This is a genomic window from Parasphingorhabdus sp., from assembly GCF_059726685.1.
Genome location: NZ_AP041068.1, coordinates 1,753,834 through 1,809,286, shown reverse-complemented (window position 1 = coordinate 1,809,286; position 55,453 = coordinate 1,753,834). Strand labels below are relative to the sequence as shown.

61 protein-coding genes and 1 other RNA gene (2 of these 62 running past the window's edge) are annotated in these 55,453 nt (G+C 52.9%); 29 read left to right on the top strand and 33 right to left on the bottom strand.

The window, feature by feature from the left end:
* Positions 1–771: the 5' portion of a PQQ-dependent sugar dehydrogenase gene (locus AC6I9Z_RS09035; protein WP_461455388.1), read on the bottom strand. 735 nt of this gene lie to the left of the window's left edge; the window shows 771 of its 1,506 coding nt (coding positions 1–771); it begins with the start codon at positions 769–771; its stop codon lies off the left edge, out of view.
* A 197-nt stretch (positions 772–968) separates the two neighbouring features.
* Here AC6I9Z_RS09035 and AC6I9Z_RS09030 point away from each other — a divergent pair, with 197 nt between their 5' ends.
* The 6 genes from AC6I9Z_RS09030 (at position 969) to AC6I9Z_RS09005 (ending at position 4,950) form a co-directional block, all read left to right on the top strand.
* Complete coding sequence (locus tag AC6I9Z_RS09030; RefSeq protein WP_461455386.1) at positions 969–1,937, top strand: MBL fold metallo-hydrolase; 969 nt, start codon at positions 969–971, stop codon at positions 1,935–1,937.
* 164 nt (positions 1,938–2,101) lie between these two features.
* Positions 2,102–2,518 (top strand): DUF805 domain-containing protein, encoded by a 417-nt coding sequence (locus tag AC6I9Z_RS09025; RefSeq protein ID WP_461456885.1) that lies wholly within the window; start codon positions 2,102–2,104, stop codon positions 2,516–2,518.
* Positions 2,519–2,615: 97 nt separating this feature from the next.
* Positions 2,616–2,930: a DUF3297 family protein gene (locus tag AC6I9Z_RS09020; protein WP_461455384.1), complete on the top strand. Its 315-nt coding sequence runs from the start codon at positions 2,616–2,618 to the stop codon at positions 2,928–2,930.
* 17 nt (positions 2,931–2,947) lie between these two features.
* Positions 2,948–3,346: a hypothetical protein gene (locus tag AC6I9Z_RS09015; RefSeq protein ID WP_461455382.1), complete on the top strand. Its 399-nt coding sequence runs from the start codon at positions 2,948–2,950 to the stop codon at positions 3,344–3,346.
* Between the two features lie 3 nt (positions 3,347–3,349).
* Positions 3,350–4,174: an SDR family NAD(P)-dependent oxidoreductase gene (locus tag AC6I9Z_RS09010; RefSeq protein WP_461455380.1), complete on the top strand. Its 825-nt coding sequence runs from the start codon at positions 3,350–3,352 to the stop codon at positions 4,172–4,174.
* On the top strand, positions 4,174–4,950 hold the full coding sequence (locus AC6I9Z_RS09005) for an enoyl-CoA hydratase (protein ID WP_461455378.1): 777 nt from the start codon (positions 4,174–4,176) through the stop codon (positions 4,948–4,950). The genes AC6I9Z_RS09010 and AC6I9Z_RS09005 overlap by 1 nt, the downstream gene beginning before the upstream one ends.
* On the opposite strand, the gene AC6I9Z_RS09000 is transcribed toward AC6I9Z_RS09005, so the two are convergent.
* The 4 genes from AC6I9Z_RS09000 to AC6I9Z_RS08985 are packed head-to-tail and all read right to left on the bottom strand — an operon-like array spanning position 4,947 to position 8,325.
* On the bottom strand, positions 4,947–5,831 hold the full coding sequence (locus AC6I9Z_RS09000; RefSeq protein ID WP_461455376.1) for an alpha/beta hydrolase: 885 nt from the start codon (positions 5,829–5,831) through the stop codon (positions 4,947–4,949). The two genes, AC6I9Z_RS09005 and AC6I9Z_RS09000, sit on opposite strands and share 4 nt — an antisense overlap.
* 17 nt (positions 5,832–5,848) lie before the next feature.
* Positions 5,849–6,763, bottom strand: coding sequence for an alpha/beta hydrolase fold domain-containing protein (locus AC6I9Z_RS08995; protein WP_461455374.1), 915 nt, complete (start codon positions 6,761–6,763; stop codon positions 5,849–5,851).
* Positions 6,764–6,772: 9 nt separating this feature from the next.
* Complete coding sequence (locus AC6I9Z_RS08990) at positions 6,773–7,177, bottom strand: GFA family protein (protein ID WP_461455372.1); 405 nt, start codon at positions 7,175–7,177, stop codon at positions 6,773–6,775.
* A gap of 14 nt (positions 7,178–7,191) precedes the next feature.
* Positions 7,192–8,325 carry a beta-ketoacyl-ACP synthase III gene (locus AC6I9Z_RS08985; protein WP_461455370.1) on the bottom strand — a complete coding sequence of 378 codons (1,134 nt, stop codon included), beginning with the start codon at positions 8,323–8,325 and terminating at the stop codon, positions 7,192–7,194.
* A 131-nt stretch (positions 8,326–8,456) separates the two neighbouring features.
* Between AC6I9Z_RS08985 and ung the strand changes: the two genes are divergently transcribed.
* Both ung and AC6I9Z_RS08975 read left to right on the top strand, forming a co-directional pair.
* On the top strand, positions 8,457–9,161 hold the full coding sequence (gene ung / locus AC6I9Z_RS08980; protein ID WP_461455368.1) for a uracil-DNA glycosylase: 705 nt from the start codon (positions 8,457–8,459) through the stop codon (positions 9,159–9,161).
* Between the two features lie 38 nt (positions 9,162–9,199).
* Positions 9,200–9,547 carry an Mpo1-like protein gene (locus tag AC6I9Z_RS08975; protein WP_461455366.1) on the top strand — a complete coding sequence of 116 codons (348 nt, stop codon included), beginning with the start codon at positions 9,200–9,202 and terminating at the stop codon, positions 9,545–9,547.
* Here AC6I9Z_RS08975 and AC6I9Z_RS08970 read toward each other — a convergent pair.
* The 3 genes from AC6I9Z_RS08970 to AC6I9Z_RS08960 form a co-directional block, all read right to left on the bottom strand.
* Entirely contained in the window at positions 9,544–10,527 is a 984-nt protein-coding gene (locus AC6I9Z_RS08970) for an alpha/beta fold hydrolase (protein WP_461455364.1), read from the bottom strand. The two genes, AC6I9Z_RS08975 and AC6I9Z_RS08970, sit on opposite strands and share 4 nt — an antisense overlap.
* A 129-nt stretch (positions 10,528–10,656) precedes the next feature.
* Positions 10,657–10,863: a cold-shock protein gene (locus tag AC6I9Z_RS08965; RefSeq protein ID WP_109357399.1), complete on the bottom strand. Its 207-nt coding sequence runs from the start codon at positions 10,861–10,863 to the stop codon at positions 10,657–10,659.
* A gap of 222 nt (positions 10,864–11,085) precedes the next feature.
* Positions 11,086–11,634, bottom strand: a complete 549-nt coding sequence (locus AC6I9Z_RS08960; protein ID WP_461455361.1) for a DUF3429 domain-containing protein — start codon at positions 11,632–11,634, stop codon at positions 11,086–11,088.
* Between AC6I9Z_RS08960 and AC6I9Z_RS08955 the strand changes: the two genes are divergently transcribed.
* The 4 genes from AC6I9Z_RS08955 to AC6I9Z_RS08940 all read left to right on the top strand — a co-directional run bounded on the left by AC6I9Z_RS08955 (position 11,635) and on the right by AC6I9Z_RS08940 (position 13,969).
* Positions 11,635–12,285, top strand: a complete 651-nt coding sequence (locus AC6I9Z_RS08955) for a hypothetical protein (RefSeq protein WP_461455359.1) — start codon at positions 11,635–11,637, stop codon at positions 12,283–12,285.
* A 45-nt stretch (positions 12,286–12,330) separates the two neighbouring features.
* Positions 12,331–12,762 (top strand): ion channel, encoded by a 432-nt coding sequence (locus AC6I9Z_RS08950; protein WP_461455357.1) that lies wholly within the window; start codon positions 12,331–12,333, stop codon positions 12,760–12,762.
* Positions 12,762–13,217 carry a DoxX family protein gene (locus tag AC6I9Z_RS08945; RefSeq protein WP_461455355.1) on the top strand — a complete coding sequence of 152 codons (456 nt, stop codon included), beginning with the start codon at positions 12,762–12,764 and terminating at the stop codon, positions 13,215–13,217. The genes AC6I9Z_RS08950 and AC6I9Z_RS08945 overlap by 1 nt, the downstream gene beginning before the upstream one ends.
* Before the next feature lie 305 nt (positions 13,218–13,522).
* On the top strand, positions 13,523–13,969 hold the full coding sequence (locus AC6I9Z_RS08940; RefSeq protein ID WP_461455351.1) for a GFA family protein: 447 nt from the start codon (positions 13,523–13,525) through the stop codon (positions 13,967–13,969).
* Between the two features lie 34 nt (positions 13,970–14,003).
* On the opposite strand, the gene AC6I9Z_RS08935 is transcribed toward AC6I9Z_RS08940, so the two are convergent.
* The 6 genes from AC6I9Z_RS08935 to AC6I9Z_RS08910 form a co-directional block, all read right to left on the bottom strand.
* Positions 14,004–14,678 carry a chromophore lyase CpcT/CpeT gene (locus tag AC6I9Z_RS08935; RefSeq protein WP_461455349.1) on the bottom strand — a complete coding sequence of 225 codons (675 nt, stop codon included), beginning with the start codon at positions 14,676–14,678 and terminating at the stop codon, positions 14,004–14,006.
* On the bottom strand, positions 14,675–15,616 hold the full coding sequence (locus AC6I9Z_RS08930) for a cyclase family protein (protein ID WP_461455347.1): 942 nt from the start codon (positions 15,614–15,616) through the stop codon (positions 14,675–14,677). Before AC6I9Z_RS08930 ends, AC6I9Z_RS08935 begins: the two co-directional genes overlap by 4 nt.
* 11 nt (positions 15,617–15,627) lie before the next feature.
* Complete coding sequence (locus AC6I9Z_RS08925) at positions 15,628–16,080, bottom strand: PaaI family thioesterase (protein WP_461455345.1); 453 nt, start codon at positions 16,078–16,080, stop codon at positions 15,628–15,630.
* Positions 16,081–16,169: 89 nt separating this feature from the next.
* Positions 16,170–16,628, bottom strand: coding sequence for a hypothetical protein (locus tag AC6I9Z_RS08920; RefSeq protein WP_461455343.1), 459 nt, complete (start codon positions 16,626–16,628; stop codon positions 16,170–16,172).
* Positions 16,629–16,953: 325 nt separating this feature from the next.
* On the bottom strand, positions 16,954–17,862 hold the full coding sequence (locus AC6I9Z_RS08915; protein ID WP_461455342.1) for a hypothetical protein: 909 nt from the start codon (positions 17,860–17,862) through the stop codon (positions 16,954–16,956).
* 197 nt (positions 17,863–18,059) lie between these two features.
* Positions 18,060–18,296 carry a PadR family transcriptional regulator gene (locus tag AC6I9Z_RS08910; protein WP_461456883.1) on the bottom strand — a complete coding sequence of 79 codons (237 nt, stop codon included), beginning with the start codon at positions 18,294–18,296 and terminating at the stop codon, positions 18,060–18,062.
* A 270-nt stretch (positions 18,297–18,566) separates the two neighbouring features.
* On the opposite strand from AC6I9Z_RS08910, the gene AC6I9Z_RS08905 reads away from it, so the two are divergent.
* Complete coding sequence (locus tag AC6I9Z_RS08905; protein WP_461455340.1) at positions 18,567–19,349, top strand: DUF2189 domain-containing protein; 783 nt, start codon at positions 18,567–18,569, stop codon at positions 19,347–19,349.
* Between the two features lie 28 nt (positions 19,350–19,377).
* Here AC6I9Z_RS08905 and AC6I9Z_RS08900 read toward each other — a convergent pair whose 3' ends face one another.
* From AC6I9Z_RS08900 to aspS, 4 genes are all read right to left on the bottom strand, one after another.
* A complete protein-coding gene (locus AC6I9Z_RS08900; RefSeq protein WP_461455338.1) occupies positions 19,378–20,166 on the bottom strand; it encodes a polyphosphate kinase 2 family protein in 789 nt (262 codons plus the stop codon).
* Between the two features lie 115 nt (positions 20,167–20,281).
* Entirely contained in the window at positions 20,282–21,259 is a 978-nt protein-coding gene (locus AC6I9Z_RS08895) for a hypothetical protein (RefSeq protein ID WP_461455336.1), read from the bottom strand.
* 100 nt (positions 21,260–21,359) lie between these two features.
* On the bottom strand, positions 21,360–22,250 hold the full coding sequence (locus AC6I9Z_RS08890) for an alpha/beta fold hydrolase (RefSeq protein WP_461455334.1): 891 nt from the start codon (positions 22,248–22,250) through the stop codon (positions 21,360–21,362).
* Positions 22,247–24,031, bottom strand: a complete 1,785-nt coding sequence (gene aspS / locus AC6I9Z_RS08885; protein ID WP_461455332.1) for an aspartate--tRNA ligase — start codon at positions 24,029–24,031, stop codon at positions 22,247–22,249. The genes AC6I9Z_RS08890 and aspS overlap by 4 nt, the downstream gene beginning before the upstream one ends.
* Positions 24,032–24,231: 200 nt before the next feature.
* Here aspS and rnd point away from each other — a divergent pair, with 200 nt between their 5' ends.
* Positions 24,232–25,422: a ribonuclease D gene (rnd, locus tag AC6I9Z_RS08880; RefSeq protein WP_461455330.1), complete on the top strand. Its 1,191-nt coding sequence runs from the start codon at positions 24,232–24,234 to the stop codon at positions 25,420–25,422.
* Positions 25,419–25,724, top strand: coding sequence for an I78 family peptidase inhibitor (locus AC6I9Z_RS08875; protein WP_461455328.1), 306 nt, complete (start codon positions 25,419–25,421; stop codon positions 25,722–25,724). The genes rnd and AC6I9Z_RS08875 overlap by 4 nt, the downstream gene beginning before the upstream one ends.
* 7 nt (positions 25,725–25,731) lie before the next feature.
* Here AC6I9Z_RS08875 and AC6I9Z_RS08870 read toward each other — a convergent pair whose 3' ends face one another.
* Genes AC6I9Z_RS08870 through AC6I9Z_RS08855 form a run of 4 tightly spaced genes read right to left on the bottom strand, consistent with a single transcriptional unit; the run spans position 25,732 to position 31,395 of the window.
* The gene (locus tag AC6I9Z_RS08870) at positions 25,732–27,222 is read right to left on the bottom strand and encodes a Ppx/GppA phosphatase family protein (protein WP_461455326.1); all 1,491 of its coding nucleotides are present in this window, start codon (positions 27,220–27,222) and stop codon (positions 25,732–25,734) included.
* Positions 27,223–27,250: 28 nt separating this feature from the next.
* The gene (locus AC6I9Z_RS08865) at positions 27,251–29,431 is read right to left on the bottom strand and encodes an RNA degradosome polyphosphate kinase (RefSeq protein WP_461455324.1); all 2,181 of its coding nucleotides are present in this window, start codon (positions 29,429–29,431) and stop codon (positions 27,251–27,253) included.
* Complete coding sequence (locus AC6I9Z_RS08860) at positions 29,432–30,082, bottom strand: P-loop NTPase family protein (RefSeq protein ID WP_461455322.1); 651 nt, start codon at positions 30,080–30,082, stop codon at positions 29,432–29,434.
* The gene (locus tag AC6I9Z_RS08855; RefSeq protein WP_461455320.1) at positions 30,079–31,395 is read right to left on the bottom strand and encodes a heavy-metal-associated domain-containing protein; all 1,317 of its coding nucleotides are present in this window, start codon (positions 31,393–31,395) and stop codon (positions 30,079–30,081) included. Before AC6I9Z_RS08855 ends, AC6I9Z_RS08860 begins: the two co-directional genes overlap by 4 nt.
* Positions 31,396–31,457: 62 nt before the next feature.
* On the opposite strand from AC6I9Z_RS08855, the gene purM reads away from it, so the two are divergent.
* Together purM and purN are read left to right on the top strand one after the other, a co-directional pair.
* The gene (purM, locus tag AC6I9Z_RS08850) at positions 31,458–32,576 is read left to right on the top strand and encodes a phosphoribosylformylglycinamidine cyclo-ligase (RefSeq protein WP_461455318.1); all 1,119 of its coding nucleotides are present in this window, start codon (positions 31,458–31,460) and stop codon (positions 32,574–32,576) included.
* Positions 32,577–32,582: 6 nt separating this feature from the next.
* Complete coding sequence (gene purN, locus AC6I9Z_RS08845; RefSeq protein WP_461455316.1) at positions 32,583–33,548, top strand: phosphoribosylglycinamide formyltransferase; 966 nt, start codon at positions 32,583–32,585, stop codon at positions 33,546–33,548.
* A 170-nt stretch (positions 33,549–33,718) separates the two neighbouring features.
* On the opposite strand, the gene AC6I9Z_RS08840 is transcribed toward purN, so the two are convergent.
* The 3 genes from AC6I9Z_RS08840 to AC6I9Z_RS08830 form a co-directional block, all read right to left on the bottom strand.
* Positions 33,719–34,318: a LuxR C-terminal-related transcriptional regulator gene (locus tag AC6I9Z_RS08840; protein ID WP_461456881.1), complete on the bottom strand. Its 600-nt coding sequence runs from the start codon at positions 34,316–34,318 to the stop codon at positions 33,719–33,721.
* 116 nt (positions 34,319–34,434) lie between these two features.
* Positions 34,435–34,584 carry a DUF2256 domain-containing protein gene (locus AC6I9Z_RS08835; RefSeq protein ID WP_461455314.1) on the bottom strand — a complete coding sequence of 50 codons (150 nt, stop codon included), beginning with the start codon at positions 34,582–34,584 and terminating at the stop codon, positions 34,435–34,437.
* A gap of 12 nt (positions 34,585–34,596) precedes the next feature.
* Positions 34,597–35,370 (bottom strand): glucose 1-dehydrogenase, encoded by a 774-nt coding sequence (locus AC6I9Z_RS08830; RefSeq protein ID WP_461455312.1) that lies wholly within the window; start codon positions 35,368–35,370, stop codon positions 34,597–34,599.
* Positions 35,371–35,454: 84 nt separating this feature from the next.
* On the opposite strand from AC6I9Z_RS08830, the gene AC6I9Z_RS08825 reads away from it, so the two are divergent.
* Positions 35,455–35,922 (top strand): nuclear transport factor 2 family protein, encoded by a 468-nt coding sequence (locus AC6I9Z_RS08825; protein ID WP_461455310.1) that lies wholly within the window; start codon positions 35,455–35,457, stop codon positions 35,920–35,922.
* On the opposite strand, the gene AC6I9Z_RS08820 is transcribed toward AC6I9Z_RS08825, so the two are convergent.
* From AC6I9Z_RS08820 to AC6I9Z_RS08800, 5 genes are all read right to left on the bottom strand, one after another.
* A complete protein-coding gene (locus AC6I9Z_RS08820; RefSeq protein ID WP_461455308.1) occupies positions 35,919–37,799 on the bottom strand; it encodes a CshA/CshB family fibrillar adhesin-related protein in 1,881 nt (626 codons plus the stop codon). The two genes, AC6I9Z_RS08825 and AC6I9Z_RS08820, sit on opposite strands and share 4 nt — an antisense overlap.
* Positions 37,800–37,933: 134 nt before the next feature.
* Positions 37,934–38,356 (bottom strand): nucleoside-diphosphate kinase, encoded by a 423-nt coding sequence (gene ndk / locus AC6I9Z_RS08815; protein ID WP_109357427.1) that lies wholly within the window; start codon positions 38,354–38,356, stop codon positions 37,934–37,936.
* A gap of 102 nt (positions 38,357–38,458) precedes the next feature.
* Positions 38,459–38,962: a hypothetical protein gene (locus AC6I9Z_RS08810; RefSeq protein ID WP_461455307.1), complete on the bottom strand. Its 504-nt coding sequence runs from the start codon at positions 38,960–38,962 to the stop codon at positions 38,459–38,461.
* Between the two features lie 81 nt (positions 38,963–39,043).
* A complete protein-coding gene (locus AC6I9Z_RS08805; protein WP_461455305.1) occupies positions 39,044–39,481 on the bottom strand; it encodes a DNA polymerase III subunit chi in 438 nt (145 codons plus the stop codon).
* A 25-nt stretch (positions 39,482–39,506) separates the two neighbouring features.
* On the bottom strand, positions 39,507–40,964 hold the full coding sequence (locus AC6I9Z_RS08800; RefSeq protein WP_461455303.1) for a leucyl aminopeptidase: 1,458 nt from the start codon (positions 40,962–40,964) through the stop codon (positions 39,507–39,509).
* A gap of 262 nt (positions 40,965–41,226) precedes the next feature.
* Here AC6I9Z_RS08800 and AC6I9Z_RS08795 point away from each other — a divergent pair, with 262 nt between their 5' ends.
* From AC6I9Z_RS08795 to rsmA, 4 genes are all read left to right on the top strand, one after another.
* Positions 41,227–43,464, top strand: a complete 2,238-nt coding sequence (locus AC6I9Z_RS08795) for an LPS-assembly protein LptD (protein WP_461455301.1) — start codon at positions 41,227–41,229, stop codon at positions 43,462–43,464.
* Between the two features lie 99 nt (positions 43,465–43,563).
* Positions 43,564–44,928 carry a peptidylprolyl isomerase gene (locus tag AC6I9Z_RS08790; RefSeq protein WP_461455299.1) on the top strand — a complete coding sequence of 455 codons (1,365 nt, stop codon included), beginning with the start codon at positions 43,564–43,566 and terminating at the stop codon, positions 44,926–44,928.
* Between the two features lie 11 nt (positions 44,929–44,939).
* The gene (gene pdxA, locus AC6I9Z_RS08785) at positions 44,940–45,950 is read left to right on the top strand and encodes a 4-hydroxythreonine-4-phosphate dehydrogenase PdxA (RefSeq protein ID WP_461455297.1); all 1,011 of its coding nucleotides are present in this window, start codon (positions 44,940–44,942) and stop codon (positions 45,948–45,950) included.
* Between the two features lie 26 nt (positions 45,951–45,976).
* Complete coding sequence (gene rsmA / locus AC6I9Z_RS08780; RefSeq protein WP_461455295.1) at positions 45,977–46,789, top strand: 16S rRNA (adenine(1518)-N(6)/adenine(1519)-N(6))-dimethyltransferase RsmA; 813 nt, start codon at positions 45,977–45,979, stop codon at positions 46,787–46,789.
* Here the strand turns inward: rsmA and AC6I9Z_RS08775 are convergent.
* A complete protein-coding gene (locus AC6I9Z_RS08775) occupies positions 46,786–48,900 on the bottom strand; it encodes a malate synthase G (RefSeq protein WP_461455293.1) in 2,115 nt (704 codons plus the stop codon). The genes rsmA and AC6I9Z_RS08775 overlap by 4 nt on opposite strands.
* A gap of 93 nt (positions 48,901–48,993) precedes the next feature.
* On the opposite strand from AC6I9Z_RS08775, the gene AC6I9Z_RS08770 reads away from it, so the two are divergent.
* From AC6I9Z_RS08770 to AC6I9Z_RS08750, 5 genes are all read left to right on the top strand, one after another.
* A complete protein-coding gene (locus AC6I9Z_RS08770) occupies positions 48,994–49,497 on the top strand; it encodes a hypothetical protein (protein ID WP_461455291.1) in 504 nt (167 codons plus the stop codon).
* Between the two features lie 60 nt (positions 49,498–49,557).
* Entirely contained in the window at positions 49,558–50,766 is a 1,209-nt protein-coding gene (locus AC6I9Z_RS08765; RefSeq protein ID WP_461455289.1) for a hydrolase, read from the top strand.
* Complete coding sequence (locus AC6I9Z_RS08760) at positions 50,763–51,782, top strand: arginine N-succinyltransferase (protein ID WP_461455287.1); 1,020 nt, start codon at positions 50,763–50,765, stop codon at positions 51,780–51,782. The genes AC6I9Z_RS08765 and AC6I9Z_RS08760 overlap by 4 nt, the downstream gene beginning before the upstream one ends.
* A 5-nt stretch (positions 51,783–51,787) precedes the next feature.
* Positions 51,788–53,050, top strand: a complete 1,263-nt coding sequence (locus AC6I9Z_RS08755; RefSeq protein WP_461455285.1) for an N-succinylarginine dihydrolase — start codon at positions 51,788–51,790, stop codon at positions 53,048–53,050.
* Between the two features lie 102 nt (positions 53,051–53,152).
* The gene (locus AC6I9Z_RS08750) at positions 53,153–53,383 is read left to right on the top strand and encodes a hypothetical protein (protein WP_109357439.1); all 231 of its coding nucleotides are present in this window, start codon (positions 53,153–53,155) and stop codon (positions 53,381–53,383) included.
* Between the two features lie 145 nt (positions 53,384–53,528).
* On the opposite strand, the gene ssrA is transcribed toward AC6I9Z_RS08750, so the two are convergent.
* Together ssrA and mscL are read right to left on the bottom strand one after the other, a co-directional pair.
* Positions 53,529–53,872: a transfer-messenger RNA gene (gene ssrA / locus AC6I9Z_RS08745) on the bottom strand.
* A 74-nt stretch (positions 53,873–53,946) separates the two neighbouring features.
* A complete protein-coding gene (gene mscL / locus AC6I9Z_RS08740) occupies positions 53,947–54,369 on the bottom strand; it encodes a large conductance mechanosensitive channel protein MscL (RefSeq protein ID WP_109357440.1) in 423 nt (140 codons plus the stop codon).
* Positions 54,370–54,512: 143 nt separating this feature from the next.
* Here mscL and AC6I9Z_RS08735 point away from each other — a divergent pair, with 143 nt between their 5' ends.
* Together AC6I9Z_RS08735 and AC6I9Z_RS08730 are read left to right on the top strand one after the other, a co-directional pair.
* Entirely contained in the window at positions 54,513–55,103 is a 591-nt protein-coding gene (locus AC6I9Z_RS08735) for a LemA family protein (protein ID WP_109357441.1), read from the top strand.
* A 6-nt stretch (positions 55,104–55,109) separates the two neighbouring features.
* Positions 55,110–55,453: the 5' end (the start) of a TPM domain-containing protein gene (locus tag AC6I9Z_RS08730; protein ID WP_461455282.1), read on the top strand. Its footprint extends 481 nt past the window's final position; only the first 344 of its 825 coding nucleotides appear in the window; its start codon is at positions 55,110–55,112; its stop codon lies beyond the right edge, outside the window.

Here is a 55,453-nt window from a genome sequence, read left to right as displayed (position 1 = left end):
CACATCTGAATCATGAGGAATCGTAAGCTGCGTTCCGGTACCCTGTGGCAATTCCAAAGTCTGGCGCCTGATTTGACGAATGGTGATATCGCTGCCTGCGGTTCCGAATGGACCCGAGCGTTGAGCGGTTACAAAAGCCCAATAGGTGTCGTTCGCAGTAAAGCCAGGGTCAACTGTCAGTCCTAAAAGCCCACCTTCGCCTGTCGTGTTGACGTTACGAAGCGTCCGGTCGAGGCTTCGTGTGCCATCTATAGTGTCCAACTCATAGATGTTACCGCCCCGTTCCGTGACGAACACTTTCGTTTGATTGGGGATTTTTGCAATGGCCGTGACGTCATTTAAACCCGTTGTGAGTCTTCGAACACTGATACCTTCCCGATCGTTGTTGACCGTTACGGTTAAGTCGAGGGTATCGCTAGCGCTGCCGTCGCTAACCTGCACCGTCACTTGATAAACATTATCTTGATCGGCATCAGTGGGAAGTTCGAAATTTGGCGTGAGCACAAATCTTAAAGCGCCGTTGCCGGCAATAGAGAAGTCATCCGCATCGTCACCACCGGAGATCGAAAAGCTTAACACACCGCCATCAGCATCAGTTGCCCGTACCGTCAAAACATTGAATTCATTTTCCGTAACTGTTGCCGAGGGCGCTGTTGTAATTTGTGGCGGCGAGTTACCGCTGGGGGGGAGCACTACGGGTGACGAAGAATCGCCGCCGCCTCCACAGGCCGCCAATGAAAGAAAAATACCAGCGATAACAAAGTGACGCATAAGTAACGGCCCCCAATTTACAGATGGTATCGCTAGCTATGAAATATTGAGGATTCAAGGTAGTTTTGAGCATCTTGGTTATTTTTATATTGTCAAAGAAACTACTCACTCAGATTGAAACAAAATCATCATCGTTGACCGAATATGATCAATAGGTAGCTATTGCACGACAGGCCGGGATAGCTCAGTATCAATCCATGACAGTGTTTTCAATACAGCTTCACCGCCTGGGTTTCCTGTTGACGGTTTCGGCATTGCTCACAGCTTGTTCGGCCGACACCGCTACCAACGCCAAAATTGCGGATGATGATGACAATTGCCGTGACCATCCGCTAGCCTTGCAAGTTCTCGGCTCCGGCGGTCCGATAGCGGATGATCACCGTGCGGGAGCCAGCAACATCTTGTGGGTGGATGGCAAAGCCAAATTGCTGATCGATGCAGGCAGCGGCGCCTTTGTGCGTTATGGCGAGGCCGGGGTCGACTTTAACGATCATGATGCAATCCTGCTCACCCATTTACATGGTGATCATGCCAGCGGTCTTCCGGCCTTACTAAACAACGGCGCTTTTGCGAAACGATCGGCAGACCTCATGGTCGCCGGGCCAGCAGGAAATGATCAGTTTCCATCGACTAGCGCCTATCTTAGTTCTTTAATTGGCAAAGAAGATGGCGCTTTGCGTTATCTGCATCCTTATCTGGAAGACGATGACGCCCTACCCCGCTTGACAACCAAGGACATTAATGTCGGCAAAACCGGACTGCAAACCATCTGGAACGAGAACGGCCTGAAAATTGATGCCATCGCGGTTCATCACCTTGATGTACCGGCGCTTGCTTATGTCATTCGCGCCAAGGATAAAACTGTTGTCCTTTCCGGAGACCAGAGTTTCTTAAGCGAAGATTTTGTCACGGTGTTATCGGACACGAAACCCGATTTATTGGTGATGCACAATGCGATTACCATGGCTGATGGTCAGCCACGCGGCTTGCACCGTGATCCGAAATCCATAGGGGAAACCGCAGCAGCGCTGAACGCACAAACCTTGCTGCTGACCCATCATATGCAGCGCGCTTTATTGGCCCAAGACCAGGTCAACGCGGCGATTTCAGAAGACTATAGCGGGCCGGTACTCATGGCAGATGATCTGTCCTGCTACCCTCTATGATCAGGGAGGGATCTACACAGACGTCAGAACGCTAGTTTCTTCTCCGCTATCGGTATTTCCGCAGGATATCGATGGCCATATGGGTTTACTGAGTGAAATAGGCGCTTGATTTTCACCATGGGCCGCTTAGGCTTCTGATATTACTAATGAAGAGGGGAATAATGATGGAATGGATGTTGATGCCGCTGAAACGCTATGCGGATTTTAGCGGGCGCTCTCGTCGCAAAGAATATTGGATGTTTGCCCTTCTGCAGGTAATCATCATTGTTGGACTAGCGATAATCGGTGGAGTTTTGGGCAGTTTCACACCAGATCCAGCTGGCTCCATGTCCACTGGCGGAACTTTGATGATTGCTCTGTTTGGCCTTTACGCGCTCGCAATTTTCATCCCCTCGCTTGCGGTGCAGGTACGCCGCTTTCATGATCAGGACAAATCTGGTTGGTTCGTACTTTTGGGATTTATTCCCTATGTTGGCGGTCTAATCGTTCTCGTGTTCATGTGCTTGGACGGAACCAAGGGCAAAAATCGCTTTGGCGACGATCCGAAGATGAGCGACAATGTGGGTGATGTATTCAACTGACCATCACGAGGGACCCTTTGGGATAGACCCTGTATAACTTGATTTTCGATAGGGTTGTGGCAAAGCGCCACAACCCTTTTTTTGGAGATACAGAACCATGACCGACACGCCTGACCAGCCGGAAGAAAAAGCCAAATCCGGCACGGACACACCGCCGGATCGCCTCGCGATCAATCCGCGGAGCAAATTTTACGGTGGTGAACTTCTCGAACGTGGCATCGGCATCAATTTTCGCGGGGATCGCAAACATAATATCGAAGAATATTGCGTGTCCGAAGGTTGGGTAAAGGTTCAGGCCGGCAAGACGGTCGATCGCAAGGGTAATCCGTTGCTAATCAAACTTAATGGCGAAGTCGAAGCCTGGTTTGAAGACCTTGGTGACGATGCGCCGATGATCAAGAAAGGCTCCTAGGAGCCCATAGCCAGCAAATGACACCCCAGCGCATCCAATATTTTATCGCACTGGTGTTCTTCATACTCGGCGGATGGGCTGCCCTGTTTCCGCAGCATGTCATCGACACGGTGTTTCTGCCCGAGTATCGCAGCGGCGGGCGGATATTGCCGTTCATGATGGCCTGTTTTGGTGCGCAGGCTTTGCTTGCAGGGCTATTCGCCGCTTTCGCCCGATTCACCGCGACAACATTTCTGGTCTACGGTATCGCGTTACTACCCTTTTTCGGATTCAATTATTATTTTACCTTTCACGACCCGGTGTTCACCCGCATGGGATTGATTGACGCTTTAGGTAATATCATCATGCTGGCACTCTGCTATGCGGGATGGCGACAGTCAAAGACGGCCGAACAGATCGAAAAACAAGGGAATTAAGCAATGGACTTTACGGACAAGATAGTCTGGATCACCGGTGCTTCTTCGGGAATTGGTGAAGCCTTGGCGAAAGCTTTTGCGGCACAAGGCGCGCATATCATCCTCTCCGGTCGCAGGGTGGAAGCTTTGGAATCCGTTGCCGCGGACATCTCGACCGACACACTACTGCTTCCTTTTGAGACGACCGATTATGATGCTCTACCTACCAAGGTCGCCGAAGCTCAGAATTGGAAAGGCCGCGTTGATGTGCTGGTCAACAATGCCGGGATCAGTCAACGCAGTTTGGCTCTAGACACAGATCCCAATGTTTATCATCAGATCGTCAACGTCGATCTGCTGGCGCCGATATGGCTCACGCAGTTGCTGCTACCGCACATGATTAGTGCAGGCGGCGGTCATGTCGTCGGGATCAGTTCTGTTGCCGGACGGATTGGCGTTCCGCTACGCACGGCTTATTGCGCCGCCAAGCACGGCTTAACTGGTTATATGGATGCCCTGCGTGCCGAAACCGAGACACGGCATAATATACATGTCACCAACATTCTGCCCGGCTCCATCCGTACGAACGTATCACGCAACGCCCTGACCAAGGATGGTTCGAAGCGTGACAAGTCTGACGCAGTAATCGACAATGGCATGGAGCCAGACGAATGCGCCCGACAGATACTCGAAGCCGTGACCAATAAAGTGCCGGAACTGATCATTGCCGAAGGCCCCGAGTTGATGCTGGCCCAATTGCGGCAAAGTGATCCGGAAAAGCTGTTTGAAATGACCGCCGGTCTAGGTGCGCAAATTGCCGAAAAGTATGAAGCCGGAGACGATGACTAATGGCTTTGGTGCTGCTTGATAAAGTCGATGGCGTTGCCACGATCACGCTTAACCGCCCGGAAGCCATGAACGCCTTGTCCCACGCTTTGCGGGGCGAATTTTTTGACGCCTGCGAAGATATTGGAGCAGATAGCAATATCCGCGCTGTCATTGTGACCGGTGCCGGAGAAAAGGCCTTTACGGCGGGTCTTGACCTTAAAGAGCTGGGATCATCCGGTCTTGGCGCTGCGACCGACCAGAAGCCGGCCAGCAATCCCTGCCGAGCGCTGGAGAAGTTGGATATACCGGTCATTGGTGCGATTAATGGGGTCGCTATCACCGGAGGCTTTGAACTGGCCCTTGCCTGCGATGTAAGGATCGGATCGACCCATGCCCGTTTTGCCGACACCCATGCACGGGTCGGGATCATACCGGGATGGGGCCTGTCACAGAAACTGTCGCGCTATGTCGGTTTGTCCCGCGCCTGTGAGTTGAGCTTCACAGGACAGTTTCTGGATGCTGAGACTGCTTGCAGTTGGGGGCTGATCAATCATGTCTATGCACCGGATGAATTGATGCCTGCTGCACGGGCACTGGCGGACGATATGGCGACGATCGAGCCGGGTTTTCTGAAGACTTACAAAAAACTCATATTCGATGGCTATGACCGCAATTTCAAAGACGCTATGGCTTTGGAAAAGCAGGTCACCGATGCTTATAATGACCATGTCAGTGCCGAAGAAGTCGAGCAGCGGCGTCTTGCCGTTATTGAGCGTGGTCGCGCTTTGAAAAGCTAGGCCTGCGCGCCCTTTATGAATGCCACAATCTGGGCTTGAGCCAATTTCGCTTCCCTAATCGGTAACAGCATCCAGACATGCTGCATCTCTTCTCCCACATGAAGTGCGACAGGAAAGCCTTGTGTATCCGCTTTCTCTTTCAGCCTTAGCGCATCGGCATACAGCAGATCATGGCTACCGGCGAAAATGGCAAGCGGTGGCAATTTATCGATGGCCGCGAAAAGCGGACTAACCGGAAAAACCGCCGGATCTTTACCTTCACCAGCCCAGAATTGACCAGCGGTCTGAGCGCCCTGTATCGAGAGCAACACATCGCGCTGCTCCAGCTCTCGCTGCAACGGATCGCTGACAGTTGCATCCAGCCAGGGTGAGAGCAGGATGATCTTACCCGGCATTGGCTTACCCTGATCACGAAGCATCTGCGCCAGACCGAGACTATATCCGCCGCCTGCGCTGTCACCCATTACGGTTATATTTTCCGCCCCATATTTGGCGACTGCTCGTTCATAAGCCCGCATAACAACAGGGTAGCTTTGCGACCAGTCATGCTCCGGTGCCAGCGGATAAAGAGGGACGGTCGCACTCGCTCCGGTCGCCCTCATCAGCTTTTTGATCATAGCCCAATGGACGAAAACGATACTGAAGGCATAGGCGCCGCCGTGCAGGTAGAAGATGTGATGTTTGCTCTTACCTTCCTTGGGTTCTATCTCATAAACCTTATGATTATCAATCTGATATTGGCTAATGTGTCCATGCTTTCTAAACCACTGCCCGGGCCGGGCTGGACCGTTTTTCCTGTCCCGCGCCAGAAACTTCATGCCGGTATCATAGTCTGCCAAACGCTGCTGCACCTTTAGCAAGCGTAGGACAAAATTTATCAATCGGGCGCGCTTGCTGATCACCCCGCATCAGCCTTAAGATCAGCATTGATGAAATCCGCAATCTGCTTGCGGGCTTTCTTGCCTTCCGGAATGGGAAACAGCATCCAGACATGTTGCATTGCTGGAAACTCGAAATAATCCAGCGGCATATCCACCGCGTCAGCTTTCTCTTTCAATTTTCTGGCGTCGGGCCAAAGCAAATCAAATGTACCGGTAAATACGGCAATTGGTGGGAGGCCTTCCAAAGCACCAAATAGAGGACTAACCGGCGGTATATCAACGGCTCCATTTTCTCCAGCCCACCATTCGCCTGCTGCACGAAGGCCACCAATACCCAATATGCGATCCTTCTTTGACAGTGCTGGCTGCATCGGATCGGTCATACTGACATCAAGCCACGGTGACAGCAGAATCATTTTATGCGGCATTGCCTTTCCCTGGTCCCGCAGCATCTGCGTCAGACCAAGTGCAAAGCCGGCGCCTGCGCTGTCACCCATGATGGTTATATTGTCTGCGCCCACCTCTTCGACCAGCGCGTCATAGACTGGCATCATCCAGTCATAGCTTTCTTTCCAGTCATGCTCCGGCGTCAAGGGATAGCACGGTGCCACAACAGTAGCGTCGGTCCGGTGCACCATCTCTGCCAGCAATGTCCAGTATCCAGGCTGGATATCCAGAACATAAGCGCCGCCATGAATATATAATATACGGCGATGACTCCCGGATTTTGGGGCCAATGTGAATATTGGATACCCGTCTTTCGTAGTTTCCGTCACCTTAAACTTGCGGTGCAACGCCTTGCCGGGCGCGGCAACCTTTTTCGCACGGGCTTTCGGAATACTCGCTTTCAGCTTCGCTTCGTCCGAGAAAATCGCTTTTAAACCGGTGAGCGGAAGGGCTTTGGCGAGCAGCCGGGCTCTTATGCTGGTCATGGCCCGTTCCTAACCCGGATTGCCTTCAATTTGCGGCACATTGGGGTCAATGGTCACCCAGTCCTGCGAACTTTTGGTCCAGAAATGTACTTGCGGATTGAGATGGCTGGTATCGTCCAACGTGCCCGCCTTGACGAAGGTCATGCCAGGCTGCGTTGGCAGTGTGGACAGCAGCGGCGAACCGCATTTGCCGCAGAAGTGTCGTTCTACAACATTGCCCGTTTCACTACTATCTTCATAAGTTGTGAGATCGCCCTGAATGCTCAGCTGATCATTGGCTACACCAAATAATACAGAATAGGCGCTACCCGACTGACGCTGGCAGTTTTTGCAATGACAGACACCGGTCATTTGTGGTTCTCCGCTAACGCTATAGCTTACTGACCCGCAAAGGCATTGTCCTGTCATTGTCATAATATTCTCCCCGTTTATGCGACTTTTCTAACGAAAACCGTTCCCGCCGAATATCCTGCGCCAAATGAGCAGATAAGTCCAATGTCTCCGTCCGACAGATCGGCGCTATGCTTGTGAAACGCGATGATTGACCCAGCCGAAGACGTATTCGCATAGGTATCCAGCACGGTTGGGCTTTCATCATCATTTGCTTCATGACCAAGCACACGCTGAGCGATCAACCGGTTCATCCCCGCATTGGCCTGATGCAACCATAGGCGCCTAAGGTCAGTATTCTCGATTCCCAGTCGCGCCGCTTGATCCACAATCATCTGGGCGACCATCGGCACCACTTCCTTGAAGACCTTGCGCCCTTCCTGGACAAATAGCTTATCCACGTCATCCCGTGTTTCCGGACTGGTCCGGTTGAGGAAGCCAAAGTTGTTACGGATATTGTTCGAAAACTGCGTCTTGAGCTTGGTCCCGACAATTTCCCAATGTTCTGCTGGTGCGATGTCTTTTGCTTCCACCAATATGGCTGTCGCTACATCTCCAAAGATGAAGTGGCTGTCACGGTCCCGCCAGTTCAAATGACCTGAACATATTTCAGGATTGATTACCAATACCGATTTGGCACTGCCGGAACGGATATAGTCCGCCGCTGTCTGGATACCAAATGTTGCAGACGAACAAGCCACGTTCATATCAAAACCGAAACCGTCACCAATGCCCAGCGCATCCTGAATCTCGACCGCGATGGCAGGATAGGCCCGCTGCAGATTGGAACAGGCACAGAGTACGGCATCGACATCCTCTGCTTTCCGCCCCGCCCGTTCCAGCGCCTGCTCGGCCGCCTTAACGCCAATTTCGGCAAGGACGGAGATTTCGTCATCCGGCCGTTCGGGCAATCGCGGGCACATGGTTTCGGGGTCAAGAATCGGATCTTTTGAAAGCACGAAGCGCGATTTGATGCCCGATGCCTTTTCGATAAATTCTACCGAGCTATGCTGCAACTCGGCGACTTCGCCAGCGGCAATGGCATCTGCATTTTCGCTATTATGTAAATCGACATAAGCGTTGAAGCTCGTCACCAGTTCTTCATTGCTGATGCTATCGGTGGGTGTGAAGAGGCCAGTGGCAGAAATCACGGGGATGTTGGTGTTGGTCATAGGGCGATATTCTCTTAAACCTTGAAGAAGAATGAACAATTATTGGCCGATATCGTAAAGTCCCAACGGGCAACTAGCAAGCGATGTTGCGCGCCAATTGCCAAGCGCTGTTATCTTGCTATTTGTCAGGCATGACCGAAACCGACCGCATTAAATTGCATGGAAGCTGGAAGACGCCGCTCCAGCCCGAATTTTCCAGCGACTACATGGCCAACCTGCGGACCTTTTTGCTGGAGCAGAAAGCGGCCGGCAAAACGATCTTTCCCAAGGGCAGCGAATATTTTCGGGCGCTCAACCTCACACCCCTAGACAAGGTGCGTGTCGTGATCCTCGGGCAAGACCCCTATCATGGCCCAGGACAAGCGCATGGGCTTTGCTTTAGCGTGCAACCCGGCGTCCGGCCGCCACCGTCGCTGGTCAATATCTACAAGGAATTGGAAAGCGATATCGGAATGCAACGCCCCCAGCACGGATTTCTGGAATCCTGGGCACAGCAAGGCGTGCTGTTGCTAAACAGCGTGTTGACGGTTCAACAAGCAGAAGCAGCCTCACATCGCGGCAAGGGGTGGGAGCAGTTCACCGATGCGATCATCCGATTGATCGCGGCGAAGGAAGAGCCCGTCGTCTTTTTGTTGTGGGGTAGCTATGCGCAAAAGAAAGCGGGCTTTGTCCAAAGCATCGATCAAGGCGGCAAGCATTTGGTGTTAAAGGCACCCCACCCCTCCCCGCTTTCGGCGCACAATGGCTTTTTTGGGTGTCAGCATTTCAGCAAGACCAACAGCTTTCTGGAGCATAATGGCCTGCCGCCGATCGACTGGTCTTTGCCGCCCGTTTAGCTTATGATTGCGCACAAAGCACAAAAGGGGCCAAGCCAATGACGTCCAACAGACAAAAAGAGCATCAGAGTTTTGATACATTCTGGCCGTTCTATTTGCAGGAACATGCCAAACCGGCGACGCGTAATCTGCATTATGTAGGAACCAGTCTGGTTGTCCTGATCGCCTTTTATTCGGTGGCAACGACCAATTGGCTTTTGCTGCTGACCATGCCTCTCGCAGGCTATTTTTTCGCCTGGATGGCGCACTGGCGGGTCGAGAAGAATCGTCCAGCGACCTTCACATATCCTCTGTGGTCCCTGATCGCAGATTTCAAGATGTGGGGATTGTGGCTGACCGGACGCCTGAAACCTGAGCTTCAAAAGGCGGGCGTAGAGGACGCTTAGCTGGCCGCTTCCAACTCTGCTTCCTGTGCCTTCAACGTTTCAGTTCCTTCGATCCAGGTTCCTATATCCCGCGCTACCTGATCAGGTGTTTCTTCCATCGGCAGATGTCCGGCATCTTCATAAATGATAAGTTTGGACCCTGGGATAGCTTCTTCAAAAGCCTTTGCGTGAGACACCGGAATGACCGTGTCCTGCTTTCCCCAAAGCAACAGTACGGGCATTCTTAGATTTCCGACTTCCGCCCACTTTTCCGGTTCGCGTGCCGTTTTGCCGCGCGCGACTGAAGCCTGACGATTGCCAGGAAAGCGCAGCAATTCCCAATAGCGCGTCACCAGTTCATCGGTCAGACGTTCTGGTTGTGCAAAATTTTCTTCCAATGACGAGCGCACCAGAAATTTGGGAGTAATTTCAGGCAACAGCAATTGTCCGATAGACGAACGCGCCAGTCTTGCTGCCAGATAGGGCTTGACCTTTTCGTCCGTTTGCGCGCCAGATGCATCGATCAAAACAAGCCCTGAAACGCGCTCAGAAACTGCCAGACCGGCACGCCACGACAGCCAACCGCCCATGCTGTTGCCTACCCAATAAGCCTTTTCGACACCCACGGTATCGAGCACCTTCGTCGCCGCGGCAATATTGGTATCGGCACTGTAATCGCCGTTTGCCTGAGGACCGGTGAGGCCATGGCCATATAGATCAAGCGAGATCAGCCGGTATTTGTCGCTCAGCAAAGCCACAACGGGTTCCCATGTCTGAAGCAGGCTGTTCGAACCGTGGATCAGCAAGATCGCTGGTCCCTCCTTGTTCCCTTCATCACGATAATGAATTTGCCCGCCGACGCCGTCGTCAATAAATTGCGACGCGTCATTGCTGTATTTAGCGATCATCTCCGCACGATCGGTATCCGGCGTGCGGAATATGAAAAACGCGGCGATCAATATAACGATCAAAGCCAATAAAATACGCAGCGTAGTTTTCATGTTCTTGCCCCAGATAGTGTCAAGAAATGACAATACATATCGAGCCGCCGGTAGGACAGAAAAAAAGGGCGGGAAAGCAAAAGCCGTCCCGCCCCTTCAGATAGTTACCGGCCATAAAGGCCAATAGCGTTAAGCTTGCTGAAGATTTACAGCTGCTTTCTTGCCATTGTTCCCGGTTTCAATATCATAGGTAAGGCGCTGTTCTTTTTCCAGCGTCTGCATACCAGCAGCCTGAACGGCTGTGATGTGAACAAAGCTGTCATCGCCGCCATCTTCAGGGGCGATAAATCCATAGCCTTTGTCCGTATTGAAAAATTTTACTGTGCCTGTAGGCATATTCTTATTCCTATTCATTACTTAGTGGTGTCTGTCCGACCTTTCGGCCGCGCCAGACGGGGGTCGCCAAACGTCGAGAAAAAGGAAAAAAGAGCATGCGGGCTGCTTTACCAGCCGCGAAACAAGAATTTCGTCGTACGCGATTATTAGCTGTGATGGCCGTAGCAGCCTAACCCGCACTTAGCAAACGGCTTAACCCGACGGATGCGTTAACGCGGGCATTTACGGCGTCGAAACCAGCGCAATGGCCGCCATTGTCAAGGTTAACAGACCTAATCCTAACGACAATATCCAGCGCAGGGTCAACAGCCACTGCGATTCTATTCCTGCCGCAGCCAGCTGTCTGTCCACCAGCGGTGACCCCATGATACACAGCCCCAGCAATAACATCGACGGCCCGGGCCATGACCAGCCCAATATCCAAGGCACATAGGTTGCCAAAGCAATCAGGCTGGGCAAAATAGCGGCAATATAAATCCATCCCGGTGCCTGTTTGTGCGCAGCCGCCAGCCCCCACCAGACACCGCCCAGAAAACTAACAATCAGTGCAGCATAAGCATATGCAATAGCCAAAGCGCTCCATTGCCATTCTGGTGGTCCCAGTAAGGCAGTGAAGGTCAGGAAAAGCGGCGGCAAAAGGCCCGCAAGACCAAACAGGCGTGGAGCCATCGGAATATCGTTCAGCATGTCCGGCAAATAGCCCAATGTGTTTCGTAACGCCAGCACCGCGGCTCTTTCCCTTGCCGCCGATAAAGTGTAGCGCGTTATCATATGAAACAGACACTTAAATTTGGAGGCGCTGCCTGCGCCGCAGTCCTCACCATAACCCTGTCCGCTTGTGAGCCGGGCGAGCCACCAGTCGCACCCGATCCTTCACCACAGGATGTTTATTTTGAACGTCTATCGCTGCTTTGTGACAAGGCTTATCCGGGGCAGCTGGTTTCCGATCAGGAAGCCGATGCGGATATGATGGGTCAAGAAATGATCATGCATGTCGCCACCTGCGACCAGAGTGAGATTCAAATCCCTTTTCATATCAGCAATGCCGACGGCAGTTGGAACCGTTCGCGGACGTGGATCATCACGCGCACGGAGGAAGGTCTGCGTCTGAAACATCGCCATCGGCACGACGATGGATCACTGGATGCAGTCAGTAATTATGGCGGCGATACCAGCGCAGAGGGCACAGCAGAACGCCAGGAATTCCCGGTCGATGAAGAGTCCATTGCTCTGTTCAAGACAGAAGGCCTTGATCAATCCGTGACCAACACATGGGCAGTCGAGATTAGCCCTCCCGGCGAGCAGGAGGCCCGCTTCGCCTATGAACTGCGGCGACCCGAAACGGCTGATGCTCGTTTCTTCCGCGTTGAATTTGATCTGTCAAAACCAGTCGAGACGCCGCCACCGCCGTGGGGCGACTAGCCCGATCACCACTTGACGAGACCACCTGTCCTTGCGCACAGTCAGATGATGCTCGCAGAACTTCTCGTCAGCGCCGGAGTGGTGCTGCTCACCGTCCTGATCCATGGCACTGGTATGTACGGCCTTGCCCGTCTTTTGAGAATTGAAGCTCGCGAGGAGGCGGAGGAGCATATTCATCCGATGTCATTGCGCGGTGTGTCGGTGACATTAATCCTTGTGCTGGGATTGTTTACGCTTCACGGCATTGAAATCTGGCTCTATGCTTTTGTCTATCTGTTGCTTGGTGCACTGCCGACCTTGCCCGATGCAGTCTACTTCTCTGCGATCACCTATGCCACCACGGGCTATAATGACGATGCTCTCAACCAAAGCTGGCGCATGGTTGCGGCGATTGAAGGCGTCAACGGCATTATCCTGCTGGGCTGGTCCACCGCCTTTTTTGTCTCCGTCGTCCACCGCATGGGCGGCAGTAAGTGATGGCCAAACTGCCGGAAGCTTCTCCGGTTTCAGAGACTATCACGCGCCGGTTTTTCCGTTTGCTACTCGCCGTCGTCTATCTCGTCGCCGGTATCCTCCATATCCGAAGCCCGGGCGGATTTCTCGCCATCACACCTGACTGGGTGCCATTCCCGGAACAGGTCATCTTTCTGACAGGCGTTGCTGAAATAGCTGGAGCCATCGGCCTGCTGATCCCGCCCAAACTCATTCCGCATATCCGCTATGCCGCCGGTATTGGGCTCGCCCTTTATGCATTTTGCGTCTATCCGGCGAACATCAATCATGCGGTCAACAATATCGCCATCGGTGGAGAGACTGCGAGCTGGGCCTATCACGGTCCGCGATTGTTGTTTCAACCCGTCTTTATCTGGTGGGCATTGATCGCTGGCAACGTCATCAACTGGCCGTTTCGTGCCAAATCATCCGCACCCTGAACATTCCGGTCAATTTGTGCTATGCTCCCACGCGGAGGGCAATTTTGGAAGGAAGGCCCAATGGAACGCCATGGAGATGAAATTCTAGTTACGGAAAAGGAAGCCAGCAACAAAACCCGGCCACAAGGAGTACGATGGGTCCTTGCTGTTTCACTATTCGCCGCACTGATCGCAATGTCCTTTGTCTGGATCATACCAGCCTTGTCATAATGCTCTAGCGGGACGGCTTGATTCATTGACCATGATCAATTCATCCACTCTTGTTCCGGTCTATGATTGCCGAGCGATTGAACAGGAGAGCGACTATGACCAATACCCCCGAGCCGACTGAAACCAGAGAACGCAAAGGGCATTGTCTGTGCGGCGCGATCCAGATTACCGCACATCAAGCCAGTACAGAAGTCGGTGCCTGTCATTGCCACATGTGCCGGCGCTGGGGTGGCGGTCCCGCCTTTGAACTCGATTGCGGTACCGATGTCACCATAACGGGCGAAGACCATATCACGGTCTACAACTCCTCCGAGTGGGCCGAGCGGGCGTTTTGCAAAACCTGCGGCACCAATCTGTACTATCGGTTGAAAGAGCCCGGCCAATACATGATTGCCAGTGCGATATTCGACAATGAAGATGATCTGAACTTCACCACCCAAGTCTATATCGACAGCAAGCCCGACTATTACAGTCTGGCCGAACAGACCAAAAACCTGACCGGCGCGGAGGTGGAAGCCATGTTCGCCGCTGAAATGCAATGATGCCGGCATGGTGTAGTGCCAAGCGCTCCATCAACTATTCAACTTTTACCCGCTGCATTGTTGAAAAGGCACCGGGCGCTGTTCCCCAAAGCTGCTTGCCGTCCAGATCAAAGCCGCGCTCAGCTTCTTGCAATGCACTCTTAGTCAAACGTGTTTCTGAACCAATAGCGATCCGTTGGTTTCGACGTTTTGAGAAAATCGTGCACTTCGCCGGATCTACGCGGCCGCGCCATGTGACACCCTCAAGCGCCCAGATTTGTTCGCAGCCAGGCTCTAGTGTCGGAAGAAGAGCATCTCGGCTCAGCGCCGCCAACAGAGCCGGATTATTGGGCGCGGCGGCATAACCTTCGGGTTCCTGCAAGCTCCACGTAATCCGCGCGACGACGCCATCCGGCCGGTTCACCAACTGAAGCACCCTCTGACGATAGGCCTTGCGGGTATCTCCCGCTTCGCGCTTGCCGTGATCCCGCTGGTAGTATAGCCACTGCCCCTCGCCCATCGACGACAGCCTGCTGCGAAAATCAAAAATCGCTTTATCGCCTTGCTCGGCAAAGCGGCCAGCCATCATCGCGGCCAGCCGTTCAGCTTGATTGTCTGATGATTGCGTATTTTGTGCATCGGTAATCGCAACAATATCTGCGGTCGGAGTGCAGCCGACAGCAAGTTGCGAGCATATCAAAGCCGCTAAAACCGAGATATCACGGTTCACCGAATAGCCACCGGATTGATCACCATCTGTACCGCGCCTTTAAAGCGTGGCTGGCCCAGCACGAACAGGAACTCGGTAGCGCCGTCCTTCGCCAGCTCAGCTGTGTTGATGCTCTCCAAGATATGTACACCATGTTTGGCCAGCAATGTCTGATGTACGATAAACGGCTTGGTCGGGTCTTCAAACGGAATTGCCTCCAGCGCCGCGGTATCCGCACCTACCATCACGACATCCAGTGACGCGAGATACTTCGCACCCTCAACGCCGAGTCCTGGTTGCTGCGCGATATAGCCTTGCGGATCACTCCCGCTCTTGCTCATCCAGCCAGTGTGGAAAAGTACCACATCGCCCTTGCCAATCGTAACACCTGCTGCCTCGGCGGCCGCTTCAATCTCTGCCCGGTTGAATGCCGTACCGGGATCGAGGACAGCCTTGCCGAATTGCTTGGTCATATCGAGCAATATACCGCGCGTCGCCGTCGGCAGTATCGTCTCCGTTCCGAACTTCGTCACGCCTGCAGGCGAATAAAAATCGCTACCCTTCACACCGTTATAATAATGATGGTCGATGCCGAGATGCGCAAACCCGTCAATCTGCGTCCCGATCCCGACCCAGCTGTGAATGATATCATCATGGGCTGTGACTTTGTTTGCGCCCATCGAACCGCCCTGCCCATCATTGGTCTGCAGCACCGTCGCGCTATAGGATCGCGGCGGATAGGCGGGTGTCGTCGGCCCCGTCACCACACCCAGAGCATAAGTCTTGCCGGTCTTTACCAGCTTTGCGGCATTCACCGTAGCTTCCGGCGACAAGTTGTTCATAGCGCCCTTGGTATCTTCCGCGCCGTATTTGCTGGGATACCAACTCTTCTTCGTGTCTTGTGCAATTGCTGGCATCGCAAGCGTTGCTGCCGCCAAAATCAATCCCAAAGCTCGCATATTCTCTCTCCCTATTTCTTATATCCGTGGCTAAGCAACTTCACCGTTACCTTCGCATGGGCGACTGTTACATGGTCAGCGTCCTTAATCTCCAATTCCGCCAGATAGCCGGCCGAACCCTTGCGCTCCAGATCGGCTTGCAATGCCGTGATATCCGCCGCACTCAGGCAATATTCAGCAGTGACATCGCTTGCCGCCGGTTTGCGGAAATCGACGAACATATCCTTGATGATCGGGAAAAACCGCTTCTTGTCGAGAAAATCAATGGCCGGTGTTGCAGCCGCAGCCTCTGCCAGCACAGTAAAGGCGCCCATATACATTACCCCGACATGGTTTTCATTCCCGGTCAGAGGCATCAGCATATTCACATAGCCTCTCCGCTTATCCAACGGCCGCATGCCAGTGCGTTCGACAAAAGGAACGCTATATTTCTCCGTCTGGACGGTATCGGCATCAGTTTGCATCGGCGCGAACTCCTTTGACTATCAAAGTGCCACGGCGTGCGATGGAGGGAAATAGGAATTTGTGATAGGTACTTGTCGACGCACTGTCACTATCGCAGATGGGATTGCAATTCACCGAGCAGTTTTCGGGAATTGCTGGTTAGTCGAGTACTGTCCATATCATTGGCGCGCCCGGCTATTGAGGCGGCCACCTTACAAAAACGAGCTGGCCTGCGCTGGTTGGAAAAACGATTGTAGAGACTGGTCTGATGCCGATCCAGGCCAACCTTACCGTGCCTCTGCTCCTCGGCCTTATATGCTTGATCAAGCGCGCTGCGGTGCTTTGACAACAGGCGATGATAAGCGTCTCTGACCGATTTGCGCCCCTTGCCCCGGCAGCTCAGCGCCGCAACATTCAGTCCGGCGCGCAAATGCCACAGGGCTTCAAGCGGATCACGGTCAAGCCCGCCTCCCACATACGGACGATCATCCTCCCGGGCACAAGTCGACAGAACCAGAACAGTAGCGACCAATAAGGAAACCGCGCGAACAGATCGAAAATCGGGCATCAAAAAACCTCTCCACCGATAGTCAACTGCCCCTGAAGTCCTTTTGCCGCACCGTGTAAATTGCGGCCGTCCCATTGCGACGAGCCGGTTGGATTGTGGGATTGGGCGGTCACCTTCAGGCTGGCAACAGATGGTCCGTCCGTTCTGGAATGCTTGTCATGTCAATGGATGCTTTGTTCGGAAAGCGGACGTTTCATTTTGCCTTTTTTCGGGCTCTTAGAATTACGGATATAGATGTCACAAATCGACTGACGGGAATAGCTTTCAAAAGTTTCTCAAGTCTGTGTTTCGCGGACCAACTCAACCTCATGGAGCAGCAGCGCTTTTAAACACCCACTGCAGACATCTTGCTTACTTTAAATTGCGAGTCCTTCTTCTCGGTTCCGCCTAGGTTCTTTGGTTCCTTTGTTGCACTCAACTCGTGCTTGGTACGCACCAAAGTTAAACTAAGGAAATATCCGATTATTGCGCTGGAGCCATATCCGATAAGCGGAGTTGGATATGCTCCCATGGCCGCGGCGGTAATCAATACAAACCAGCAGGACGTAAAAACATAGTGTCCGGTTGTCCGTTCACTTTTTGAAAGAAATACTATCGGGCTTACAATCAACAAGCATCCAAACCAGAGAGCTAATCCAACGACCAAATTAATCTCAAAAGCAGTCCAGATTATGTGATCTACATAGGGAACTGCTGTTAAGTTGTCGGGCAGTAACAGGGTTGCAGCAAATGTCATGGTACAAATAACAGCTGCGCCGGCCGTCCACTTGCTCGCACGCATCCAGCCAACAACTAGGGTGGCTAAACACAGCATTCCGGCCATCGCTCTGTCGGGCTGTGCTGCCATTGCCAGTGCAGCAACTATAACAGCTAATGTTGTCCAGGGATTTTGGACTCTGGCAAAGCTTATTGCAACCAGCGGCAACAATATGGAGCTTGTTTGGACAAAAAATGGTCCGATCAAGATCCAGCGTCGTGCATCTGAAATCGCATATCCAAAAATAGCTGTAGCAAACAAAATTAAAGAGCAGACGACAGTCAATATCGTCAAAAAACTCTCGGTTGTCCGTAGTGAGAATCTAATCGTAAATGCCAATAGCAGCCCAATGATCATAGCCCCACCGTTCACCAGAATCATTGTAAGGGGAGCGCCTGCAAGATTAAGATATGCCAAGCCAATCAAGCATGCGATTAATCCTGATACCGTTGATAAGAGTGCAAATCTGTCTTTCATTGTGCTTTCCCAATATTTGTACGTTAATCCACTTTGTTCCAGGCGAAACCTGCAGCAAGCCAGCAGACATCCCGTCGCGAAGTAAAAGGCAGTGAACGGTGATTTAATGTTGGCAATCTCAGCTTGCATAGCATGACCCCAGTCCCTGCGATGGTCCGGTACAAGGAATTGAATCAAGGACTGCAAAAGCGATAATATCATGTGGATTTGGGGCTTAGTTTTTGAGCTGAGGTTGCATGGCGATCATCGATCAGTTTGGCCGTAAAAGTTCGTCCGGCTTGGGTTAAGCAATAAATATGGCGTGGTGGTCGCCCCTCAACGCCAGTCTTTTCCCATTCCGAATTAAGGAGACCTTGATCTTCCAATCTTGCCAACATTGGGTAAAGCGTGCCCGGCTTGATTCCAGCAGTCTTCATTATCTCGTATCCATGCATGCCTCGTGCAGAATCGAACAGCGCCCTCAAGGTCAGTTGCGTTGCTTTGGAAGGTGATCTGCTTTTTCGCATATGACATTATATCGATATATATCGATATAATGTCAAGCGCGCTTTAAAACATCAGTTTTAGGAGGAATAGTAACGTCCCCATTTACGCCCAAAAACAGACGCGGGATGGAGCTTCTCCATTTGGGCATATTGGCGAAACTTGATGTAGCTAGTGATTTGTTGCAATATTGTCTGACGTTTCCATGAGGAGGGAATGTCATGAGCACCGCCAATCAAGCTCAAATCGCGCCGGCAACAGTCGCAAGCAACCTTACGGTAAGTGACCTGCGCGCTGCACTTGTCGCGGGCTGGGGTGATTTTAGAGCCTATCCTGTATTCGGACTTTTTTTCGCGGCAATCTATGTAGCCGCGGGATTGTTTCTATATTTCGCCCTCTTTGAACGAGGCGAAATTGCCTGGCTGGTTCCGCTTGCGGCGGGGTTCCCGCTGCTTGCACCTTTCGTGGCTGTCGGACTTTATGAAGTAAGCCGCCGCCGTGAAGCTGGCACACCGATGAGCTGGCGCGCTGTCCTTGGAGCGCTCAGAGGACGCGGCGATGAGCAAATATTGAGCATGGGCGTTATCCTGTTTGTGGCGTTCGCTTTCTGGTTAATGGTCGCACACGGTATTTTTGCCATTTTCTTGGCAGAATCCGGTATCGGATCAGAGTCGCTTGAGCTGTTTCGGACAACGGCAGGTATTGCGATGCTGGTGGTCGGGAGTATCATTGGCGCGCTGATGGCGCTGGCCTTTTACGCGATTACGGTCGTCAGCCTGCCGATGTTGGTCGATCGTGAAGTTGACTTTATCACCGCAATCATCGTGAGTCTGGCGACGGTGAGATCAAACAAGCTGGTTATGCTGATCTGGGCTGCCCTGATCGCAGTTGCCCTGTTTGTGGCCATGCTCCCGCTTTTTCTGGGACTGTTTGTGGTACTCCCTGTTCTGGGACATGCCACCTGGCACCTATATCGCCGTTCTGTGAGCCAGCCAGGTTCATGAGCTACAGAAACCCTCAATAGCGGGCGCGTTATTCCGGTTTATACCCAAACGCTTCTTCCGCGAGCTTCACCAGTTCCGGGTCTGCTTCCGGTAAATCGTCCGGTAAGGCTGCCTCCAGTGTTTCGGCGACATAGGTCATCGCTGCAATCCGCGCGGCTTTCTTGTCATTGCCATCAATCACTTTCCAAGGTGCCCAGCGCGTGTCGGTTTGTTTGAACATGTCCTCCATCGCATCCAGATAATCCGCCCGTTTGGACCGGTTACGAAAATCATCTCTGGTGATTTTCCAACGCTTGTCCGGCGTGTTCAGACGATCGGCAAAGCGGCGGTCCTGCTGTTTCTGGGTGACGTGAAAAAACAGTTTAATCAGGTTGGTGCCGCCATCAATTTGCTGCGCTTCAAATTCGTTGATTTCGTCATAACCGCGCTTCCAGTCGGCTTTGCTACAAAAGCCTTCAACCCGCTCTACCAGAACGCGGCCATACCAGCTGCGGTCAAACACTGCGATCTCTCTGCTGCCCGGCAGACGTTTCCAAAAGCGCCAAAGGAAATGGCGATCCTGCTCCTCCCTGGTTGGTGCTCCGATGGGATAGACCTCAAAATAGCGCGGATCCCATTCGGCGGTCATCCGTCTTATGCAACCACCCTTCCCGGCCGCATCCCATCCTTCGAATACCAGAATCGTCCGGTTGCCGTGAATGATATGCTCAAAATGAACATGAGCCAGACGCTCCTGCAGTTCTTTCAGCGCATCGGAATAATCACCGTCAAAATCCTTGCCATCTTCATAATCTGACAGTTTGATATGTTTGCTCATGGATCGCCTCGATAATCTCGCCACTGCCCGATATGTGCAGCGGATAGCCGCACAGTTCAGAATGGCGACATACTATAGACCCGGAAAAAGAACCAACCTGTTAACCCTGTTTGGATTAATCAACCTTTACAGGCGCCTCGACTGCATTGGGGTCAGCGCTGGCATAGCGGACATCCCAGTCATCCAGAGCTCGTTGACGATCTTCAACGCGGCGAATGGCTAGATCAATCTCGATTTTGCCACCAGGCAATTGACCGGCCTCAGCATAAAGGTTCAAAGCTTTTTCCAACGCACCCTCTTTTTCAGCACACAGGCCGCGATTAAAGGCGATTGATCGATGCGATGTGCTGTTTGCTGCGGCTTGATCCCACATGCGACAGGCTTCCTGTTCATCGGTTTTGGTCATCTTCACCGCCGCCTTAAAAAATTTGGCGGTGGCCTTGTCCATGCCCTTGCGGCTCTCAAACACGCGGATATTCTCGCGCCTTTCGATCGGAGCCAAATCACGGCGCACTGCATGGGCAGCGCTATTGATCATCCCTCTTATGATGTTTTCACTGCTGGAGAAGCTCTCTTTACGTCCGCAAACGATCTGTTCATGGCCATCAGATTTACGATCGGCGTAAATGGTTTGGCCATCGCTGAACCGGGACATGCGGATTTCTGCCTGAAAATCGATAACGCGTTTAAGGCAGGGTACCTTTATACTTTTACGCTTTTCGCATTTGCCCTTGTCGTCCCTCTCGATACAGCGTTCCCGATATTCGCGTGTCTCATATTCTTCGATTCCGGTTGTTGCCGTGCCCGATAATGTTGCTTCGGGATCTATGGCGGAACGCCCCGCCATGATTTTGAAATAAGGCGCACCGTCAATTTCGACGTCGCTGAGCTTGTCCTCAATGGCAAAAGCCAGCGCGGTGCCGTCGCCGCCACCAAAACGGTCAATCGCGATGGTTTTGATTGCGGCAATATTGGGTGCACGAGCTGGATAAAGGCCTTCAACACGCAAAGTTTCGGCTTGTGCTGTAGCGGCCAGACATAGCCCAGCTACACCGATCGAAGCCATTTTACCGATAGACAGAATTCGCATCATATTGCCCCTAAGTCGTTCATCCTGGAGGTTTATCCCAGTATAGGTGAACAGGCAATTACGCGATCGTTCATATAAACACTGCGTTAGATGAACGCAAAAATCAGGTGTCAGCGCCGGCAGCAATATAGCTGGCAATCCGCTTTGGATCCTGCATCGGCATGAAATGTGTAAGCTCTGGAATATGAACTTCCTGCGCATTTGGATATATATCCACCAGTTTCGGCCAAGTCGGACTGTTGGCGAAATCCCGCGCCGCCGTGACGTCATCATCCGCCGACTGCGCACGTAAAATGGTGGCCGGCAATGTGTTCCGTTTTACCAGGGGATAAGGATCAACAGACCGAAAGCCTTCATAAACCGATGCTTCAAGATAGGGCGGACAGGCCAGAACATATCCCGCCCCATCATCCTCAGCGAGTAGACCATATTGGCAATAGTCCATCAGCACATCCGGCTGCCAAAGACTGAATGGGTGACGGTCCTTGAAGGCGGAGAACATGGCCTCTGGAGACTTCCAGCTGTTGCGTCGCCGCGATACCGGATTCTGATTGGGGTCAATATCTGCCGAGGCCGGAGGGTTTTCATAGGCATCTGGCGCCGTGATCGTTGGATCAACCAGCACCAGTCGTTCGAACCGCTCTGGCATGACATCGGCGATCTGGACGATCACATGAGCACCCATACTGTGCCCCACACCGACGATATTTTCCAGGCCAAGCCCGGCAACAAGCGCACCGACATCCCGGCCCATCAGGCTCCAGTCACTCAGACTGTCAGGCTTATAGCTCCGGCCATGACCGCGCTGATCGACAGCAATCACATGATAGCCAGATGGCAAGGCAGCGATCGTCTTGTCCCAACAGCGCGCATGGAAACCCGTGGCGTGGACCATCAGGATCGTCTGGTCGTCCGGATTGCCCCACTCGAAATAGCAGAGATCCGTTCCGCCTTGTCGAAATCGCTTTTCTGTTGGCTGCCCCGCTTCGTTCATCCTTCTTTCGGTGGCTCCACGACACGGATATGAAGTTCGCGCAACTGCTTGGGCGAAACACCGCTTGGCGCACTCATCATCAGGTCTTCTGCCTTTTGGTTCATCGGAAAGAGCACAACTTCACGAATATTCGGCTCATCCGCCAGCAGCATGACGATCCTGTCAACGCCTGGCGCAGAACCGCCATGTGGCGGCGCGCCATATTTCAGCGCATTGATCATACCGGAAAATTCGCTATCGACCGCTTCCTTGTCATAACCCGCAATCTCAAAGGCCTTGTACATGATATCGGGACGGTGGTTCCGGATGGCACCGGATGACAGCTCGATACCATTGCAGACAATATCATATTGCCAAGCCAATATATCGAGCGGGTCTTTATTCTCCAACGCCTCCATCTCGCCTTGCGGCATCGAGAACGGGTTATGCGAGAAGTCGAGCTTCTTCAGTTCCTCGTCATATTCATACATCGGATAATCAACGACCCAGCAGAATTTAAATTCATTCTCGTTGATCAAGCCTAGCTGTTCGGCCGCACGGGTGCGCGCGACACCAGCCAGTTTTGCAGCTTCCGCTTCCTTGCCAGCAGCAAAGAATACACCGTCGTCAGGGCCGCAACCGAGATCAGCCAGCAATTTCGCCGTGCCTTCTTCACCATGGTTTTTGGCAATTGGTCCGCCAGCAGCACCCTCTTTCATGTTGATGTAACCCAGACCCGCAAAACCTTCGCCGCGTGCCCAGTTGTTCATGTCATCAAAGAATTTTCGGCTGTTCTTGCCGGCTTCGGGTGCGACAAAAGCGCGCACAGTGCCGCCGGATGCGGTTATCTTGTCAAACAGGCCAAAACCGGAACCTTTGAAATGATCCGACACGTCCTGAATGATGATCGGGTTACGAAGGTCAGGTTTGTCCGAGCCGTATTTTAGCATCGCTTCCTTGTAAGGAATACGCGGAAACTCTCCAGCGGGCGTCACGCTTTTGCCATTGGCGAATTCTTCGAACACTCCGGCAAGAACAGGTTCCAACGCCTGGAACACATCTTCCTGCGTAACGAAGCTCATTTCCAGATCGAGCTGATAAAACTCACCCGGCGAGCGATCCGCCCGGGCATCTTCATCACGGAAGCAAGGGGCAATTTGAAAATAGCGATCAAAGCCAGCAACCATGAGCATCTGTTTGAACATCTGCGGCGCTTGTGGCAGCGCATAAAATTTGCCGGGATGGACACGGCTTGGCACCAGATAATCGCGTGCGCCTTCTGGTGATGAGGCGGTCAGGATCGGGGTCTGAAACTCTGTAAAGCCCTGTTCAACCATACGGTTGCGCAGCGAAGCAATCACCTTGGAGCGCAGCATCATATTGGCGTGGACTTTCTCCCGCCGCAGATCGAGAAAGCGGTAACGCAAGCGGATATCTTCCGGGTACTCCTGTTCACCAAAGACCGGCATTGGCAACTCTTCAGCAGGCCCCTGCATTTCGACGGCTTCGGCCACCAGCTCAACTTCGCCCGTCGGCAGGTTGGAGTTAACCGTCTCTGCCGAGCGCGCCGCGACCTTACCGGTGACGGTAATCACCGATTCCTTGCGCGCCGAATCCAACAGCTTGAACGCATCGCTTCCTTCTTCGCTGACAATCTGGGTCAGACCGAAATGATCGCGCAAGTCGACGAAGAGCAAATTACCATGATCGCGAACGTTGTGAACCCAGCCAGACAGGCGGACTTCTTCGCCAACATTGGCGGCGCGAAGCTGTGAACAATTATGGGAGCGATATGCGTGCATGATGAACCTTTGATAATTGGAATGTTTCCTCTTTGGAAACTTATGGGGCGTAACACAGGCCAAAGCCACTTTTGTCAAGGCAGAAGGTATAAAGCAGGACCATAAACCGCCCGTAGCAAAAGGCAGAAGACAGTTGTTGATAATAGACAATCTCTATCGGAAATGTTTGCGACACTCGGCTCAGCTTGTATAGATGCGGCATGAAAATTCACCCTTTACTGACTGACAGTCAGGATATTGCCGATATTTGCGAACGCTTTTCCACCGCTGAATTTGTTGCGGTCGATACAGAGTTCATGCGAGAAAACACCTATTGGCCGATCCTCTGCCTCATCCAGATTTCTGATGGCAAGGAAGCTGCTGCGATTGATCCGCTCGCCAAGGACGTTGATCTCAAGCCTTTGCTCGACTTGCTGGTCAATAATGAAGATGTACTGAAAATCTTTCACGCTGGAGGCCAGGACGTGGAGATTATCCACAACATGACCGGCAAAACTCCTCACCCGATTTTCGACACCCAGGTCGCAGCCATGGCTTTGGGGCCAAGCGAACAAATCGGTTATGCCAATTTGGTTGACAGCTGGTTGGGCATCACACTGGACAAGGGTGCCCGTTTCACCGACTGGTCGCGACGCCCCCTCAATGACCGGCAGATTAAATATGCCATTGGTGATGTCACTCATTTGTCGGCCATTTTTCCGATGATGCTGGAAAAGCTGATCGAAACGGGGCGCGGTATCTGGATCAATGCTGAAATGGAAAAGTTGGCCGATCCCGCAAACTATGTGAATGACCCTCAAAATTCATGGCGGCGCGTCAAATTCCAGGGCCGCAATCTGGAATCTTTAGGCCGGCTGAAAGCGCTGGCTGCCTGGCGGGAAAAGGAAGCACAATCCAAAGATATGCCCCGCGGCAGGATCATGCGCGATGAAACGCTGGCCGATATCGCCGCCCATCCACCAAAAGACCAAGCCAAGCTGGCACAAGTACGCGGATTGTCGTCTGGCTGGAAAAATAATGATATTGGCGAACGGTTGATGGAAGCGCTGGCCAATGCGCAGCCGTTGACGAAAGACGAGTTGCCTGACCGCAATGGTCGCCGCCCCAAATTTAGCAAAGAAAATGCGTTAGTCGCCGATTTGCTGAAGTTACTTCTGAAAATCCGGTCTGCGGAAATGAGTGTTGCTTCGAAACTACTGGCCCGCGCTGATGACCTTGAACGTATTGTTGGCGGTGAACGGGATGGCGTTGCTCTCCTGGAGGGCTGGAGATATGAAGAATTTGGACGTGACGCGATCGATTTGATCGAAGGTCGGATGAGTTTTACGGTCCAGGATGGTAAACTGAAAATGACCCATCAACCCGAAACCACAAGCGAAGAAGCACAATGAAGAAAGCCTTGTTCGCCTTAGTAGTCTGTCCCGCACTATTGGCCTGCTCCACGACTGTTGGAGAGCCGGAAGTGCCGGAACGCGGAACTACTCCTGGATATGCCTGCGCAGCAGAAAACCTTCAGTCATTTGTTGGACAATCGGTAAATGAAGAGAATGGAGCCGATGCGCTCAAACAATCTGGTGCAAAAACTCTACGCTGGATAGCCCCGCGTAGCGCCATAACGATGGATTTTCGTCAAGACCGCCTGAATATTGAATATGATGATGCTATGATAATCACGCGCATCTACTGCGGTTGACCGTAACTTATTCGGTTACCAAAACAGGCTCCAGCTCGAGCATGTTCGCGAGTTGAATATGTCGTTTTGCTACAGCATCGCCATAAAGGTCACTCAGATCCTTAGCCATGACGATCTCCAATCGGCCGTCAATTTTGCGAAGCTGCGTCTGTTCCAATGGGTTACGCGTACCGCCGCTCAGCCTTTGACCCAGCCGCATCGCCAAACCCCAACAAATCGCACGCTCCGTTGCCTTTTCGCTGGCCAGTTTACCGCCTCCGGAAAAGATATTGGCCCCACCGCCAAAACTGGTGAACAATGTTTGGCCCAACAACTCCCGTTCAGCGCCGGTTATCCCGACCCAGTTCCCGTGCAAACCCATGACCAATCCCCGTTCAGCGCGAAAATTCGGATTGGCTCGCCATGCCACATCACCCAGATTGCAAGCCGCCTGCCTTATGCGCTGCCAGTCAGGAGGGTCTTCAGAGAAAATCGGTGCAATCCATTTTCCCAGCAATTTACTGTTTGCTGGAAACCGGGCCTGCGCTGCCCCGGACTCCTCGGTTGCAAGCAATAACGGATCACGTTTGCTCTCCGGTTTACTGACATTTTTGAACAATAAACCTTCCCGAACACCATATGCGGAGACGATCATGGTGCTGCTACCCAGATAGCGGACAATGAACGACAAAAGCCACGCCGCATCATCCAGCGTCGGAATTCGGGAAGTAGACAGGCCGGGAACCGCTTTTAACTTTGCCTTGTTCATCCGGGCGAGCTGCCTGACCAATCGCCGTGCGCGCTGAGGCTGCATTTCATAGTGATGAATAACCGGCAGCGGATAGCCACTGTCAAACATGTCGAGCCGTGCCAGCGAACGCCAGGAACCACCAACAAGATAAAATGGCAAGCCCTGACCATTCTGGTCCCATCCTGTTTTTTTCAGCATCTTGCGCACATGACGTTTGAGCTTGTCCTTACCCTTGGCCCGCAAATTGGCAACGCGGAGCACACCGAGTGGAAAACTGTATCGCTCGATAACCTTACCTTTGTCGATCATCGCCAATTCAAGGCTGCCACCGCCGAGATCGCCGACGATACCTTTGGCACCAGGAATGGCTGAAAGCACTCCCAGTCCCGCCAGCTCCGCTTCTTCTTCGCCCTGAAGAACCTGCGTCTCAAAACCGATTTCTTCCGCAGCCTCGAGCAAGTCCGCACCATTGTTTGCATCGCGCACTGCCGCGGTCGCGAAACACTTGATCGAGTCTACATCCATCTGGGTACAAAGCCTGTAAAAGCGTTCGAGGGCCTGAACCGCCAGTGCCATGGAAGTCTCTGCAATGGCGCCTGTCGTTGCAAGCTCTTTACCCAATCCGGCCATTACCTTTTCATTGAACAATATCGCTGGAACCCTTGCCGCGCCCTGATAGACAACCAGGCGGATCGAGTTGGAACCAATATCGACAATCGCAGTCCGCCGGTTTGTCCGCGGTGCTTTTCTCTTTCTGGTTATTTGCAATCCCCCGACCTGCATCTGGCAATCGCGTTCAGGCTTTTTTCTTGCGCCGACGAAGAGACAAGCGCGGTACAGCGTTGCTTTTGTTCAAAGCCTTACCGCGACCGGACAGCGACGGATTGGTCATGAAGTAACGGTGCAGGTTGAACGATTTTTCCGATGGTTCAACTCTTGTATAACTGCCATCGCTATTCAGTTCCCAGCTCTGTTCATCGTCAATCAGATTAGCGACCATCACCTGATCCAGTATCTGATCATGTACCGTCGGATTGGTTATCGGAATCATATATTCCACACGCCGGTCAAGGTTGCGCGGCATCCAGTCGGCAGAGCTTATGTAAAGCGCCGCATCATCATTTGGTAAATCCCCGCCATTGCCGAAAGCCCAAATCCGGCTGTGTTCCAGAAAGCGTCCGATAACCGACTTGACCCGAATATGATCAGACATGCCCGGCACGCCCGGCCGCAGACAGCAAATTCCCCGAATCACCAGATCAATCTCGACCCCCGCATTGCTGGCTGCGTAAAGTTTTTCGATCAACGCCGGGTCAACGAGCGAATTCATCTTTGCCCAAACTATACCTGGTTTCCCGGATCGCACGTTATCAATTTCACGATCAATCAAATCCATCAGGTCACGCCGCATATAACGCGGAGACATCGAAATCATTTCCAGTTTTTCTGGCTCTACATAACCCGTGATATAGTTGAACAGCTGCGCTGCATCTCGTGCAGCTTTTGGATCCGCCGTAAAGAAGCTGAGATCGGTATAAATCTTGGCGGTTATCGGATGGTAGTTACCGGTGCCAAAGTGGCAGTAGGTCCGATAACCCTCTTGTTCCTTGCGGATAACCATTGATATCTTGGCGTGGGTTTTCCACTCGATAAAACCATAAACAACCTGCACACCCGCCCGCTCCAGCGCGCTGGCCCAAAGCAAATTCTGTTCCTCATCAAAGCGCGCTTTCAACTCGACAATGGCTGTTACCGATTTACCGGCTTCTGCCGCATCAATCAGGGCTCTAATAACGGCAGACTGTTTGCCCGCACGATAAAGCGTCTGTTTGATCGCAACCACATCGGGGTCAGCCGCGGCCTGGCGCAGAAACTCAATCACCACCTCAAACGATTCATAAGGATGGTGAACAAGAATGTCCTTGTCACGGATCGCGGCAAAACAATCCCCGCCATGTTCACGAATCCGTTCGGGAAAGCGCGGGCTATACGGCGTGAATTTCAAATCCGGACGATCTTCGTCCACTAGCAAGTCAAGATCACCGATACCAACTAGGCCTTTCACCCGGCTTTCCGTCGCACCTTCTGTCAAAAGATTCTCGCGTAACAACGCAACAACCGCATCTGATAGACCCGGCCCCATCTCAAGCCGGATGACGTCACCCCGCCGCCGGCGTTTGATGGCGCTGCGGAAATAGCGAACCAAGTCTTCGGCTTCTTCTTCCACCTCTATATCGCTGTCGCGAATGATCCTGAAAAGGCCGCTATTGGCTACATTATAACCTGGAAATAACTGGTCTGAATAACATTGAATGACCGATTCCACCGAAACATATGTGGGTGTTTCATCGGGCATCCGGATGAAACGCGGCAAGCCTGACGGGATCATCACCAGTTCCCGTATCCTTTGGTTATCGGATTGCCTTACCAGATCAAATACCAGGCTGAGTCCCTTGTTCGGAATGAACGGAAAGGGGTGAGCGGGGTCAAGGGCCTGGGGTGTCAGAACCGGAAAAATCTGATCCAGAAAATGCTGCTTCAACCAGGCATTACTAGAATTCCCCAACTGTTCGGCATCAAGGACATGTATGTCCTCTTCCGCCAGCGCAGCGGACAGCTGATCCCAGACTTGCTGCTGATTGCCCATCAGCTTGTCGCTATGAGAAGCGATTGCCTGCAATTGCTGCTTGGCCGTCAATCCATCAGCCGAACGTTCCTCAATATGCTGACGAAACTGGCCGACTAGCCCAGCAAAGCGGACCATGAAAAACTCGTCCAGATTACTCCCGGAAATTGACAGGAAGCGCAGACGTTCCAGCAATGGATGCGAGTTATTCTGCGCCTCTTCAATGACTCTATCGTTGAATCCAAGCCAACTTAACTCGCGATTGAAATAGCGTTCGGAGCCCCCATCATCGACAGAAAATGAGCTGTGATCTTCTTCGGTATCTGGTGCCTGGGGGACAAGACTATCCATTCAACCTTCCTTACCATCTTGGGCTGTTTTTGGTTCAGCGCCGGTTTCATGTTCATCCGCCTGCTGCTGCGCCAATGCATCAATGGCAATAGAGCGCGTGATCGGCTTTTTTCTTTCTATAGCAAGAATATTCATATTTTGCGCCAAAAGCTGAACATCTTGATAACTTCGTTCCATCCGTTTTCCGAGATAAGACAGCGCATCTTCAGAGATGGAAAGACCGCGCAGCGCAAAATATTTCTGGAACAACCCTGTAATCATTGCCTCGTCTGGCGGGTCTACCTCGATAAGCAGAGAAGCTGCCAAACGGGATTTAAGATCAGGAAGCTCAACGCCCCAATTGGAGACCGGTTCGGATGAGACGAGAAGCAATGGTTTTTCCTCTTGTCTGGCGCGATTCCAGAGATGGAAAAGGTCATTGTCGGCCATATCCCTTGCATCATCGACAACATGACCGCCGCTATCACGCCCAAATTGTTGCGCCATGGCAGATTTTCCTGCTGCTTTGCCGCCAATCAATATCGCAGTGAGATGCGGCCAGCTTTGCCAATTACAGATATGATCATGCGCCTGAGCATTGGCATCAGTAACGATATAACCATCATCCTGCGCTGCTAAGGCTGAATCCAAAGGAAGGGCAATTTGGTTCACTGGTCCTGCCCGTCACTCCCGGAATTCGATCCACTTGATGAACCGCCTCGAGTGATCCTGAGCGCGCCGCCCCCTTGCTGGACCTGCCACCCTTGCGCACGTAGCGCTGAGGCCAAAGTCGCAAGGTCACCAGCGTACGATACCTGCATCACCGACACACCGCCCAAGGCCAAACTTGAGGTAGAAGCCGAGGACACTCCCGGAACGGACCGGACGGATGCCTCACCACGACTGACCGCACCGACATCAGGCGTGTTAAACTGAACCGTATAAGTCGTTGCTGCGACGGTTGGCCCTGTAACAGTATTTGCTTCGCCAGACGCTTCGGACGCACCGCTGCCAGATGATTCAATGCCAGACAAGCTGCCTTCAGCCGCCAATTCTGCCTCAATCTCCCGTTCGAGCGCTTCCAGGTCGATCGAATCTTCAATAATCAACGACTTGTCCGTTTTCAAAAGACCGCTGGAAAGGGCGTTTGTGTAAAGGCCATCCATCCGCACAATCGCCTGGTCCATCATCGCCGGAATCCCGTCAGTGGATTTGGTCTTCAAAGAGAAACTGTCGATAAATTTGCTATCCGGACCGTAGCGGGCCGTAAAATGGGCCGTAACCGGACCACCGGGATATTCTCTTTCCATTCTGACAATCGGAATAATGACATCGGCGGCGCTGAACTGATCCAATATCATCCGCCACCATCTTCTGTTGCGACGATCAGCCTGCCCGGCGGTCAATACCAGTGATTCGCTATCCGAACCATAAGCACGGACATAGTCAATCGCGCTGTCACCAGAGCGGAATCTGGCCCATGCCTTTTGCCACTCTGTTTTGCTTTCAAACACCTGCGGTGATCCGCCACTCCACATAATCGGTAGAACCAGCAAAGGCGGCGAGCGCAACCGCCGTCCACTAACGCCAAGAATCTGGCCAGCACGAGCACGGTCGAACATCACGCCCAACGTAGCAATGTAGCGTTTCGGACCAATTTGCTCCTGCTCGACAATGATTGCCGACACAATATTATTGAGAGCGCCATCAGACAGCCCGGTAGTTTTCCCGCCCTGAGTCCGGGCATAAAGAGTCTTCCACGCCTTGCGCTGCGCCTCTTCCCAGCCTTTTTGGCGCGCCTCAAAAGAATTATCGCCTCGTGTGTCGACCTCCACCCCGAAAACTTCAAAGTCACCACTGCTCGCGAGCGGTGCAACTCCTCGGTCAGCGCCTTCCAGCTGCGCATATACAATACCGGCTGCAGCCAAGCCGAAAACCATAAAAATCGCAACAATAGGGGTTTTAAAACTGGTCAAAAATTTCATTTCCGCTCTTTTGACGATTATGACGTGGAAATCCACCCACGACTTGTCTAATCGCCTATTTTATGAGTGATAAACAAAACAACGAGCGAAATGAACCGGAATCATACACCTATGCGAAAGCCGGTGTATCGATCGAGGCAGGTAATGCACTGGTCAAGGCCATTGCACCGCTTGCCAAAGCAACTGCACGTCCGGGGGCGAATGCGGAACTGGGGGGGTTTGGCGGTTTTTTTGATCTAAAAGCAGCTGGTTACGATGACCCTCTGCTAGTCGCTGCGAATGACGGCGTTGGCACCAAACTGAAACTGGCCATAGACCATGACCGCCATGACAGCGTCGGCATTGATCTGGTTGCGATGTGTGTAAATGACCTGATCGTGCAAGGTGCGGAGCCACTGTTCTTCCTCGATTACTTTGCGACTGGCAAACTGGAAAACGGTGTTGCCGAGCGAGTCGTAGCGGGCATAGCGGAAGGCTGTAAAATATCAGGTTGCGCATTAATCGGTGGCGAGACGGCAGAGATGCCGGGCATGTATGCCGATGGTGATTATGATCTGGCGGGATTTTGCGTGGGTGCCGTAGAGCGCGAAAAAGCGCTGACCGGCACGCAATTAGCGGATGGCGATATACTTATTGGTCTGGCGTCCTCAGGCGTGCATTCCAATGGCTATTCCCTCGTTCGCAGGCTGGCCGAAGATAAAGGCTGGAAATTGGATCGTCCGGCGCTTTTTGACCCTGATGTTCTGTTGATCGAAGCATTGATCGCCCCGACGCGGATTTACGTAAAATCCCTGCTTCCCCTGATGCAATCCGGTCGGATCAAGGCATTGGCACATATTACCGGCGGCGGATTACTCGAGAATATCCCCCGTGTCCTGCCAGATGGCCTGAACGCCCATGTTGATGCCGATCGCTGGGATCAGCCGCGACTAATGGCTTTTCTGCAGGCTCAAGGTAATATCGAACCGGAAGAAATGGCGCGGACGTTTAACTGCGGTATCGGAATGATTCTGGCTGTGTCACCGGATGAGGCGGCGTCGATACGGTCGGATCTGGAGGCCGCTGGCGAAACCGTTCATGAAGTGGGTGTCGTCAAAACAGGTACAAAGGGCTGCACTGTGTCAGGTAGCACCGGCACTTGGTCGGCACGAAATGATTGGACCGCAACTCACAATGGCTGATGCGTGATGCCTGAAATTGCCAAAGTGGCCGTGCTAATATCAGGTCGCGGATCCAACATGGCCGCATTACTATACGCCGCAAAGGCGGAAAACTGCCCGTTTGAAGTTGTTCTGGTGGCATCCAATGATCCGCAGGCTCCGGGGCTGAAGTTGGCGGAAGCGGAAGGCATTGATACTTTTGCCCACCCGAATAAGGGCCTAAGCCGCAACGAACATGACCAGATCATGCATGAAGTCATTGTCGCAGCGGGCGCCGACTATGTCGCACTGGCAGGATATATGCGCATCTTGAGCAATGAATTCGTCCGTCAGTGGCAGGATCACATGCTCAACATCCACCCCAGCCTGTTGCCGAAATATAAGGGCCTCGACACGTATCAGCGCGCGCTCGACGCCGGGGACAGCCATGCCGGGTGCAGCGTTCATCTTGTGACACCGGAACTGGATGACGGCCCCGTGCTGGCACAGACAGAAGTTGCCATCCTGCCTGGCGATACCGCCGACATATTGGCCGACCGAGTCCTGATTGCCGAGCATCAGCTTTACGCCGCGACCCTTGCCAAATATGTGACCCGTGAGGCCGATCCCGACTGGATATTGGAACAAGTCCGCACCCGCGCGCTAGCGCTGGAGGAAACTCATGAACGTCCAAGTTTCGGTACACCCGGCTGGCGTGTTGGCAGTGAGAAAACCGGGAAATATTTTGCCTATTTTTCTCGCCGCCATTTCGGTGAAACAGGGACATCGGTTTTCGTAAAAACCAGCGGTCTCGACGAGCAAAGCGCTCTTCTTGACGCCGATCCCGATCTTTATTTCACACCAAAATTTTACGGTAAATCAGGCTGGATTGCGATCCGGCTGGATACCGGACACACGGACTGGGATCATGTCGGTGACTGGCTGGAAAAAAGCTGGCGGATGGTAGCACCCAAACGGCTCACCAAAATGATGGATATCGCGGCAGAATTTTAGGGAAAAGTTCGCATCGCGGGAAGAGCAAACCTAAAGCGACAAGGAGGAGGGAGGATATGTCGCAATAAATTTGAGATCTGGGATGACTGCTCCATCCGCGATGCTTGAATTTTATTTACGCTATGACTGCGATAATATGGATACGGTATTAGGACCGTAGTCAATTTTACTTACATGCCTGCTTCCACGGCCAACCGAACCATGTCGGCTGCACTAGGTGCCTCCAGCCGTTTCATCAGGATCGCACGGTGCATCTTTATCGTCCGCTCACTTAAATCCAGTTCATGTGCAATCTGTTTATTTAACAGACCCTTGGCGATGTATTTCAACACTTCACGCTGCCTTTTGGAAAGGTCCTTGACGATTTCCGTCGCCCGCATGCGCCGCGCCTTGGCAAGGCTCGGGCCATCGCTATCAATTTCCACCTGCGATCCCAGGAAAAACTCCAGTTCGCCGTCATCATCAAATAATGGAGCGACAAGAACTGCATTTTGAAAAGGCGTACCATCCTTTTTATAATTGAGAATTTCAACCAGTACTGGCTTGCGTTCCCGCACGCCGCGGCGAATTTCTTCCGTCAGCCATGGCTCAGTGGCTGGCCCCGAAAGAAAGCGGCAATTGCGCCCGATGATGAAATCTCGATCATAGCCTGTAAGTTCACAAAAGGCATCGTTGGACGCAACGATGGGATTATCCGTCAATCTTGGATTGCTGATAACCGATGCAATCGGGCTGTGTTTGATTAGTGCTTCCACAGACGCTTTGGGCATATCAGCCTTGGGTATCGACTGCTGTTTTGTCTTATTATTCTCGGCCTCGGAAGTCATAAAATATGCGTAGTCCATCCTCATCGGCTATGGCAAGCAGAATGCCAATATCACGCACGTTACTTTACACCGCCCTTGCAGCGTTTTGAGCAATATTTGACGTCATCCCAGACATCTTTCCACTTCTTGCGCCATGTGAATGGGCGGCCGCAGGTAACGCAGGTTTTTTGAGGCAGATGCTGCTTCTTGATTTGCTTCTTGGCGGGCATCGAAGGGTGATATTACGGAACAACACCTTCAACCACTGATTTCGCGTTATCGACCCTTATCGCAGCGCCATTGATAAATTTGGATTCGTCCGATGCGAGGAACAGTACTGTATTGGCAATGTCATCGGGTTCCCCCAATGCGCTGGCCGCCGGTCCCTCGCTGGCTGGCCGCAGGTCATCTCTATCCATCATTTTCGGCCCAATTTCTTCGACCATCGGCGTCAAAATCCCTGCCGGATGAACGCTGTTACAACGGATATTATAACCATTATTCGCACAATGCACCGCGATGCTGCGGGTCAGGCTTTCCACCGCCCCTTTTGCGGCTGCATAAGCGGCAACAACAGGCTCCCCCTGAACCGAGGCAATGGATGCCATGTTGATGATCGAACCGCCACCAGAAGCCTTCATTGCCGGCACTGCATATTTGCATCCAAAAAATGTCCCGTCAGCACTGACCGCCATCACAAAGCGCCATTCTTCTGCCGTTTGGGTTTCGATGGTGCCGGGTTCAACCACACCTGCATTGTTGACCAAGACATCCAGCTTCCCGTGCCGGGACACAATATCTGCAATCAGGTCTTCCCATGCCGATTCATCGCGAACATCCTGCTTGTGAAATTCTGCCGCACCGCCAATTTCAGCAGCAACACGCGCACCGTTATCTTCATCCATGTCGGTCAGGATGACTGTTGCGCCTTCGCGCGCAAACATCCGGGCATCTGCTTCACCCAATCCCTTTGCTGCGCCGGTAATGATCGCTATTTTCCCTTCCAGTCTGCCCATCCTGATCCCTCTCTTTTTTGCCAACTGTTCACAGGTTAGCAGCACATGCTAATCCCTCAGCCTAACAATATGAGGGAGAGCGGGATGGACAAGGTCGAAGAACTGGTGGCGCGAGAGGAAATTCGTGATTTGCTGCACCGCTATTGCAAGGGAATAGACCGTAAAGACTGGACTTTGGTTCGGTCATGCTTCGCAGATGATCATGTTCACAACCATGGTGATTATTCGGGACCGCCGGATGAATTTGTCGGTTTTGCCAGTGAGATACTGAAAAAAGTTCCCGCCACACATCATTCCATTTCCAATGTGCATTTCTTTTTCAGCGATGATGGCAACAGCGTGTCAACCGAAGCGAATTTCGTTGCCTATCACTATGTGCAAGAGGGGACGCCGGAATTCGATCCGGTCCCGACCGGCGGCAAAGCCACGGACTGGATAGTGGCCGGTCGCTATTGTGACAAACTTGAAAAGCGCGACGGCAAATGGATTATCGTCCGGCGTGAAGCATTTCACGACTGGGAACGCTATGACGAAGCCAATCCCAAAGCCTAGTCCAAACGGGCTTCAAAACTGATCGTGAAACTGGGATCGTTTGATCCGTTCGAGGCAGCCAATGTGCCTGACGGATTTATGATGAGGCCGGTGACGTTAGAATCAAAACCCGAGGTATTGGGCGCGTAACCGTAAGGCGCGGCACCGAATGGCTGGTCAGAAAAACTGGCCATGGTTGCGGGATCAAAAGGATCGAGACCGCTCGACGTTGCGCCGTCAGTAAACACAATAGGTGATGCCCCATTATAGCTGATATCGGACGGTAGAACGTCCGCGATCTCTATGCTGCTGGTATCTACCGGTGCATCGCCCTGATTGACCACCTCGATCGTGTAGCGAATGACGGCTCCGGGGATGGCTTTGGGATTGACCGAGCCGTTTACCGGGTCGGAAACTACCGTCGATTGCTTACTTATCTCCAGCACTGCATTCGCAGGGTCACGGGTGTTCGTGATGACACATGTGATCACATCACCCACAGCAGGCGCAAAGTCTTCTTCCAGGGAGCTTGGCAATATAGTCGAAGAGCCTGTATTGGCATTGGTACAGGACAAAGAAGCCGTATAGCGATCGAGGTCGGTAGTCCCGCGCGCCCGTTCATCCACATGATAGTTGTTCCCACTGACTAGCTGCGTCATCGCGATTGGTGCGTTGCTAATCACCGCTCCTGCGCCAGCGGTTGTCGTTGCCGCAACCGTGCTGCCGCCTTCTCTTATGCGGATACGGAATTCATCACTGTCAAATATCCGGCCAGCCGCACTTAACTGTTTTTCCAGCGAAAGATGCGGATAAGGCACATTATTGAACACACATTCCACCGCATCGCCAAAGGCCAGCGCCCCGAAACTGTAATTTGTCGTTTCTACGTTGGTCGGCATCACTGTGGGTGAACCCGCGCTGTTGTTCGTACAAGTCAGTTGGGGGCGATATTGGCTTATTGCGCTGGCACTGCCGCTGGCCATGACTTCGGTCAGGCTGATCGGAATCCCGGACGCTGTGGATATCACGGCCGCCGGAAACGGGCCGTTACCGGAACCGGTTGTTGTACCGGATGCCAGCAAATCGCCGGATGATGTCGATGTAATCTGAAACGTAAACTGGTCAGCGGGATCAACCCGCGTGCCGGTAATCGTCTTGTTCAAGGTGATGGATGCGAAACGCACGGCAAACATCATCCCCTGCAAACCCTGCCCCCGCATGGTGGCCGTTACGTTGGTGGGTGAATTCGTGCCCGCAATATATCCTCCAACACGGCCGGTCTGGCCGCCGCCAGCCATGCGCAGCGTTGCCGTACCGGTACCGGTCAAAACCGGAAACTGACTACCGCTGATCGGTGGTACAGCGTCCAGTATCTGCCAGTTCGAACCATTGGTGCCAAATTCCAGAAATTCGCTGTTGTCCGTCGATTCTGCATCTGCCGCCACAAAGGCATAGCTGCTGACTGACGCAACTCCGGGCGGCGGGATGACTGTAATGTTGGAAAAGGTGAAATTCACCAGCGCACCGCTATTGACCATGTAGAGAATGGGGCGTCCGGGAATATTCAGGAAGGATGAATTGCCAACCGCTGCTCCCGACCAGCTTGGTGCGGCCCGGTCATCGGCGGCCGATGCGGTAGTGCTGGTTGCCCTCAAAGTGAAGGTCAGTGTTGAACCGTCATCCAGATCAAAGGAAAAATTCTGGCCCGATGCAGAACGAACGGTCGCGTCATTGTAAGAGGAAAAGTCGAGCCAGCAATAGGTTTGCCATGCCGCCGGAGCCGCGCCTTGCGCCCCTGCCGGTGAGCAAGTGGCAGCCACAGCTGTTCCGCCGCCAAAGCTGACGGCAGCCAAGGCATAGGTCATGATCAGCAAAAAATGCTTGATTATGTGTTGCACTGGTCTGGTCCCACAATTCCGACCATCTGGCACAGGATTTCCCACTCCCGTACCAGTGATCAGATTGCGGATTAACAGATCATGCTTAAAATTCCGTGAAAGCCTTGAAAAACCGTCACTAAATCAGAACAGGTCTAGCCTACAATTTCATCTTCGTTGAAGAAATAGGCGATTTCAATCGCTGCATTTTCGTCGCTGTCGGAACCATGAACCGTGTTGGCTTCGATGCTTTCAGCCAGCTCCTTGCGGATGGTGCCCGGTGCGGCGTCGGCCGGGTTGGTCGCGCCCATGATGTCACGGTTACGCTGCATGGCGTTTTCGCCTTCCAAAACCTGAACAACGACAGGACCGCTGATCATGAAATCGACCAGTTCGCCAAAGAAAGGACGCTCTTTATGGACCGCGTAAAAGCCTTCTGCCTGTTCGCGGGTCATATGGATACGCTTGGAAGCGACAACGCGCAGACCTGCGTCCTCCAGCATTTTGGTGACCGCACCGGTCAGATTGCGCTTGGTCGCGTCTGGTTTGATGATCGAAAATGTCCGTGTACCGGCCATGATTTTGCTCCGTAATAGGGGTGTGAAATAAGTTTGCGCCGCCCCTAGCCGGACTTTTCAAGCATAGCAAGTTTTGTAAGGCTTTCCTGCCCAATTTGCAGTCTAGTTCTTGCCGCCAGCCATCAAGGTGGTCGTCACGCCGCCATCTTCATCCTTAATAACGGAGATATTGATACCCTCTCCATCGGAACGCTGGCCGCCAATCATCTGCATGTCCCCAGATTTGATTTCGGTTTGCACATCAATGCCCTTATCCTTCATCTGGTCCTTGTAAAAGCTGATCACCTCATCCTGATCATCGGAGCTTTTGAAGACGATCATCGCCCCCGACTTACCATCACCCATACCGGCAATACTGCTTTGAATTTCCGCACCGGGATACAATTTTATGCCCATCGGCAAATCGGCAACCGCTTTCGATCCGGTCGCGATCCGGACCTCTCCTTCATCGGTCTTGATCACCGTCTCACTATCGTCGCCCTCACCGCTGACCGAATAGCTGCCTTTTCCGCCATCACCATCATCAAACGTGCCGGATGCGACCTCATCATTGCTGCCACAGGACATGGCCAACAAAACGATTGGCAGGATAAATAACTTGTTCATGAAAATGGCTCCATCCAAAAAATGGCGCGACCCATTCAGGATTGTAGGAGCAACGCCAAAAAAGCGCAAACGGCAATTATATCAGGGCCCTTCGACCCACCGGCCACCATCCTGTTTCCAATAACGCGGCGTAACGTCGTCTTTGGCCGATAGGGCTCGCCAGGCGGTTCTGGCATTGTCGATCTGTTCGGCGGTGAAGAGATAGAAAGCCCGGTCAAAGGCCAAAGCCTCATCCCGCCATTCACCATCGGTCAGCGCGATGTAACGCGCTCCGTTGGCTGCCTGACAATCCCCGGAAATCAGGATGGGTTGCGCTTCATCCTGCCCGTTTCCAGCCAGACCGTGGGCCAAAAAACTGCTGGGTCCAGCGCGCCACAAGGCATTGCTCAGCTTTTCCAGCTGGCCGACAAAGCTCGACACGAGCAACATCCTCTTCCCGCCATCCAGGGTTTTCTGGGCCAGGACAGGCACCAGTTTTTCCGCTGGATCGCGGGTCAAATGATAAAAATCGACCTGCACCGGTCAGATGATCCTTCAAATTGGCCTATTGCTCAAAATTGTCGGCAACATATTGATCGAGCAGACGCACACCGAAACCGGTTGCGCCCTTGTCCCAAACCGGACCGGGCTTGTCCGCCCAGACCATCCCGGCAATGTCCAGATGCGCCCATTTGACGCCGTCTTTGATAAAGCGTTTCAGGAATTGCGCGGCGGTAATCGATCCTGCGCCCTTGCCACCGACATTTTTCATGTCTGCAATGGGCGAGTTGATCTGCTTGTCATAAGCGGCCGTGAGCGGGAAGCGCCACAGCGGATCACCAGCTGTTTTGCCAGCCGCCAGCAAATTGTCGGACAGGCCGTCATCGTTGCTGAAGCAACCTGCATGCTCGTTGCCCAGCGAGATAATAATCGCGCCCGTCAAAGTTGCCAGATTGACGACAACCTCCGGTTCAAAAGTCTCCTGCGCCCAATGCAGTGCATCACATAGCACAAGCCGTCCTTCGGCATCGGTGTTAATGACTTCGATGGTCTGACCACTCATACTGGTCACCACGTCGCCAGGCCGCTGGGCATTGCCATCGGGCATGTTTTCAACCAGGCCGCAAATGCCAACGACATGCGCCTTAGCCTTACGCCCGGCGAGCGCCTTCATGGTGCCGGCCACCGCACCGGCACCGCCCATATCCCATTTCATATCTTCCATGCCGCCCGGTGGTTTCAGCGAAATGCCGCCGGTATCGAAGGTCACACCCTTACCAACCAGCGCCAGCGGCTTTTTTTGCGCGCCATTGGTGCCATCCCAGCGCATAGCAAGCATCCGCGGCGGTCGGACCGAGCCTTGTGACACGCCCAGAAGCGCGCCCATGCCAAGCTTTTCCATTTCTTCCTGCCCGAGGACGGTAAACTCGACGCCCATGTCCTGAAGCTCTTCGCAACGCGCGACGAAGCTTTCCGGATAGATAATGTTAGCCGGCTCCGACACCAGTTCGCGGGTCAGCGCTACCCCGTCGGCGACGGCAGACAGGTCTTGCCAGACCTGCGCTGATTCCATGTCGGTATCCAGCACGGTTATGGTTTCCAGCGTCTGCTTCGCATTTTCCGGCATGGTCGTGCGATATTTATCGATTCTCCAGCTACGCAGTTTCGCGCCAAACAGCAGCCGTGCCAATTGATCTTGCTCCAGGCCCGATCCACTGATCACAAGGTGTTTTACGCCTGATGCAATTAACTTGGCGACAACCGCTCCGCCAGCCGCTTCGCAATCCTTGCGTTCCCCTTTTCCGGTACCGGTCAATATGACCTGTATGACCGCGTCGCCTTCTGTCACAAATGTCTGAAATGTCTGGCCGGTTTTTCCTTCAAACCTTGCCGCTTTGGCGGCAGCGCGGACCACTTTATCCTGTTCAACGTCGATCTTCGCGCTGTCCAGTGTATCTTTGCCAACCGCAATGGCAATTGCATCTGGTGTGGAAGACAGGCTTTCGGCAAAAGTGAATCTCATGGGTAAAACGTCCTTATCAATGGGTCAGCCGTATTCGTATCCCGGCTATATGATCTTCTGTTCAGGGTGGATCAATGAAAGATTGGCAGTGTCTTTGCAATCATCATTTCATCCGAGTTAATGATGAAATCGGGAGATTGGGAAAAATCAGCAGAGAAAATTTGCAGCAAACGCAATCTGGTGCAATAGGGCGTCGAACAGGTTGGCGCCAATATAAATTACGCCAATATTTCATGGGGTCAAAGGTAGGTTAATCTCGTCGATGAAATCTTCAATCGCACTGATTGCATTGGCTCTTCCGATTGCCCTTCCACAGTCCGCTATGGCGCAAGCGGATACCGGCGGACAACCACAAGCATCTGCAGAAGCGCCACAAAAATCTCCTGAGCAATCAGAAGAAATTGAATTTAGCGCCGATACGATAGATTATGATTTTGAAAATGATGTTGTAACGGCCAAAGGCAACGTGCTGCTTCACCGGGACGGATACAAACTGCGTTCCGATACCGTCACCTGGAATCGCAAGACCGGTATCGTGCGTGCGGAAGGTAGTATTCGTTCGATAAGCCCCGATGGCGACACCGCTTATGGCGACAGCATTGTGCTGACCGACAGTCTGCGAGACGGAATCGTCGACAATTTATTGCTGGTGCTCGATGACGGCAGCAGGCTTGCCGCCCGAAAGGGAGAACGGTTTGCGGATGGCGCTCTAACACTTGACAGCGCCGCTTACACAGCCTGTGCAGTTACCACCGAAGATGGCTGCCCGAAAAACCCCAGCTGGCAGATTAAAGCCGTTAAAGTTCGCTATGATCCGATCAAGAAACGCGTCAGCTATGACGGGGCGCGGATCGAGATATTTGGACTGCCGGTCATTCCCCTGCCTGGCCTGTCGCATCCGGTCAGCAACGAAAATCGCAGCGGCATATTGGTCCCTAATCTGAGGTTTGATTCGACCAACGGCGTTGCGGTTTCCATTCCCTATTATTTCAACCTTGCGCCCAATGAAGACGCAACGATAACAACTCAGGTCTTTACCGAGGTAGCCCCGTTGATCAGCGGGACATATCGAAATCTAAGCGAAAAAGGCGCATTTCAACTCACCGGCTACGCCACTTACGGATCCCGTATCCCCACTGGAGCGTCCGGACCATTGCCAGATGCAGAGAAAGATTTCAGGGGATATTTTGCAACCACTGGCCGCTTCATTCTGGATGAGAACTGGACGATATCGCAATCCGCGAGATTGGTCTCTGACCGAACTTTTCTGCGCCGCTACGATATCAGTGACGATGACAGCCTGCGATCGACCATCAATGTCGAACGGATAGACGACAGCAGCTATTTTTCACTGGCCGGGTGGGCGTTCCAGACCTTGCGCGCTGGCGATCCGCAAAACCGCGTTCCAATCGCTTTGCCCGTAGTTGACTATCGCAAGCGCTTTGCCGAACCGGTATTGGGTGGGAGCACGCAAATTCAGGTCAACAGCCTCGCCATCGGCCGCACAGAGGGTCAGGACACACAACGCGCTTTTGCATCCGCCCGGTGGGATTTGCGCAAACTGACGACCCTGGGTCAGGAAATAACCCTGACCGGCTTTGCGCGCGGCGACGTCTATAACAGCCAAGACAACGCACTCAATGAGACAGCTATTTATCGCGGCGAATCCGGCTGGCAAACCCGTGGTATTGTGACGGCGGCCGTAGACATTAAGTGGCCTTTTATTGGGCAGGCCTTTGGCGGAACCCAAACGCTGACACCGCGTTTTCAGGTTGTCGCGACACCCGCTATATCAAATCAGTCGATTCCCAATGAAGATTCGCGTTCGGTCGATCTGGAAGATACAAATTTGTTTGCGCTCAACCGGTTCCCCGGCTTTGATCGCTATGAAGATAACGTTCGGGCCACCTATGGTCTGGAATGGAATCTCAACCGGCCTAATTTGCGCGTCGATGCCATTGTTGGTCAAAGCTATCGACTTGCCAATAATAGCAACATTGTTCCCGACGGAACCGGCCTTTCAGATAGGTTTTCCGATATCGTCGGACGGACGGAAGTCCGCTTCAAGGACATCGTCAAGTTTACCCATCGATATCGGCTGGATAAAGACAATCTCGCAGTCCGGCGCAACGAGATTGATGCCACGGTTGGCACGCGGGATACTTACGCACAAATCGGTTATTTACGGCTGAACCGCGATATTGGCGCCGGGATTGAAGATCTTAGTGATCGTGAAGAGGTCCGTGTTGGTGGCCGTTATCAGATAGACCGATATTGGTCTGTATTCGGTTCCGCGATCATCGATCTTACCGATGCGCGGGAAGATCCGCTGTCTTCTGCAGACGGATTTGAACCCGTACGGCACCGGATCGGCGTCGCCTATGATGATGGTTGCTTGTCTCTCGGCATAACATGGCGCTATGATTATGAAGATACGGGAGATGACCAGCGCGGCAGCACATTCCTCTTCCGACTGGCTTTACGCAATTTGGGTGTGTAAGGCGTTTGTTAATGATATTTGATTGCTCATATTAGGTTCAGCCCTTTTTTGATATTGGCAGGTCTAAAGTTGTTCTTAGAGTTTGAAAAGAAACGAAAAATGAATTTTATGCGTACCCGATTTACCGGCAAACATGCAAAATTTGCGATTGCTGCCACCGCCGCTCTGTTGGCTGCGACCCCGTCATCAAGCCAGACAGTTTCGGACAATGCTGTTCCTCAAGCAGGCCTAAACATTCCCGAGCAACTCACCATTTTTGGTGAAGATAATCCTAACGTTCGGCGAGCAACCGCCTTGGTGAACGGGGACATCATCACCGGCACTGATGTCAACCATCGCCTTGCGCTGATCGTGGCGGCCAATGGAGGGGAGGTTTCCAAAGAAGAGGAAGACCGTCTGCGCTTGCAGGTATTGAGGAACCTAATTGACGAGACGCTTCAGATACAAGAAGCCGAAGCCAATGAAATCACCATTTCTCAAGCTGAAATCAACCAGACGTTCAATCAGGTGGCCCAACAGAATTTCAGACAGGATATCGACGCATTTGACGATTATTTGCGGTCCAGAGGCTCCTCGGCAAATACACTGAAACAGCAGATCAAAGGCGAGCTCGCATGGAGCCGCTTGCTACGCCGTAATATTCAACCCTTCATCAATGTCGGCGATGAAGAGGTAAATGCCATTATAGAGCGGTTAAATGCGTCGAAAGGGACGACCGAATATCGCATTGGCGAGATTTATATGTCAGCGGCCCCCGAGGCCGCCGAACAGGTTGCATCCAACATGCGCCAGATATTGGATCAGATCCGTCAGGGCGGTTCTTTTGTTGCCTATGCGCGTCAATTTTCCGAAGCTTCTACAGCTGTCACTGGTGGTGATCTCGGTTGGGTCCGCCCTGTACAATTACCCCAATCTTTGGCGGATGCAGCAGCACAGATGCAGATTGGCCAGGTGGTTGGTCCCGTTCAGGTTCCTGGCGGTTTCTCGATATTATATCTCATCGACCAACGTCAGATACTGACAGCCGACCCGCGCAATGCAGTCTTAAGCCTTAAACAGCTAGCCATCGGTTTCCCACCTGGAACGACCGAAGCACAGGCGACCAGTCGTGCAGCAGAATTTGCTACGGCTACCCAAAACATCAAAGGCTGTGGTGCCGCCAATGAAATAGCCGCCAATATCGGAGCGTCGGTGGTTGACAATGATCAAGTGCGTCTGAAGGACTTACCTGGTCCACTACAGAACACTATCGCCAACCTGCAGATTGGACAGGCCAGCCAGCCTTTTGGATCCGTAACAGATGGCGTACGTGTGTTAATCCTATGTGGCCGCGACGATCCGCAAACCGCAACAGCACCATCTTTTGACAAGATTATGTCGGATCTGGAAAATGAGCGGATCAACAAACGCGCGCAAATCTACCTGCGCGATCTGCGCCGTGACGCCATTATCGAATATAATTGAGGAATGCTGGGGTGAGAAAACCCTTTGCCCTGTCGTGCGGTGATCCTGCAGGAATAGGGCCCGAAATCATCTGTAAAAGCTGGCTTGAACGGGAAAATCTTGGTTTGAGACCGTTTTTTGCGGTGGGGAATTTTGAAGATTTCAAAGGACCGGATGGTAACGGGCTTTGCGGAGCGCCCGTTATCAAGATTTCCGATCCCGCTGAAGCCAGCGATCAGTTTGATACGGCATTGCCAATCTTTCATATACATAGTGGCGAGCCCACTGTGCCGGGGCGCCCCACTCTGGATGGCGCTCAATGTGCGTTGCATGCTTTGGAAATAGCGTGCGGTCTGGCGCGATCGGGGGACGCTGGCGCGGTTATCACAGCTCCAGTTTCCAAGTCGCAATTGTACAAGGTCGGATTCCGTTATCCGGGGCAGACCGAATTTGTGTCGGAGCGATGCGGTATCGCCCGGGAAAATGCAGTGATGATGCTGGCCGGTCCGTCGCTGCGCGTAGTTCCAATGACAACACATATAGCTTTGAAAGATGTGCCCTCACAGCTCAGCAAGTCACTAATAATCGCACGTGCCAAGGCGGCTCATAAGGCCATGATCAGGAATTTTGGCATAGAGAATCCGCGAATCGCCATCGCTGGACTTAATCCCCATGCAGGGGAAAACGGGAATTTGGGTGACGAGGAAAAACTGGTCATGGAACCCGCGATTGAAGAGCTTGGGGCGCAAGGTTTTGATGTGTCCGGGCCCTTGCCTGCTGATACCATGTTTCATGAAGAGGCCCGATCACGATATGATGTAGCTCTGTGCCCCTATCATGATCAGGCTTTAATACCTCTGAAAACACTACATTTTTTCGACGGTGTGAATTTGACACTCGGCTTGCCAATCGTCCGGACCTCTCCCGATCATGGCACTGCATTCGGGATAGCAGGACAAGGAATTGCCGATCCCCGGTCGATGATTGCGGCCATCCAGATGGCCGCCACCGCCGTTTCCAATCGCGAAAAATACGACCTTTGAACCACTCATCGACACAGCCACCATCCTTGCCTCCCTTGAGGGAGGTCATAAAAAAACATGGCCTGACCGCCAACAAGGCACTCGGCCAGAATTTCCTGCTTGATACCCAGCTATTGTCGCGCATCGCGGCAGTTCCAGGCGATCTGGAAAACGCCCAGGTGTTTGAAGTCGGCCCCGGTCCCGGCGGACTGACACAGGCGCTGCTGCAGGCGGGCGCAAAGGTGACAGCGGTAGAGCGAGATGAACGATGTCTGCCTGCTTTGGCTGATCTTGCGGATCATTTTCCCGGGCAATTGCAGGTTATCAACGAAGATGCCTTGAAAATTGACCTGTCGCAATTATTCGACGCACCTTTTCACATCGCATCCAACCTCCCCTATAATGTTGGCTCCGCGCTTCTAATAAAATGGCTGTCCAGTTCTGTGTGGCCGCCCGCTTGGCAATCCCTGACGCTGATGTTCCAGCGGGAAGTCGCCGACCGGATTGTTGCCGATGCGGGCTCCAGTGCATATGGGCGCCTGTCCATTTTGGCGCAGTGGCGCTGCGATGCGAAACTTGCAATGTCGGTCCACCGCTCAGCCTTCACGCCGCCGCCGAAGGTGATGTCGGCGATCGTGCATCTGACACCAAAAGAACAGCCCGACGGTGTAGACCCAGAGGTGTTAGCCAAACTGACGCAGACCACTTTCAGCCAGCGCCGCAAAATGCTGCGGCAAAGCCTGAAAAGCCTATCCGGCGGACTGGACGCGCTGAAAGACACTGGCATTGACGGCGCTCGCCGCCCTGAAACGGTCAGCGTGTACGAATTTGTAGCACTGGCCCGCTTTCTGTCGGCCTAGCTTACTGCTTTCAGTTTCCGGCGATAGGCGTGCAGCAAGGGTTCTGTATAACCGCTTGGCTGCTCGATGCCCTTGAACACCAGATCCCTTGCGGCCTGAAATGCCAGACTGCCGGCCGGATCACTCGCCATCGGCTGATACAACGGATCGCCAGCATTTTGACCATCGACCTTCGCCGCCATGCGCAGCAGCGCGGCATCAACTTGCTCTGCGGAACAGACACCATGCAACATCCAGTTTGCCATATGCTGGGATGAAATCCTGAGGGTAGCGCGATCCTCCATCAGGCCGACATCATGAATATCCGGAACCTTGGAACAGCCAATGCCCTGGTCAACCCAGCGTACCACGTAGCCCAATATGCCTTGCGCGTTGTTATCCAGCTCGCGTTCAATTTCTTCGGCCGACCAATTATGCCCCTCAGCCAACGGAATAGTCAGCAGCTTGTCCAGTGACGGTATCCCTTCACTTGCCACCTCTTTCTGACGTGCGAACACGTCCAGCCGGTGATAGTGAATGGCGTGCAAGGTCGCCGCCGTCGGGCTTGGCACCCATGCGGTATTTGCGCCGGTCATCGGATGACCAATTTTCTGCTCCATCATATCTGCCATCATGTCGGGGGCTGCCCACATGCCTTTGCCGATCTGCGCCTTGCCGGACATGCCGCAAGCCAGACCGATAGCAACATTGCGGGCTTCGTAGGATTGAATCCAGTCGCTGGATTTCATGTCTGCTTTTGCGACCATGGCGCCACCCTGCATGCTGGTATGGATTTCATCACCGGTACGGTCCAGGAAGCCTGTGTTAATAAACACAATCCGGTCTTTCACAGCCTCAATGCAAGCCGCAAGGTTAGCAGAGGTCCGGCGTTCTTCGTCCATTACGCCCACTTTTATCGTGTTACGGGCCAGCCCAAGCAGGTCCTCCACTGCATCGAACAGGTCATTGGTGAAGGCACATTCTTCCGGCCCGTGCATTTTCGGTTTCACGATATAGATGGAGCCGGCCTTGCTGTTGCGCAGCTCGCCCAACCCTTTCAGGTCATGCATCGCAATCAGGCTGGTAAATACGCCGTCGAGCAGACCCTCGGGCGCTTCTGACCCGTCGCTCAGCAATACGGCCGGATTGGTCATCAAATGCCCGACATTGCGAACAAACATCAGGCTGCGCCCCGGCAGTGTGAAAGCATTACCATCCTGATCGACATAGTCACGATCCGGGTTGGCACGGCGCTCAGCCTCTTTGCCGCCTTTCATAAATTTGGCAGCGAGATCACCCCGCATCAAGCCAAGCCAGTTACTATAGGCAAGAACCTTGTCTTCCGCGTCGACCGCAGCAACGGAGTCTTCCATGTCGATAATCGTAGTAAGTGCCGCTTCCAGATAGACGTCCGCAATATTCGCCGGATCATCCTTACCGATCGGGTGATCTGCATCAAAAATCACGTCAATATGCAAGCCGTTATGTTTGAACAGGCATCCCTTGTCATTCCATCCAACGCATTGCGAAGGATCTTTCAGCGGGATGCCGTTTTCTTTGACATTGGCCAGATCACTCCAGCTACCGTTCGACAGCGGCAATGTCTCATCTAGAAACGCCTTGGCCGCCTTGATCACCGCTGCACCGCGTACAGGGTCATAGCCGCCGGGTTGGGCCGGTGCCGCGTCCAGTGCGTCGGTGCCGTAGAAGGCGTCATAAAGGCTGCCCCAGCGCGCATTGGCGGCGTTCAGTACGAAACGATCATTCAGTGAAGGCACCACCAGTTGCGGCCCCGCCATTGTAGCAATTTCCGGATCTACATTTTCCGTTGTGATGGCAAAAGGTGCTGGCTCATCCACAAGATAACCGATCTCTTTCAGGAACGCCTGATACGCCGCCTGATCAATTGGTTTGCCCTTGTTGGCGACATGCCAGTCATCAATCTGTGACTGCAGTTTTTCCCGTTTGGCCAGCAGTTCAGCATTGCGCGGAGCAAAACGGGCCAAAAGATCAGCAAAACCAGACCAGAACTGATCCTGATCCACACCTGTGCCGGCCAGGGCGCGTTCATTGACAAAATCAAACAATAGTGACGAAATCTGGACACCGTTTTGATGGACATATTCGGACATGAAGGGTTCCTCTTGTTCAAAAACATAGCACGCCCCCGACATCATTGCCTGAGCGTAAAAGCAGATAATCCGGGGAGGAATCGGTCGCATCCTATGACGTGTGACTCGATTTTTGTAAATGCCGGAAATCAAATCCTTGCCGATGGCGTAAAGATGGTCCAGAAATTCTCACCCATGGTTCTGGATGAAAAAATAACACTACTCGAAACAAGCCTCGAACGAGCAGCAGACAGGCTTGGTGATATTACCGAGCCGGTGATGAAACGATACTATGACATACACCCCGAAGCCCGAGATTCTTTCCGTGAGCATGGCCTCGGAAACACAGTTAAACTCGAAGCCGAAATGGTGGAAAGCGTTGTCTACTGCTTGATGAACTGGCTAGAAAGTCCGCAGGAAATCCGCATCATGTTTGGCAGTACAGTCCCGCATCATGAGGAAACACTGCATGTGCACACTAACTGGTTTAGCGGGTTGGTCGATGCGGCGGTGCACGTCATTGCTGAAACGATCCCGGACACGAAGCAGGAGGAGCGCGATCTGTGGGAAGAAATTCACCAGGGCGTCAACGACCTGATTGCAGACGCCCGATATTAGACCTGCAGTTGTCGCTGGAAAAAGGTGACAGCGATTGATTACAAATGCTATCAGTTTCAAATGAAAGCAAATCCTCTTCCCGAAAGCGCTATTCTGGAAATTGCCGAAGGCTTGCCGCTTCTGCAACGCACGGAAACCTGGTCCAAAATCAATAGCGGCACCACCAATCTGGATGGCCTGAAAACCGTTGCTGGCCAGTTGGCAGATGCTTTTTCTGCCTTGCCTGGAGACATAAAACTGGTTGATCCAGATCCGGTCGACGCCGTACGCTCCGACGGTTCCATTGATCAGGTCCAGCGAGGTCAACACCTCCATGGTTCTATCCGTCCTGACGCACCTGTGCGGATATTGCTTACCGGCCACATGGATACTGTTTTCCCTGCCGATCACCATTTCCAAAATCTCGAATGGATCGAAGATGGCGTGCTCAATGGCCCCGGAGTGGCGGATATGAAGGGCGGACTGTCCGTCATGCTAGGCGCGCTGCAATTGCTGGAGCAAAGCGAACTCGCCAGCCAGATCGGCTATGACATCATGATCAACAGCGATGAAGAAGTGGGTTCTGCTTCCTCCTCTGCGCTAATTGAACGCTGCGCCAAGGACAAGGTCGCCGCCCTCACCTACGAACCTGCCCTGCCCGACGGCACTCTGGCCGGCGAGCGCGGCGGTAGCGGTAATTTCTCGATCATTTTTACAGGCAAAAGCGCCCATGCCGGCCGGAACCCTGATGAAGGTCGCAATGCGCTGGTCGCTGCTGCCGATATGACTCTGCAGCTTAAGGCACTGCACCGCGAAGGGTTGAGTGTTAATCCGGCCAAAATTGAGGGCGGCGGTCCCAACAATGCCGTTCCCGATCATGCCATTTTACGGGTGAATTTTCGACCCAAGACGTTGGCAGACCAGCAAGAGGCCCAAAGCACACTTGATAATCTGATCGGCATCATTGCCCGGGGTCATGATCTTGATGTGCATTGTCATGGCGGCTTTGGTCGTCCGCCCAAGCCGATTGACCCGCAGGCTCAAAAGCTGTTTCATCTAGTAAAAAGTTGCGGCGCGGATCTGGGGCTGGACATTAACTGGCGGGGGACCGGCGGTGTTTGTGACGGGAATAATATTACAGCTTGCGGTGTGCCGGTTGTTGACACAATGGGGGTACGCGGTGGCGCTATTCACAGCGCAGACGAGTTTCTGATCACGGACAGTCTTGTCGAACGCACACAGTTATCGGCGCTTACAATCATGCGTATTGCCGCCAAAGGGGGACTATGACGAATTTCAAAATAAGGGCGGCGCGGATCGATGATCTGCAGCATCTTTACGAGATGGCAAAGCTGACCGGCGGCGGGTTCACAAACCTACCCGCTGACAAAGACAGCCTGACAGCGAAGCTGGGTCGTTCCACCCGTGCTTTCGATCGGACGTCGGATGAACACGGTAATGACCTGTTTGTGATGGTGCTCGAAAATGTCGAAACCGGCGCGGTGCGCGGGACATCGCAGCTATTCACCATGGTCGGGCAAAGCTGGCCGTTTTATTCCTATCGCCTCAGCACCTTGTCACAGACCAGCAAGGAACTGGACCGGACTTTTCGCGCGGAAATGCTGACTTTGGTCACCGATCTCGAAGGTGCCAGCGAAGTTGGAGGCCTGTTCCTCCACCCCGGCGAGCGCGCGGGCGGACTGGGAATGCTCTTGGCACGCAGCCGTTATCTGTTCATCAAGGAGCACCGGTCCCGCTTTGGTGATCGCCTTTTTGCAGAATTACGCGGCGTGATTGACGAAGCGGGCGGTTCGCCCTTCTGGGATGGGCTCGCCGGCCGCTTTTTCGGCATGGGATTTCAGGAAGCGGACTATTTCAACGCTATCCATGGCAATCAGTTTATTGCCGACCTTATGCCCAAACATCCGATCTATACGGCAATGCTTAGCGAAACCGCACGCGCCGCTATCGGTATCCCCCATCCCAATGGCCGTGCTGCGATGCGGATGCTGGAGAACGAGAATTTCTCTTATGACGGCTATGTCGATATTTTTGACGGCGGCCCGACGATGATCGCCAAAACAGATGATGTGACCAGCGTAAAAAATGCCAAATCGGATGAGATCGTGGCCATCACCGCTTCGGGATCAGGCCTCAAGTCCATTATCTCTTGCGGTAGGCTTCACGATTTTCAGGCCACCTACGCTTTTATCGGTGAGGCAGAAGGCGGCGTGACGATTGATGAGGATGCCGCCGCCAGTCTGGGTCTGTCGGTCGGCGATACGATCGGGCATATTCCAAGGTAATCAGAATGACAAAAGTTCAGGAAATAAATTTCGACGGGCTCATTGGTCCCAGCCATAACTATGCCGGGCTCAGTCTTGGCAATATTGCCTCTTCAACCAATGCTGGCGAGGCATCTTATCCGCGCGAAGCCGCCTTGCAGGGCATCGCCAAGATGCGGCATAATATTGATCTCGGGCTGGCACAGGGCTTTTTCATGCCGCTGGATCGGCCCAATATAGCCTGGCTGGACCAACTGGGCACAACGATAGAAAGTTCAGAACCGCATGTTCGGGCCGCCGCCTCTTCCGCGTCATCCATGTGGGCAGCCAATGCAGCAACCGTCTCGCCCGCGCAGGATAGCGAAGACGGCAGGTGCCATTTGACGGTCGCGAACCTGCAAACCATGCCGCATCGCAGCCATGAATGGCCGGGCACTCTGGCGCAGTTGCGGCTCGCTTTTGCCAATCCGGATCACTTTTTTGTTCATCGGCCGATTCCCTCTCCCTTTGGGGACGAAGGCGCAGCCAATCACATGCGATTATGTCCCTCTCATGGCGAAGCGGGGATCGAGATATTCATCTACGGCAAAAGTGGCGGCCCCTTCCCCGCACGCCAGCATATAGAAGCCAGCAAGGCGGTGGCACGGAAGCATGGCCTGCAAGACGATCACGTCATTTTCGCGCAGCAGTCAGACAAAGCCATCGCCGCTGGAGCTTTTCACAATGATGTCGTTGCTGTTGCCAATGAGCAGGTGCTGTTCGCTCATGAGGACGCGTTTGAACACCGCGATGATTTTTACGACGAAGTACAGCGCAAATTCCCGCAGGCAGAAATAATAACAGTGCCATCTGACAAGGTAAGTCTGGCCGACGCGATCACATCCTATTTGTTCAACGCACAGCTGGTTACCCTGCCCAATGACGGCAGCATGGCTCTGATTCTGCCGACCGAAGCGAAAGACAATGAAGCGGTTTGGGCATACTTGCAGGAGTTGGTCGCCGGTAATGGTCCAATCCGCGAACTCTGCCCCGTCGATGTCAGGCAGTCCATGGCCAATGGCGGCGGTCCGGCCTGCTTGCGTCTGCGCGTTGTTGCCGATCTAGATGCTGTCGATCAGCGCTTCATTGCGACACCGGAGAAGCTGGACGCCATAGCCGGGGTGGTGGAACAATATTGGCCGAAAACCATCATGCCCGACCAACTGACCGATGATGATCTGCTCGCGAGAATTAAAAATGCGCGAAAAGCGCTTTTGGAGACATGTGCCCTGACCGAGCTTTCGAACTGAATTTCATACCTCAACTGTCGAGTTAACTTACAGTTAACTATATTGGCAATTGCGAAACTCCCACTTTTCTGGGCTTGGCACGGTGCTTGCTGCGTCTCTGCCATGTGGAAAAAATTCAAGCGCCTGTTCATCATCAAAACCAAGTTTGAAGCGTTCTTGATCATCTATGCACTGGCGACTGGTGCTGTCGCGAGAGGTCAGGACTATCTGATGCAATATCCCGGTTTTGGAGGAAAGCTGCTGTTTCTGGCCTGTACCGGTGCGGTTTTCATGGCCGGCGCCAAAATGCTGGATGCGATCGACTATCGCCGAGCCTATGGGCCAGATTATTAAGAAAGTCGGTGTTCCCCGACATCTCATGTGCTGCGAGATATTCGATCAGGGTACATCCAAAGCCATCCAGTGGTAAGCCGCTGTTGCTCGGCACCAAGTCACAATGAAAAGTGGGGGTTTCTGTTGCTCGGTACCCCCAAACCGCCGGTATCCCTTCTGTTGCCCGGTGGGTCCAACCGCGCTTTAACTTCTTAAGTTACAACCGTGAGGTCGTTGGCTTAAGCCGCTACTGCGAGTGCTTCGTTATCGTTTGCACTTATAGTTTTTGAGCAATCACGGCATACTCAGGCCGGGTAAAAATAATGCTTTTCAACACACGTCGATCCTGGTTCGGCCCCATCAGCAAAGATGTCCAAAAACATCTCAAATGGTGGAGCCGCCGGGTACTGCCCCCGGGTCCGTTGTGCCTATTGCACATCACAATTTATCACCATAGTCCACCGAAGCGGACAGGCCCTATATAGGCGCTTAATTCTGAATGAAAAGAGAATGACGCAAAAATATGGGCGCGGATATTGCTATCCACGCCCATAGATATACCGTTTAAACACCTGATTTAGCGTTTATTTTTTCAGATTATCACGAATTTCAGTCAGCAGATCAATTTCGCTTGGGCCGGAAGGCGCTTCTTCCTCTTCCTTCTTCGCCATCACTTTGTTGGCATAGCGGACGATCATGAAAATGATGAAAGCCAGTATGATGAAATTGATGACCACAGTCAGAAACTGTCCCCAACCCAGCATGGGTACTCCCGCTTCTTTCAGCGCTGCATAGTCGGTAGAGCCAGCCAATTCGGCTGGTGGCGTGCCAAGCAGGATGAACATTTTTGAGAAATCAGGTGTACCTAGAACCGCGCTAACGATCGGCATGATGACATCTTCGGTCAGTGATGTTGTGATGGTCGCAAAAGCAGCACCGATGATGACCGCAACTGCCAAATCCAGCACATTGCCTTTCAGGATAAACTCTTTAAATTCTGCAAACATAGCAATACTCCTCTTCCCCGTAAGATGACGGCTAAATGCCCGAAAACCTCTGATTTGTCGAGGGAAGTCATTGCATTTACCCGCTTTCATTCCTATTTTTACATTTGATGAGGCGATCAATTGGAACGTGGGAGAAAATCAACATGCGTGGCAAGTTAAGTAAATTTTTGATGGTACCGGTTTTGGCAATGGCGCTGAGCGCTTGCGGCATTAACAGCGTGCCTACAGCCGAAGAACAGGCCAAAGCGAAATGGGCCGATGTCGAGAGCACCTATCAACGCCGCGCTGATTTAATCCCCAATCTGGTTGAAACGGTCAAAGGTTTCGCAGCTCAGGAACAGGACACTCTGACCGCTGTGGTGGAAGCACGTGCGAAAGCGACATCTATCCAGGTCAGTGCCGATGATTTGGGTGATGCTTCAAAAATTCAGGAATTTGCCGCAGCGCAGGGTCAGCTTTCACAAGGTCTGGGCCGCTTGCTGGCAACTGTAGAATCCTATCCTGACCTCAAATCCAATCAAAATTTTCTGGCTCTTCAAAGCCAGCTTGAAGGTACAGAAAACCGCATCAATGTGGCCCGCCGGGACTATAATGAGGCGGTCCGGCAATATAACACCACCATCCGGACCTTCCCCGATATTATCGGTGCCAAGATCATCCACGGTGCAGAACCAATGGAGCCATTTACGGCGACAACCGAAGGCGCCGACGAAGCGCCAACTGTAGCGTTTTAAATCGCAATGCGATATCCCCCCCACAGCGTTGTCGCAGCAATTTGGGCTGCCTTGATTTTGTCGATCACCGCCATCTCAGTACCTGCGGCGGCCCAAAACTTCCCTGAATTGAGCGGTCGTGTGGTCGATCAGGCGGATTTGCTTGATCCGGCGCAGGAGGCATCCCTGACGGCTAAACTGGAAGCCCTTGAGGCCAACTCTACCCGGCAACTGGTTGTGGCTACAGTTTCCAGTTTGGACGGCTATGATATTGCCGATTATGGTTATCAGCTCGGCCGATCATGGGGCATCGGGCAGGATGGCGACGGCGAAACGGAAAAAGACAATGGCGTCATATTGCTGGTCGCCCC

Bases quoted from the DNA above. Each gene is read 5' to 3' on its own strand.
- AC6I9Z_RS09030 (WP_461455386.1), top strand. From the start codon at position 969: ATGACAGTGTTTTCAATACAGCTTCACCGCCTGGGTTTCCTGTTGACG.
- AC6I9Z_RS09025 (WP_461456885.1), top strand. From the start codon at position 2,102: ATGGAATGGATGTTGATGCCGCTGAAACGCTATGCGGATTTTAGCGGG.
- AC6I9Z_RS09020 (WP_461455384.1), top strand. From the start codon at position 2,616: ATGACCGACACGCCTGACCAGCCGGAAGAAAAAGCCAAATCCGGCACG.
- AC6I9Z_RS09015 (WP_461455382.1), top strand. From the start codon at position 2,948: ATGACACCCCAGCGCATCCAATATTTTATCGCACTGGTGTTCTTCATA.
- AC6I9Z_RS09010 (WP_461455380.1), top strand. From the start codon at position 3,350: ATGGACTTTACGGACAAGATAGTCTGGATCACCGGTGCTTCTTCGGGA.
- AC6I9Z_RS09005 (WP_461455378.1), top strand. From the start codon at position 4,174: ATGGCTTTGGTGCTGCTTGATAAAGTCGATGGCGTTGCCACGATCACG.
- AC6I9Z_RS08995 (WP_461455374.1), bottom strand. From the start codon at position 6,763: ATGACCAGCATAAGAGCCCGGCTGCTCGCCAAAGCCCTTCCGCTCACC.
- AC6I9Z_RS08990 (WP_461455372.1), bottom strand. From the start codon at position 7,177: ATGACAATGACAGGACAATGCCTTTGCGGGTCAGTAAGCTATAGCGTT.
- AC6I9Z_RS08985 (WP_461455370.1), bottom strand. From the start codon at position 8,325: ATGACCAACACCAACATCCCCGTGATTTCTGCCACTGGCCTCTTCACA.
- ung (WP_461455368.1), top strand. From the start codon at position 8,457: ATGACCGAAACCGACCGCATTAAATTGCATGGAAGCTGGAAGACGCCG.
- AC6I9Z_RS08975 (WP_461455366.1), top strand. From the start codon at position 9,200: ATGACGTCCAACAGACAAAAAGAGCATCAGAGTTTTGATACATTCTGG.
- AC6I9Z_RS08970 (WP_461455364.1), bottom strand. From the start codon at position 10,527: ATGAAAACTACGCTGCGTATTTTATTGGCTTTGATCGTTATATTGATC.
- AC6I9Z_RS08965 (WP_109357399.1), bottom strand. From the start codon at position 10,863: ATGCCTACAGGCACAGTAAAATTTTTCAATACGGACAAAGGCTATGGA.
- AC6I9Z_RS08960 (WP_461455361.1), bottom strand. From the start codon at position 11,634: ATGATAACGCGCTACACTTTATCGGCGGCAAGGGAAAGAGCCGCGGTG.
- AC6I9Z_RS08955 (WP_461455359.1), top strand. From the start codon at position 11,635: ATGAAACAGACACTTAAATTTGGAGGCGCTGCCTGCGCCGCAGTCCTC.
- AC6I9Z_RS08950 (WP_461455357.1), top strand. From the start codon at position 12,331: ATGATGCTCGCAGAACTTCTCGTCAGCGCCGGAGTGGTGCTGCTCACC.
- AC6I9Z_RS08945 (WP_461455355.1), top strand. From the start codon at position 12,762: ATGGCCAAACTGCCGGAAGCTTCTCCGGTTTCAGAGACTATCACGCGC.
- AC6I9Z_RS08940 (WP_461455351.1), top strand. From the start codon at position 13,523: ATGACCAATACCCCCGAGCCGACTGAAACCAGAGAACGCAAAGGGCAT.
- AC6I9Z_RS08930 (WP_461455347.1), bottom strand. From the start codon at position 15,616: ATGCGAGCTTTGGGATTGATTTTGGCGGCAGCAACGCTTGCGATGCCA.
- AC6I9Z_RS08925 (WP_461455345.1), bottom strand. From the start codon at position 16,080: ATGCAAACTGATGCCGATACCGTCCAGACGGAGAAATATAGCGTTCCT.
- AC6I9Z_RS08920 (WP_461455343.1), bottom strand. From the start codon at position 16,628: ATGCCCGATTTTCGATCTGTTCGCGCGGTTTCCTTATTGGTCGCTACT.
- AC6I9Z_RS08915 (WP_461455342.1), bottom strand. From the start codon at position 17,862: ATGAAAGACAGATTTGCACTCTTATCAACGGTATCAGGATTAATCGCA.
- AC6I9Z_RS08910 (WP_461456883.1), bottom strand. From the start codon at position 18,296: ATGCATGGATACGAGATAATGAAGACTGCTGGAATCAAGCCGGGCACG.
- AC6I9Z_RS08905 (WP_461455340.1), top strand. From the start codon at position 18,567: ATGAGCACCGCCAATCAAGCTCAAATCGCGCCGGCAACAGTCGCAAGC.
- AC6I9Z_RS08900 (WP_461455338.1), bottom strand. From the start codon at position 20,166: ATGAGCAAACATATCAAACTGTCAGATTATGAAGATGGCAAGGATTTT.
- AC6I9Z_RS08895 (WP_461455336.1), bottom strand. From the start codon at position 21,259: ATGATGCGAATTCTGTCTATCGGTAAAATGGCTTCGATCGGTGTAGCT.
- AC6I9Z_RS08890 (WP_461455334.1), bottom strand. From the start codon at position 22,250: ATGAACGAAGCGGGGCAGCCAACAGAAAAGCGATTTCGACAAGGCGGA.
- aspS (WP_461455332.1), bottom strand. From the start codon at position 24,031: ATGCACGCATATCGCTCCCATAATTGTTCACAGCTTCGCGCCGCCAAT.
- rnd (WP_461455330.1), top strand. From the start codon at position 24,232: ATGAAAATTCACCCTTTACTGACTGACAGTCAGGATATTGCCGATATT.
- AC6I9Z_RS08875 (WP_461455328.1), top strand. From the start codon at position 25,419: ATGAAGAAAGCCTTGTTCGCCTTAGTAGTCTGTCCCGCACTATTGGCC.
- AC6I9Z_RS08865 (WP_461455324.1), bottom strand. From the start codon at position 29,431: ATGGATAGTCTTGTCCCCCAGGCACCAGATACCGAAGAAGATCACAGC.
- AC6I9Z_RS08855 (WP_461455320.1), bottom strand. From the start codon at position 31,395: ATGAAATTTTTGACCAGTTTTAAAACCCCTATTGTTGCGATTTTTATG.
- purM (WP_461455318.1), top strand. From the start codon at position 31,458: ATGAGTGATAAACAAAACAACGAGCGAAATGAACCGGAATCATACACC.
- purN (WP_461455316.1), top strand. From the start codon at position 32,583: ATGCCTGAAATTGCCAAAGTGGCCGTGCTAATATCAGGTCGCGGATCC.
- AC6I9Z_RS08840 (WP_461456881.1), bottom strand. From the start codon at position 34,318: ATGCCCAAAGCGTCTGTGGAAGCACTAATCAAACACAGCCCGATTGCA.
- AC6I9Z_RS08835 (WP_461455314.1), bottom strand. From the start codon at position 34,584: ATGCCCGCCAAGAAGCAAATCAAGAAGCAGCATCTGCCTCAAAAAACC.
- AC6I9Z_RS08830 (WP_461455312.1), bottom strand. From the start codon at position 35,370: ATGGGCAGACTGGAAGGGAAAATAGCGATCATTACCGGCGCAGCAAAG.
- AC6I9Z_RS08825 (WP_461455310.1), top strand. From the start codon at position 35,455: ATGGACAAGGTCGAAGAACTGGTGGCGCGAGAGGAAATTCGTGATTTG.
- ndk (WP_109357427.1), bottom strand. From the start codon at position 38,356: ATGGCCGGTACACGGACATTTTCGATCATCAAACCAGACGCGACCAAG.
- AC6I9Z_RS08810 (WP_461455307.1), bottom strand. From the start codon at position 38,962: ATGAACAAGTTATTTATCCTGCCAATCGTTTTGTTGGCCATGTCCTGT.
- AC6I9Z_RS08800 (WP_461455303.1), bottom strand. From the start codon at position 40,964: ATGAGATTCACTTTTGCCGAAAGCCTGTCTTCCACACCAGATGCAATT.
- AC6I9Z_RS08795 (WP_461455301.1), top strand. From the start codon at position 41,227: ATGAAATCTTCAATCGCACTGATTGCATTGGCTCTTCCGATTGCCCTT.
- AC6I9Z_RS08790 (WP_461455299.1), top strand. From the start codon at position 43,564: ATGAATTTTATGCGTACCCGATTTACCGGCAAACATGCAAAATTTGCG.
- AC6I9Z_RS08775 (WP_461455293.1), bottom strand. From the start codon at position 48,900: ATGTCCGAATATGTCCATCAAAACGGTGTCCAGATTTCGTCACTATTG.
- AC6I9Z_RS08770 (WP_461455291.1), top strand. From the start codon at position 48,994: ATGACGTGTGACTCGATTTTTGTAAATGCCGGAAATCAAATCCTTGCC.
- AC6I9Z_RS08765 (WP_461455289.1), top strand. From the start codon at position 49,558: ATGAAAGCAAATCCTCTTCCCGAAAGCGCTATTCTGGAAATTGCCGAA.
- AC6I9Z_RS08760 (WP_461455287.1), top strand. From the start codon at position 50,763: ATGACGAATTTCAAAATAAGGGCGGCGCGGATCGATGATCTGCAGCAT.
- AC6I9Z_RS08755 (WP_461455285.1), top strand. From the start codon at position 51,788: ATGACAAAAGTTCAGGAAATAAATTTCGACGGGCTCATTGGTCCCAGC.
- AC6I9Z_RS08750 (WP_109357439.1), top strand. From the start codon at position 53,153: ATGTGGAAAAAATTCAAGCGCCTGTTCATCATCAAAACCAAGTTTGAA.
- mscL (WP_109357440.1), bottom strand. From the start codon at position 54,369: ATGTTTGCAGAATTTAAAGAGTTTATCCTGAAAGGCAATGTGCTGGAT.
- AC6I9Z_RS08735 (WP_109357441.1), top strand. From the start codon at position 54,513: ATGCGTGGCAAGTTAAGTAAATTTTTGATGGTACCGGTTTTGGCAATG.